This window comes from Natronospira proteinivora, assembly GCF_024170465.1.
Lineage (GTDB): Bacteria > Pseudomonadota > Gammaproteobacteria > Natronospirales > Natronospiraceae > Natronospira > Natronospira proteinivora.
The window spans coordinates 400,565-456,994 of record NZ_JALJYF010000001.1; the positions used below are offsets into that span (position 1 = coordinate 400,565).

60 protein-coding genes and 1 tRNA gene (2 of these 61 only partly in view) are annotated in these 56,430 nt (G+C 59.8%); 53 read left to right on the top strand and 8 right to left on the bottom strand.

Translation table 11 applies throughout. The features are described 5' to 3' along the window. The 6 genes from tolB to J2T60_RS01865 all read left to right on the top strand — a co-directional run. On the top strand, positions 1–753 hold the 3' portion of the coding sequence (gene tolB / locus J2T60_RS01840; RefSeq protein ID WP_374728463.1) for a Tol-Pal system beta propeller repeat protein TolB. It extends 585 nt beyond the left edge of the window; 753 of the gene's 1,338 nt are visible here — the last part of the coding sequence; the start codon falls outside the window, past its left edge; it ends in the stop codon at positions 751–753. A gap of 59 nt (positions 754–812) precedes the next feature. Further along, positions 813–1,349 (top strand): peptidoglycan-associated lipoprotein Pal, encoded by a 537-nt coding sequence (gene pal, locus J2T60_RS01845; RefSeq protein WP_374728478.1) that lies wholly within the window; start codon positions 813–815, stop codon positions 1,347–1,349. A gap of 5 nt (positions 1,350–1,354) precedes the next feature. Then, positions 1,355–2,131, top strand: a complete 777-nt coding sequence (gene ybgF, locus J2T60_RS01850; RefSeq protein WP_253444637.1) for a tol-pal system protein YbgF — start codon at positions 1,355–1,357, stop codon at positions 2,129–2,131. 38 nt (positions 2,132–2,169) lie between these two features. Then, entirely contained in the window at positions 2,170–2,844 is a 675-nt protein-coding gene (gene queE, locus J2T60_RS01855; protein WP_253447528.1) for a 7-carboxy-7-deazaguanine synthase QueE, read from the top strand. Beyond that, the gene (gene queC, locus J2T60_RS01860) at positions 2,841–3,542 is read left to right on the top strand and encodes a 7-cyano-7-deazaguanine synthase QueC (RefSeq protein WP_253444640.1); all 702 of its coding nucleotides are present in this window, start codon (positions 2,841–2,843) and stop codon (positions 3,540–3,542) included. Before queE ends, queC begins: the two co-directional genes overlap by 4 nt. Before the next feature lie 83 nt (positions 3,543–3,625). Continuing rightward, a tRNA-Lys gene (locus J2T60_RS01865) sits at positions 3,626–3,702 on the top strand. Positions 3,703–3,811: 109 nt separating this feature from the next. Here the strand turns inward: J2T60_RS01865 and J2T60_RS01870 are convergent. From J2T60_RS01870 to flgA, 7 genes are all read right to left on the bottom strand, one after another. Continuing rightward, on the bottom strand, positions 3,812–4,189 hold the full coding sequence (locus J2T60_RS01870; protein ID WP_253444642.1) for a hypothetical protein: 378 nt from the start codon (positions 4,187–4,189) through the stop codon (positions 3,812–3,814). 337 nt (positions 4,190–4,526) lie between these two features. Further along, the gene (locus tag J2T60_RS01875) at positions 4,527–4,907 is read right to left on the bottom strand and encodes a hypothetical protein (protein WP_253444645.1); all 381 of its coding nucleotides are present in this window, start codon (positions 4,905–4,907) and stop codon (positions 4,527–4,529) included. 275 nt (positions 4,908–5,182) lie between these two features. After that, on the bottom strand, positions 5,183–6,409 hold the full coding sequence (locus J2T60_RS01880) for an EAL and HDOD domain-containing protein (protein ID WP_253444648.1): 1,227 nt from the start codon (positions 6,407–6,409) through the stop codon (positions 5,183–5,185). A 94-nt stretch (positions 6,410–6,503) separates the two neighbouring features. Beyond that, a complete protein-coding gene (locus tag J2T60_RS01885; RefSeq protein ID WP_253444651.1) occupies positions 6,504–7,250 on the bottom strand; it encodes a flagellar brake protein in 747 nt (248 codons plus the stop codon). Between the two features lie 122 nt (positions 7,251–7,372). Next, positions 7,373–7,834: a flagellar protein FlgN gene (locus J2T60_RS01890; RefSeq protein WP_253444654.1), complete on the bottom strand. Its 462-nt coding sequence runs from the start codon at positions 7,832–7,834 to the stop codon at positions 7,373–7,375. Between the two features lie 27 nt (positions 7,835–7,861). Next, entirely contained in the window at positions 7,862–8,167 is a 306-nt protein-coding gene (gene flgM / locus J2T60_RS01895) for a flagellar biosynthesis anti-sigma factor FlgM (protein WP_253444656.1), read from the bottom strand. 151 nt (positions 8,168–8,318) lie between these two features. Beyond that, a complete protein-coding gene (gene flgA / locus J2T60_RS01900; RefSeq protein ID WP_253447531.1) occupies positions 8,319–9,032 on the bottom strand; it encodes a flagellar basal body P-ring formation chaperone FlgA in 714 nt (237 codons plus the stop codon). A 279-nt stretch (positions 9,033–9,311) separates the two neighbouring features. Between flgA and flgB the strand changes: the two genes are divergently transcribed. From flgB to J2T60_RS01985, 17 genes are all read left to right on the top strand, one after another. Continuing rightward, positions 9,312–9,716, top strand: a complete 405-nt coding sequence (gene flgB, locus J2T60_RS01905) for a flagellar basal body rod protein FlgB (RefSeq protein ID WP_253444659.1) — start codon at positions 9,312–9,314, stop codon at positions 9,714–9,716. After that, positions 9,716–10,126 carry a flagellar basal body rod protein FlgC gene (gene flgC / locus J2T60_RS01910; protein WP_253447534.1) on the top strand — a complete coding sequence of 137 codons (411 nt, stop codon included), beginning with the start codon at positions 9,716–9,718 and terminating at the stop codon, positions 10,124–10,126. The genes flgB and flgC overlap by 1 nt, the downstream gene beginning before the upstream one ends. 31 nt (positions 10,127–10,157) lie before the next feature. Then, positions 10,158–10,841, top strand: a complete 684-nt coding sequence (locus J2T60_RS01915) for a flagellar hook assembly protein FlgD (RefSeq protein WP_253444662.1) — start codon at positions 10,158–10,160, stop codon at positions 10,839–10,841. Positions 10,842–10,862: 21 nt separating this feature from the next. Then, on the top strand, positions 10,863–12,080 hold the full coding sequence (flgE, locus tag J2T60_RS01920) for a flagellar hook protein FlgE (RefSeq protein ID WP_253444665.1): 1,218 nt from the start codon (positions 10,863–10,865) through the stop codon (positions 12,078–12,080). A 30-nt stretch (positions 12,081–12,110) separates the two neighbouring features. After that, the gene (gene flgF / locus J2T60_RS01925) at positions 12,111–12,851 is read left to right on the top strand and encodes a flagellar basal-body rod protein FlgF (RefSeq protein WP_253444668.1); all 741 of its coding nucleotides are present in this window, start codon (positions 12,111–12,113) and stop codon (positions 12,849–12,851) included. A gap of 129 nt (positions 12,852–12,980) precedes the next feature. Beyond that, complete coding sequence (flgG, locus tag J2T60_RS01930) at positions 12,981–13,766, top strand: flagellar basal-body rod protein FlgG (RefSeq protein ID WP_253444671.1); 786 nt, start codon at positions 12,981–12,983, stop codon at positions 13,764–13,766. 26 nt (positions 13,767–13,792) lie between these two features. Next, positions 13,793–14,482 carry a flagellar basal body L-ring protein FlgH gene (gene flgH / locus J2T60_RS01935; RefSeq protein WP_253444674.1) on the top strand — a complete coding sequence of 230 codons (690 nt, stop codon included), beginning with the start codon at positions 13,793–13,795 and terminating at the stop codon, positions 14,480–14,482. Between the two features lie 91 nt (positions 14,483–14,573). Next, the gene (locus J2T60_RS01940; protein WP_374728479.1) at positions 14,574–15,650 is read left to right on the top strand and encodes a flagellar basal body P-ring protein FlgI; all 1,077 of its coding nucleotides are present in this window, start codon (positions 14,574–14,576) and stop codon (positions 15,648–15,650) included. Positions 15,651–15,662: 12 nt separating this feature from the next. Then, entirely contained in the window at positions 15,663–16,685 is a 1,023-nt protein-coding gene (flgJ, locus tag J2T60_RS01945) for a flagellar assembly peptidoglycan hydrolase FlgJ (RefSeq protein WP_253444681.1), read from the top strand. Between the two features lie 37 nt (positions 16,686–16,722). Continuing rightward, complete coding sequence (gene flgK, locus J2T60_RS01950; RefSeq protein WP_253444684.1) at positions 16,723–18,606, top strand: flagellar hook-associated protein FlgK; 1,884 nt, start codon at positions 16,723–16,725, stop codon at positions 18,604–18,606. A gap of 6 nt (positions 18,607–18,612) precedes the next feature. Further along, a complete protein-coding gene (gene flgL, locus J2T60_RS01955) occupies positions 18,613–19,806 on the top strand; it encodes a flagellar hook-associated protein FlgL (RefSeq protein WP_253444687.1) in 1,194 nt (397 codons plus the stop codon). Positions 19,807–20,320: 514 nt separating this feature from the next. Next, complete coding sequence (locus J2T60_RS01960; protein ID WP_253447537.1) at positions 20,321–21,724, top strand: flagellin N-terminal helical domain-containing protein; 1,404 nt, start codon at positions 20,321–20,323, stop codon at positions 21,722–21,724. A 180-nt stretch (positions 21,725–21,904) separates the two neighbouring features. After that, positions 21,905–22,333, top strand: coding sequence for a flagellar protein FlaG (locus J2T60_RS01965; protein ID WP_253444691.1), 429 nt, complete (start codon positions 21,905–21,907; stop codon positions 22,331–22,333). Between the two features lie 53 nt (positions 22,334–22,386). Continuing rightward, on the top strand, positions 22,387–23,790 hold the full coding sequence (gene fliD, locus J2T60_RS01970) for a flagellar filament capping protein FliD (RefSeq protein ID WP_253444694.1): 1,404 nt from the start codon (positions 22,387–22,389) through the stop codon (positions 23,788–23,790). A gap of 34 nt (positions 23,791–23,824) precedes the next feature. Continuing rightward, complete coding sequence (gene fliS / locus J2T60_RS01975) at positions 23,825–24,268, top strand: flagellar export chaperone FliS (protein WP_253444697.1); 444 nt, start codon at positions 23,825–23,827, stop codon at positions 24,266–24,268. Next, a complete protein-coding gene (locus J2T60_RS01980; protein ID WP_253444700.1) occupies positions 24,268–24,630 on the top strand; it encodes a flagellar protein FliT in 363 nt (120 codons plus the stop codon). Before fliS ends, J2T60_RS01980 begins: the two co-directional genes overlap by 1 nt. A gap of 32 nt (positions 24,631–24,662) precedes the next feature. Next, positions 24,663–25,229, top strand: a complete 567-nt coding sequence (locus J2T60_RS01985; protein ID WP_253444703.1) for a PilZ domain-containing protein — start codon at positions 24,663–24,665, stop codon at positions 25,227–25,229. 49 nt (positions 25,230–25,278) lie between these two features. On the opposite strand, the gene J2T60_RS01990 is transcribed toward J2T60_RS01985, so the two are convergent. Next, positions 25,279–26,793, bottom strand: a complete 1,515-nt coding sequence (locus J2T60_RS01990; RefSeq protein WP_253444706.1) for a tetratricopeptide repeat-containing sulfotransferase family protein — start codon at positions 26,791–26,793, stop codon at positions 25,279–25,281. A gap of 305 nt (positions 26,794–27,098) precedes the next feature. On the opposite strand from J2T60_RS01990, the gene J2T60_RS01995 reads away from it, so the two are divergent. The 30 genes from J2T60_RS01995 to J2T60_RS02140 all read left to right on the top strand — a co-directional run. Further along, positions 27,099–28,481, top strand: coding sequence for a sigma-54 dependent transcriptional regulator (locus J2T60_RS01995; RefSeq protein WP_253444709.1), 1,383 nt, complete (start codon positions 27,099–27,101; stop codon positions 28,479–28,481). Between the two features lie 324 nt (positions 28,482–28,805). Next, positions 28,806–30,014, top strand: coding sequence for a sensor histidine kinase (locus J2T60_RS02000; protein WP_253444712.1), 1,209 nt, complete (start codon positions 28,806–28,808; stop codon positions 30,012–30,014). After that, the gene (locus tag J2T60_RS02005) at positions 30,011–31,411 is read left to right on the top strand and encodes a sigma-54-dependent transcriptional regulator (RefSeq protein WP_253444715.1); all 1,401 of its coding nucleotides are present in this window, start codon (positions 30,011–30,013) and stop codon (positions 31,409–31,411) included. Before J2T60_RS02000 ends, J2T60_RS02005 begins: the two co-directional genes overlap by 4 nt. A gap of 28 nt (positions 31,412–31,439) precedes the next feature. Next, positions 31,440–31,766 (top strand): flagellar hook-basal body complex protein FliE, encoded by a 327-nt coding sequence (gene fliE, locus J2T60_RS02010; protein WP_253444718.1) that lies wholly within the window; start codon positions 31,440–31,442, stop codon positions 31,764–31,766. A 59-nt stretch (positions 31,767–31,825) separates the two neighbouring features. Further along, positions 31,826–33,511: a flagellar basal-body MS-ring/collar protein FliF gene (gene fliF, locus J2T60_RS02015; protein ID WP_253444721.1), complete on the top strand. Its 1,686-nt coding sequence runs from the start codon at positions 31,826–31,828 to the stop codon at positions 33,509–33,511. An 18-nt stretch (positions 33,512–33,529) separates the two neighbouring features. Then, entirely contained in the window at positions 33,530–34,516 is a 987-nt protein-coding gene (fliG, locus tag J2T60_RS02020; RefSeq protein WP_253444724.1) for a flagellar motor switch protein FliG, read from the top strand. Continuing rightward, the gene (locus J2T60_RS02025; protein WP_253444727.1) at positions 34,509–35,327 is read left to right on the top strand and encodes a flagellar assembly protein FliH; all 819 of its coding nucleotides are present in this window, start codon (positions 34,509–34,511) and stop codon (positions 35,325–35,327) included. Before fliG ends, J2T60_RS02025 begins: the two co-directional genes overlap by 8 nt. Beyond that, entirely contained in the window at positions 35,311–36,780 is a 1,470-nt protein-coding gene (fliI, locus tag J2T60_RS02030) for a flagellar protein export ATPase FliI (protein WP_253444730.1), read from the top strand. The genes J2T60_RS02025 and fliI overlap by 17 nt, the downstream gene beginning before the upstream one ends. Before the next feature lie 26 nt (positions 36,781–36,806). Beyond that, entirely contained in the window at positions 36,807–37,250 is a 444-nt protein-coding gene (fliJ, locus tag J2T60_RS02035; protein ID WP_253444733.1) for a flagellar export protein FliJ, read from the top strand. Between the two features lie 83 nt (positions 37,251–37,333). Further along, entirely contained in the window at positions 37,334–38,470 is a 1,137-nt protein-coding gene (locus J2T60_RS13365; RefSeq protein ID WP_253444736.1) for a flagellar hook-length control protein FliK, read from the top strand. A gap of 283 nt (positions 38,471–38,753) precedes the next feature. Beyond that, positions 38,754–39,230 (top strand): flagellar basal body-associated FliL family protein, encoded by a 477-nt coding sequence (locus J2T60_RS02045; RefSeq protein ID WP_253444739.1) that lies wholly within the window; start codon positions 38,754–38,756, stop codon positions 39,228–39,230. 12 nt (positions 39,231–39,242) lie between these two features. Then, complete coding sequence (fliM, locus tag J2T60_RS02050; RefSeq protein ID WP_445376030.1) at positions 39,243–40,328, top strand: flagellar motor switch protein FliM; 1,086 nt, start codon at positions 39,243–39,245, stop codon at positions 40,326–40,328. Further along, the gene (gene fliN, locus J2T60_RS02055; RefSeq protein WP_253444742.1) at positions 40,325–40,768 is read left to right on the top strand and encodes a flagellar motor switch protein FliN; all 444 of its coding nucleotides are present in this window, start codon (positions 40,325–40,327) and stop codon (positions 40,766–40,768) included. The genes fliM and fliN overlap by 4 nt, the downstream gene beginning before the upstream one ends. 5 nt (positions 40,769–40,773) lie before the next feature. Then, positions 40,774–41,178, top strand: coding sequence for a flagellar biosynthetic protein FliO (fliO, locus tag J2T60_RS02060; RefSeq protein WP_253444745.1), 405 nt, complete (start codon positions 40,774–40,776; stop codon positions 41,176–41,178). Next, the gene (fliP, locus tag J2T60_RS02065) at positions 41,175–41,918 is read left to right on the top strand and encodes a flagellar type III secretion system pore protein FliP (protein WP_301288290.1); all 744 of its coding nucleotides are present in this window, start codon (positions 41,175–41,177) and stop codon (positions 41,916–41,918) included. Before fliO ends, fliP begins: the two co-directional genes overlap by 4 nt. A 22-nt stretch (positions 41,919–41,940) precedes the next feature. After that, the gene (gene fliQ, locus J2T60_RS02070) at positions 41,941–42,216 is read left to right on the top strand and encodes a flagellar biosynthesis protein FliQ (protein WP_253444749.1); all 276 of its coding nucleotides are present in this window, start codon (positions 41,941–41,943) and stop codon (positions 42,214–42,216) included. Positions 42,217–42,222: 6 nt separating this feature from the next. Further along, the gene (fliR, locus tag J2T60_RS02075) at positions 42,223–43,002 is read left to right on the top strand and encodes a flagellar biosynthetic protein FliR (protein WP_253444752.1); all 780 of its coding nucleotides are present in this window, start codon (positions 42,223–42,225) and stop codon (positions 43,000–43,002) included. A gap of 18 nt (positions 43,003–43,020) precedes the next feature. Next, on the top strand, positions 43,021–44,151 hold the full coding sequence (flhB, locus tag J2T60_RS02080; RefSeq protein WP_253444755.1) for a flagellar biosynthesis protein FlhB: 1,131 nt from the start codon (positions 43,021–43,023) through the stop codon (positions 44,149–44,151). Between the two features lie 30 nt (positions 44,152–44,181). Then, positions 44,182–46,317, top strand: a complete 2,136-nt coding sequence (flhA, locus tag J2T60_RS02085; RefSeq protein ID WP_301288291.1) for a flagellar biosynthesis protein FlhA — start codon at positions 44,182–44,184, stop codon at positions 46,315–46,317. A gap of 94 nt (positions 46,318–46,411) precedes the next feature. Continuing rightward, positions 46,412–47,875, top strand: coding sequence for a flagellar biosynthesis GTPase FlhF (gene flhF, locus J2T60_RS02090; protein ID WP_301288292.1), 1,464 nt, complete (start codon positions 46,412–46,414; stop codon positions 47,873–47,875). 70 nt (positions 47,876–47,945) lie between these two features. After that, the gene (locus J2T60_RS02095) at positions 47,946–48,791 is read left to right on the top strand and encodes a MinD/ParA family protein (RefSeq protein WP_253444758.1); all 846 of its coding nucleotides are present in this window, start codon (positions 47,946–47,948) and stop codon (positions 48,789–48,791) included. Next, positions 48,791–49,519, top strand: a complete 729-nt coding sequence (locus J2T60_RS02100; RefSeq protein WP_253447552.1) for an RNA polymerase sigma factor FliA — start codon at positions 48,791–48,793, stop codon at positions 49,517–49,519. The genes J2T60_RS02095 and J2T60_RS02100 overlap by 1 nt, the downstream gene beginning before the upstream one ends. A gap of 49 nt (positions 49,520–49,568) precedes the next feature. After that, positions 49,569–49,955, top strand: a complete 387-nt coding sequence (gene cheY / locus J2T60_RS02105; RefSeq protein ID WP_253444761.1) for a chemotaxis response regulator CheY — start codon at positions 49,569–49,571, stop codon at positions 49,953–49,955. Positions 49,956–49,993: 38 nt separating this feature from the next. Further along, positions 49,994–50,764 carry a protein phosphatase CheZ gene (locus tag J2T60_RS02110; RefSeq protein ID WP_253444764.1) on the top strand — a complete coding sequence of 257 codons (771 nt, stop codon included), beginning with the start codon at positions 49,994–49,996 and terminating at the stop codon, positions 50,762–50,764. Positions 50,765–50,860: 96 nt separating this feature from the next. Further along, a complete protein-coding gene (locus J2T60_RS02115) occupies positions 50,861–53,095 on the top strand; it encodes a chemotaxis protein CheA (RefSeq protein WP_253444767.1) in 2,235 nt (744 codons plus the stop codon). A gap of 17 nt (positions 53,096–53,112) precedes the next feature. Beyond that, the gene (locus J2T60_RS02120) at positions 53,113–53,856 is read left to right on the top strand and encodes a flagellar motor protein (protein ID WP_253444769.1); all 744 of its coding nucleotides are present in this window, start codon (positions 53,113–53,115) and stop codon (positions 53,854–53,856) included. Positions 53,857–53,887: 31 nt separating this feature from the next. Further along, positions 53,888–54,826, top strand: coding sequence for a flagellar motor protein MotD (motD, locus tag J2T60_RS02125; RefSeq protein ID WP_253444772.1), 939 nt, complete (start codon positions 53,888–53,890; stop codon positions 54,824–54,826). After that, on the top strand, positions 54,823–55,614 hold the full coding sequence (locus J2T60_RS02130; protein WP_253444775.1) for a ParA family protein: 792 nt from the start codon (positions 54,823–54,825) through the stop codon (positions 55,612–55,614). The genes motD and J2T60_RS02130 overlap by 4 nt, the downstream gene beginning before the upstream one ends. Beyond that, complete coding sequence (locus J2T60_RS02135) at positions 55,611–56,186, top strand: hypothetical protein (protein ID WP_253444778.1); 576 nt, start codon at positions 55,611–55,613, stop codon at positions 56,184–56,186. The genes J2T60_RS02130 and J2T60_RS02135 overlap by 4 nt, the downstream gene beginning before the upstream one ends. Before the next feature lie 2 nt (positions 56,187–56,188). Next, positions 56,189–56,430, top strand: partial view of a chemotaxis protein CheW gene (locus J2T60_RS02140; protein WP_253444781.1) — the 5' portion only. The gene runs 292 nt beyond the window's last position; 242 of the gene's 534 nt are visible here — the first part of the coding sequence; the start codon lies at positions 56,189–56,191; its stop codon lies beyond the right edge, outside the window.

The following is a 56,430-nucleotide window of genomic DNA, read 5'->3' on the forward strand; positions in this document are numbered from 1 at the left end:
CGGATCCTCAGTTCACCCCAGCCAATCATGTCGCCCACCTGGTCACCCAGCGGTGACCGCTTGGCTTATGTGTCTTTCGAGAACCGGCGTTCGGAAATATTCGTGCAGGAATTAAGTAGTGGCGAGCGCGAATCGGTCTCGGCCCAGGATGGCATCAATGGGGCCCCAGCCTTCTCACCGGATGGCCGATACCTGGCCATGGCCCTGAGTACCGGCGAGGGGGGGCCGGATTTGCACGTGCTGGATCTGGACAACGGCGAGCTGCAGCGACTGACTCGTAGCCGGTCCATCGATACCGAGCCGGTCTGGTTCCCCGATGGGGATCGCCTGGCTTTCACCTCGGACCGGGGTGGGGCGCCACAGATTTATTCGGTGAACCGGGACGGCAGCAATGTGCGCCGGATCACTTTTGACGGGAACTATAATGCTCGCCCGACTCTCTCTCCCGATGGCCGCTACATGGCCATGATTCATCGCGGAGACCAGCCAGGATTTCGGATCGCCGTGCATGATTTCGAGCGTCGGCGCTTGCGTGTGGTGGGCGAAGGCCGTAGTGACGAGTCCCCGAGCTTTGCCCCCAACGGGGCCATGATCATCTATGCGGCCCGTGAGAATCGTCAGGGCACCCTGGCGGCGGTGTCCACCGATGGCCGTGTTCGGCAAAGCCTGGGGGCCAGTGAGGGAAATGTCAGGGAACCGGCCTGGTCACCGCGACTGGATTCGGTGGATCGTGATGCGATAGAGCGGGATTGAATGAACCATTGGACGATAGCCTGTTGGACAGAGAGGGTAGAAAGATGATGGCAAATGAACTGAAAAGCGTTTTTCGCAATGGCCTGGCCATTGCCTGCCTGGCGTTCCTGCTGGGTGCTTGCGGCACGACGGAAGTGACCGAGGATGATGATTGGGAGGACGATGAGCGTCAGACCCGGGACACCCGGGATGACGCGGATCTGGACGGTCTGCGGGACGATGAGTGGGGGGAGTTCCGGGAGCTGGATGATCCGGATAGCCCACTCTCCGAGCGCATCGTCTATTTCGATTTCGACCAGTACGATGTAAAAGACGATTATCGGGATCTGGTGCGCGAACATGCCCGTTACCTGCGTGATCGTGACGAACTGCGGGTTCGTCTGGAAGGCCATACGGACGAACGCGGCTCACGGGAGTACAATGTGGGTCTGGGTGATCGTCGGGCCCAGGCGGTCAAGCGCATGCTGGTACTCCATGGTGTCTCCGAGGACCAGATCCGCACCGTCAGCTATGGTGAAGAACGCCCGGCGGTGGATGAGAGCAACGAAGAGGCCTGGGCGCAGAACCGCCGGGTCGAACTGGATTATATGCGGTGAAGCCAATGCAACTGAAAAATTCCCTGTGGGTGGGCCTGCTGTCCGCCACCCTGGTGTTGACGGGCTGTGCGGCCCTTGCCCCGGAAGATGATGAGCAAGCGCAGCGTCTGGATGAGCTGGAAGATCGCCTGTCCCAGCTTGAGCGCCTCGTGGATAGTGACAGTCTGGTGAATCTGGCCAGTCAACTGGATGAAGTGCAGGCTGAGCTGCGTGGCATGCGGGGCGAGATAGAGAACCTGGATTACCAGCTGGACGGAACCGCTGAACGTCAGCGGGAAATCTATCTGGATGTGGACCGCCGTTTGCGTCGCCTGGAGGTGGGGGGCGCACCGGAGGCGGATCAGGTGCCCGATGTGCATCTGGGGCAGACACCCACTGATACACCCAGTGAAGAAGGCGATCCACAGGCGGCTTATGAGGAAGCCTTTGGCCTCTTGCGGGATGGCCGTTATGACGCAGCGGGGGAGGCATTTGAGGCTTTTCTCGAGGACCATGAGGATTCCGATCTGGGTCCCAACGCCCGTTATTGGCTCGGTGAAGTCCATTATGTGACCCGGGATTACGAGCAGGCCACGGCCGAGTTCCAGCGAGTGCTGGACGATTATCCCGAATCCAACAAATTGGCCGATTCCAAGCTCAAGCTGGCTTTCTCCTACTATGAGCTGGAGCGCTGGGATGAAGCCCGGGACCTGTTGGGGGAAGTGCGGGAGAACTATCCGGACAGCTCCGCCGCTCGCCTGGCCAATAGTCGCCTCAACCGCATGGACGAGGAAGGCCGCTGAGCCGGCGGGAGGTTGCTGTGACGGCCGTGGTCCAGGATATGAGGAAAACCGGCGCAAACGCCCTGGCGAGGGCCGACCGGGTGCGGATTACCGAGATCTTCCATTCCCTGCAGGGTGAATCGAGAACCGTGGGCTTGCCTACGGTTTTCGTGCGTCTGACCGGTTGTCCGCTGCGTTGCGTCTATTGTGACACCGAGTACGCCTTCCACGGCGGAGAATGGCGGGGCATCGATGAGGTTTGTCGAACGGTGGCCAATTACGCAACCCATCACGTCACCGTGACCGGCGGGGAGCCCCTAGCCCAGTTCAATGCCGATCGCCTGATTCATGCCCTGGCGGATGCAGGCCACGAAGTCTCGGTGGAGACCAGCGGCGCCATGGATATCAGTGTCCTGGATGAGCGCATTGTTCGGGTGATGGATATCAAGACGCCGGGTTCAGGGGAGATGGCTCGTAATCGCTGGGAGAATCTGGACCTGCTCCGGCCCCATGATCAGATCAAATTCGTGATCTGTGACCGGGCCGATTACGAATGGAGCCGGGATCTATTCCGGAGCAAGGTGCTGAACAAGCGGTGCGAGGTGTTGTTCTCGCCCGAGCATGAAGGGGTGAAACCAGCCGACTTGGCGGACTGGATCCTGGAAGATCGTCTCCCGGTTCGCTTTCAGCTACAACTGCACAAATACCTCTGGGGAGATGAGCCAGGCCGATGAGTGCTGCCTCACCCAAACCGCAGGGGAGGGCGGTGGTCCTGCTCTCCGGTGGGCTGGATTCCGCCACGGTGCTGGCCCAGGCCAAGGCGGATGGTTTCGACGCCCATGCCATCAGCTTTCGATATGGCCAGCGCCATGATGCCGAACTGAAAGCGGCCGAGCGGGTGGCTGAACAGCTGGGCGCGGCGAGTCACCGTACCGTGGGTCTGGATCTGGGCAGTCTGGGCGGTTCCGCGCTGACCGATGCCAGTCTAGCCGTGCCCGAGCAGCCGGGAACGGGTATTCCCGTGACTTACGTGCCGGCCCGCAACACCGTCTTTTTGTCCATTGCCATGGGCTGGGCCGAAATTCTGGATGCCGAGGCGATCTATATCGGGGTGAATGCCGTGGATTACAGTGGCTATCCGGATTGTCGCCCGGCCTTCATCGAGGCCTTTCAGAGTCTGGCGCGGGTGGCCACCAAGCAGGGCCTGGAAGGCCGAGCACCGGTCATAAAAACCCCGCTGATGGCCCAATCCAAGGCGGAGATTATTCGCCAGGGGATTGATCTGGGGGTGGATTACGGGCTCACTGTGAGCTGCTATCAGGCGGATGATTCAGGACGCGCCTGCGGCCGTTGCGATGCCTGCCGCTTCCGCCGCCAGGGTTTCGAGCAGGCCGGGATTCCCGATCCCACGTCCTATCAAACGGCTTCCTGAAGTTACGGCATCAAAACCGCTCTCAAAACCAGCTTAAAGGCCTTCCCCTTTTTTTTGAAACACTTTATAATGCCCGGCTTTGCGGGCCGTTAGCTCAGCTCGGTAGAGCATCGGACTTTTAATCCGCTGGTCGCTGGTTCGAATCCAGCACGGCCCACCAGATAAAAAAACCGGCAGCAGAAGCTGCCGGTTTTTTTATGCTTGGAAAAAATGAGCCAAAAAAGGGCGCCTCAGCGGGCGCCCTTTTGACTTCATCCGTCTCTATGGATTTACCAAATTCGAGATTCAGAGATGGAAACACTAAAGTCGGACATGTTGCGGTCAAAATCCATCATGGCGCTGAAGTCGAATTCAACCGATTCGCCGGGTTGGATATTATTGGTGCGTGCAGGCCAACCGTCCACGGAATCCACGGTTTGGCCCCGGCTGTTCTTGGCTTCGATCTCGACCCGGGCAGCGGCCGGGCTAGCACAGTGATTGACTAGCTCTCCGGTAATGTTGATTCGCGGGCAGTTCCGCCCGGAGCAGTTATCCACATGGATGTCCAGGTTCTCCACGCCGAAATCGCTGGAGGAGCAGCTGCCCCAGGCAGTGGAAGCCATTGCCAAGGCGAAGACGGCGAACGCAGTGATCACGACCTTTTTCATGTCCAGTTTTACCTCTCTCATTTCAATGTAAATTGGCTAAAGGGTTGGGGCGATGGTCTCTCGTCCCTGATCTTTTGATGGCCGACAGGATTGGACAGACCGGTGCCTGGGACGCTGGTCTATTTTCGGAAACCGGGGGATTCCGAGCAGGGTACCCGCCAGGGCGTCAGTCCCATCCTGTTGACCGTTTTGTGCTGCTCCAGCGGAACAGCCCCCGCGTGATGTGGGCTGGGACCCATCTCATCATTATGGAAATTGAACAACCCCCGGGGTGGAAACCCCAGGGATCTAGCGTTACCGGTGGGAACGTCTCTCTACCGGCGGGAATGAAGGTGTTTTACCACTCCCGGACTTCGACAATGCTGACGGAAAAGTCTTCCATGTTTCGCTCGAAGTCCATCATGCCGGTGAAATCGAAGGACACCGCCTCCCCAGGAGCCAGGTTACTGGTTCGGGCGGGCCAGCCGTCCACGGAATCTACCACGCGGCCTGATCCGTTCAGGGCTTCGACCTCGATACGGGCGGCAGCATCACTGCCGCAGTTGTTGACCAGGTCCCCCTTGATTACCAGTCGTGGGCAGTTGCGCCCCCGGCAATTATCAACACTTAGCTCGAAATTCTGGACGTCGAAGTCGGATGAGGAGCAGGCGGCCCTCGCTTCGGTGGCGACGAAGGGCAGGACAAGCAAGGCGCTGGCAAGGATAATCAATTGTTTCATGGTGTTACTCCGAACCGATGGTTCCATCTCGCTGCCAATTCCGCTCCCTGTCCCTGGCATCGTGAATCAAAAAAGACGTCTCTGTCTTTACATATAATTGAGCCATAGACGTTTGGCTTGCTCAAGAGTGTAGTCAATCGACGGCGTATTTACCTGGATGGACGGTACAGAATCCGGGCTATAGTGTGGAATAAATGTGGGACAAATAGCCATAGTGCAAAGGCCTATTGGATACGATTATCCGATGGTTTGTACATCCAAGTCCGGGGCTTAATTCAGGGTTGTTCTCGCTCAGCCGACTCCAAAGCATCCAGATAGGCTTGTTTGACGGCATCGGCCGGATAAGGGCCGGATTCAATGGTTTCCCAGTCGCCTCGCTCATAAGCCTTTACGAAGCCCAATAGCACCCCGTAGGCGCCCTTGCCATCCACCAGGGCTCGGTCCACTTCCTCGGACAGGGGGACTCGCTCCAGGATTTGCTCCATGGGCATGTTCATCAAGGCATCCAGTACCGAAAACAGGCCGACGGTAAAAGCCATTTCCCGAGAAAGGTTGGGTGCATGCTCAGAGAGGACTTCACACATCTTGGCTCGGGTCAGGGCGATGCGAATTAGCTCCGGAGGCCGGTCCTGCAGACCGGCCAGGACCAGCAGGCGGACCCAGTTGCGCACTGCTGGTAATCCCAGGTATACGATGGCGTGGTGAATGGAACTGACTTCCAGTGAGAGGCCGTAATAGGCGGAATTCACGCAGCGGAGCAGCTTGTAGGACAGGGTCACGTCCTGTTTGATGATTTGCTCCAGTTCCTTGGGGCCGACATCCGGGTCCTGCAAGCGGGCCAGCAGGCGCAGAATGCTGAGTTTGTTGTCCGGCAGGCGCTGGCGATGGATGACTTCGGGTTCGCAGAGGAAAAAGCCCTGAAAGTAATCAAAGCCCAGGTCCATGGCCATGTTGAAGGCTTCCTGGGTCTCCACCCGCTCGGCCACCAACTGTACCGGGTATTGTCGAATCTGGCTGAGCTGCTTGCGCAGGTCCTCCTCGCTTTTGTCCAACACGTCCAGCTTGACCATATGGGCGTGTGGGAGCAGTTGCTTGGTGCCTTCGTTCATGACGAAATCATCCAGGGCGATACGGAAACCCTGCTCCGCCAGCCGTTCCACCGAGTCCAGCAATTTCTCGTCCACCGTCACCGTTTCCAGAATTTCCAGTCCCACGTGGGCGCTGGAGAGAGGGAATTCGGCGTCGTTGATCAAGAAGTTCCGGGTGAGATTGAAAAAGGCGTACTTTTTTCCCACCAGCTTGTCCAGGCCAATTTCCAGGAAGGTGTCGGTGATCACCTGAGAGGTGGCCCGGTCACCATCGAATACCGACGCAATATTGCGCTTGCTGTCCCGAAAGAGAATCTCGTAACCGTAGACCTTTTTCTTATGGTCAAAAATCGGCTGGCGAGCGATAAAGAGCTGTTTGCCTGGGTCGGTTTGCTGTTCGGAGGTTTCAGCCATGAAAACATTCCTGGTTGCGAGATGGGGCCATTATCGCCGCAGGTGTCACCCCGTCTCAAGGGCGAGCGCTGAAATAGGGCTCATACGACTCAGGCTAGCGGTCCGCTTTCAATTGGCGCCGTTGAAGCTCAAAGACGAAGCGTTCGATTCGGCGGCGATCAGCGGCCGAGAGTCCGGTGAATTGGCCTCCCAGGCGATTGAAAGGCTTGTCCTGCACGGCCAGGTTGAAGCGGATTTCCACAGCGGATTGGATGGAACCGGAGGGCAATTCAATTTCGCAATCACAATGGGTCCCGCGAGGCAGGGCCTCGGCCTTCTTCGTTTTCATCAGAAAGCCGGCACCGGTGACGGAAAGATCTGCCAGTTGCCCATCGTAGACATCGCCGGAGGTGGTACTGATACTGACTTTGCACTTGGGGCGCACCGGCGCTTCCACCCGAAAGGCCTTGCGGCGCTGATGGTAGCGCATGGCAGTCGGCAGAGTCGTCCGATAACTGGCCAGGCCTTCCCGTATTTGTCGACTGAGCACTTTTACCGGGAATGAGAGCTGGGCGCCGTCAAGCTGCCCCGAGACCTGGAATTGCTGGTGCAGTTTGACCAAGCGGTCGCCATCCGTGGGGGAAAGTTCGTCAAATTCCAGTTCCCCCTTATCCGGGTCCACATTCAGCAGCAGGGTGCCGAAGGAATCACTCCGGCCTCGGAAATGGGCGCTCAACAGAGAGCGCTGGTCCCGCAGACGGATCAGCAGCTGTCGGATTCGATTGGGACGATCCTCCCGGGTTGGGTCCTCGCCCGGGGAATTGCCCGCTCGAACTTGTTTGTCGTGTTCTTTGTCGCTCACGGCATCCGTCATGATCGAAGGCTTGGATCCCATTCAATTAAAGTAGGAAATTCCAGATAAGCACCCGGTAATGGGACCACCGGGGCCCATAAACCGATGAACCGGGAAAACGGAGGATATTATCAGACTTTCACGTGACGGCCACCGCGGTTAGCGGAACGGGTTTGGCCGTCCGCACCGTAGGTGTCGGCCTGGCTGCCCTGTTCGGCACCACGCAGAATGGTCATGGCCTGATCCACCTGTCGGGATTGCAGGTGCAATTGCTGACCATTGTTCTGGTTCTGTTCTCGGATCTTGCCCAGAAGGGGGCGCAGGGCATGCCATTGGGGGCGCAGCGCTTCCGGCAGATGCTTGTCTGGATCAGTATTGTCAGCTTGGATCGTCGGCAATGCGGTCAGGAGTCGCTTGAAATGCCTATCCATACCCTCGCTCAGTCGCAGCTTGCTGGCGGCGAGGGATTCCAGGGTTTCATGATCACGGTTGCCCAGGGCTTCTGATTCTTCCACCAGAAGCCGCTCAAAGGCCGCCGCATGCTCATGCAGGGCAGAGAGATGTTGTTGCAGGTCTTGTGTTGCGCTGGTCACCAGGGCCTCCCGGGCGATCTCAGGCCTTTAAAGCTCCCGGCTGTCGCGAATCAGTGCATCCGCAATTCGGCTGGCGTCAGCTTCATAATCACCGCGTTCAATGGCATCCCGCAGGGCGGCGACGCGTTCCTGATCCACACCGGTGGACTCGGCCACCCGTTGCTCCAGGGACTGCATCTGACGTCCGGACTCCGACAGGCTGACCTGGTCCGTTTCCGGACGGCCACTTCCCGGGGATTCCTGGGACGCGCGATTGCTGTCCGCCGGGCTGTTGCGGCGGTCATTCTGGAGCTGGTTCTGCCCCTGAATCAGGTTGTTGACGCGATCAATCATGATCTTCCTCTCCCCCGGAAATGCCTGCTTGCATCCCGGGTAACGGCCGAATTTGCCTGGACTTTAGGCCTTTCGTGAAAAAATGTCGCTTTTTCCGCCCGGTTGCGAGTGCATTCGGCCTGATTGAGCCTATTTGCCCATCATCCGGGCTTTAAAAGCGGATTTCAACTGTACCTTCTCCTGTAATGACACCTTCCAGCTCCTTGCCGGAACTCAAATTCTCCACCCGGATCCGTTGACCCCGGGCGCCGTCCTGCAGGGCCTTGCCTGCCATGCTGACCGACACGGCCTCACCTTTTGCCAGCAATCGCACCCGTTGGCCTCGCTCCACCAGTCGCCGGATTTCCAGATGCCCCGGTTCCAGCACCGTTCCTGGTGACAGATTCCGGCGCAGGCGCATGCCCAGCACCTCATCCAGGGATTGGTAAAAATTCCGGCGCAGGGTGCCTGCGTCCCGTTTCTCCAGGGTGACATGCTCGGGACCGATTACCGAGCCGCGTTGCAGCACGTCCTGGATCACCACCACCGGGGTGATGATTTCCATGGAAACCGGAACGAATATTTGCCACTCCACCGGCCCAGTACAACGCACGCCAATGGTGGTGTTACCGCCATCGATCTGCCGTCCGGTGGGCAGCCAGGCCTCCAGGCCTTGCTGGCAGTGACGCAGACGCATTCGATTGTCAATACGACCGGCCCGGGCCGATACCTGACTGTCGCTGCCGGCTCGGGATTGGACAAAGCTTTCCGCCACCTGCCGGATCTCGGCATGGTCCTGCCACTCCGGCTGATCGGCCAGCAGGATGCCCGGCAAGGCTAGGAAGCCAGCCAGAGCGGTCATCTTGTGTCTGAGGCGTCGGTTCATCGTCACATTGCGTCCATTTCATCCCTCTGACGGTATTTGTAGCAATTCCCATGCCATTGGGAATGAATTTGTTTGGGCCTGACAACGGCCATGGACCGGGGGTGACAAGCGGCAAGGGATGGCAATGCGGCAGCGGGGGCGGCAAGGAAGCCGGCAAAAGCGGAAAAGGCATGCCGCCCGAATCAGGCGTTATGTTTGTAAGTGATTGAAAATAATTAACAAAAAAGGTTGGCACGGCAATTGCGATAAGTCCCGTCAAGCAAGCGAGGAGACGCCATCATGCCAATCGGATTCGAACAAGCGCTCGGCGCCCAGCAGGAAGCCCTGCGGGTCTATCAGCGCCGTCATCAGGTTCTGGCTTCCAATCTGGCCAATGCCGACACTCCGGGATTCAAGGCCCGGGACATCGACTTCAAGACGGCCCTGCAGCAAGCCGGCCAGTCGGGCGACACCCAGATGCAGACCACCAATGCCCGTCACATGGGCGGGGATATGGAAGGCCCCGGTGGCGAGAAGCTCTATCGGGTGCCCAATCAGCCGTCCCTGGACGGCAACACCGTGGACCCGGATCTGGAAATGAGTAGCTGGGCCGAGAATGTGCAGCGTTACCAGGCCAGTCTGCAGTTCACCAGCGGTCGCTTCTCCTCCATGAAGCACGCCATTACCGGACAAGCGAGAGGGTAATCACCATGTTCAACGTTTTTGATGTAGCCGGTTCCGGCATGAGTGCGCAGTCGCTCCGGCTCAATACCACCGCCAGTAATCTGGCCAACGCCGACAGCGTGAGCGGGGATATCGAGACCGCCTATCGCTCCCGGCATCCCCACTTCCAGGCGGTCATGGACGGCTTTGATAACCCGGATTCAGTGAGCGTGCGGGTGGACAACATTGTCCGCAGCGGGGCACCGGTGGAGGCGCGTTACCAGCCGGAGCATCCCGAGGCCGATGAGGAGGGGTATGTCTATGCCTCCAATGTGAACCCGGTGGAAGAGATGGTGAACATGTTGTCGGCCTCCAGGGCATATCAGAACAACATTGAAGTGATTAGTACCACACGGGAAATGATGCAACGCACGCTGCAGATGGGGCAGTAAGCCACTTGGGCCCATCGGGAGGTAGATAACCATGATTTCAGCAAGCGGAACAAACCCCTTCGAGCAATTCGGGATACGAGGTTCCGGGGAGGGAAACAACGGGGGCAAGGGGAATGATGAGTTGGGTCAGGAACAGTTTCTGACGCTCATGATAGCCCAGTTCCAGAATCAGGACCCCTTTGAGCCCATGGAAAACGGTGAGTTTCTGGGGCAGTTGGCCCAGTTCAGCACCGTATCCGGGATCACCGAGCTCAAGGATGCCTTTGGGGATCTGTCCGGTGCCATGCAATCCAGTCAGGCCTTGCAGGCTTCCGATCTTGTGGGACGGAACGTGCTGGCCGAGAGCAGTGAAGGCCTTTTGCCATTGGAAGGCGGTGGTGTTGAGGGCGCGGTCAACCTGGAAGACAGTGCCAATGACGTGGTGGTGGATGTCCTGGATGCCAATGGTGACCGCGTCCGCCGCATGCACTTGGGTCAGCATTCAGAAGGTATGGCCCGTTTCCATTGGGACGGCATGACGGACGAGGGTGAAGCTGCGGAGCCGGGGGCCTATCAATTCGAGGCCGGTGTGGTTCGTGGTGAAAGTACCGAGGCCGGACAGATTCTGGTTAATCAGCATGTGGAAAGTGTGACGCTGGACCGCTCGGGCAAGGGTGTGACATTGAACACCGCGTTGGGCGAATTGAAGTTGCAGGACGTTTACGAATTCCTTTAATCAGGGCGGGAGGATAGAACCATGCCATTTCGTATTGCATTGAGCGGCTTGAATGCCGCATCCAGTCACCTCAACGTGACTTCCAATAATATTGCCAACGTGAATTCCACGGGCTTCAAGGGTTCCCGGGCTGAATTCGCCGACCTGTTCGCCGTCAGCACCGGGGATATCTCCGACACGGCTACGGGTAACGGGACGCGTTTGCAGCGGGTGGCCCAGCAATTTACCCAGGGCAATATCGACTTCACTGAAAACAATCTGGATCTGGCCATCAGTGGTGAAGGGTTCTTCACACTGGAAGGTCAAGAGGGCAGAAGCTATACCCGAGCGGGGAACTTCTCGGTCAATAACGAGGGTTTCGTGGAAAATAATGTGGGCGAGCGCCTGCAGATTTATCCGCCGTCCGGCGATGGCAGTTTTAATACCGGTCAGCTGCAGGATCTTCAGCTGGTGACCGGCGAGAACGCCCCCCAGGCCACCTCCGAGATTCGGGCCGAGCTGAACCTGCCGGCGGATGCCGAAGAGCCGACGGTGGCGCCCTTCGATCCGGAAGACCCGTTGAGCTTCAACAATAGTCGTTCGGTGACCATCTATGACTCCCTGGGTAACCGTCATGACGCCACCACCTATTTTGTCAAGACGGATCAGCCCAATGAATGGGAGACCCATCTCTATGTGGGCGATGACGAGATCGGTGGTCCGGACACCCTGACTTTCAACAGTGATGGGACATTGGATACCCCTGCGGATGGGCAGATCGATTATCCCGCTTTTGATCCGGGCAACGGGGCCGATGAGCTGGAAATCTCCCTGGATTATGGGGACTCCACCCAGTTTGGCGGCAATTTCGGTGTCACCCAGCTTTCCCAGGATGGTTTCGCCGTGGGCCGGTTAACCGGTTTCGAAGTGGATGACAGTGGGGTGGCCTCTGCCCGCTTCTCCAATGGCCAGTCAGAGCAGATGGGCAAGGTGGCTCTGGCCAACTTCGATAATCCCCAGGGATTGCAGAAGATCGGCGATACCCGCTGGGGTGAAACCTTTGCCGCCGGTGATGTGCAGCTGGGTGAGGCCGGCGGTTCCGGTTTCGGCGACATTCAGTCCGGTGCCCTGGAAGGTTCCAATGTGGACTTGACCGAAGAGCTGGTGGAAATGATCACCGCCCAGCGGAATTTCCAGGCCAATGCCCAGATGATTTCCACGGCCGATACGGTCACCCAGACCATTATCAATATCCGCTAATCAAGACCTTGAGCCAGTAGGAGCAGTGACATGGACCGCATGATCTACACCGGCATGACCGGCGCCAAGCAAACCATGCAGGCACAGGCCGCCAACAGCCATAACCTGGCCAATGCCAATACGGCCGGCTTTCGGGCCGATCTGCACGCCTTCCAGCCGGAGGAGGTCCGGGGGCCGGGGTTTGCCAGCCGTGTGAATGCGGTAAGTGAAGGCCAGGGGGTGGATTTCACCCCCGGGACGATGCAGACCACGGAGCATGAACTGGACGTGGCGGTTCAGGGTCAGGGCTGGATTGCGGTTCAGGCCCCGGATGGTGGCGAGGCCTATACCCGGGCCGGAGATCTGCGACTGACGGCCAACGGCAATCTGGTCAATGGGGCGGGGCAGCCGGTGATGGGGGATGGCGGTCCCATCGCCATCCCGCCTCATGACGACATGATGATTGGCGGTGACGGGACCATCAGCATTGTGCCCCAGGGCCAGCCGCCGGAAACCATGGCCGTGGTGGAGCGCATCAAGCTGGTCAATCCGCCGTTGGATGAGATGGAGAAGAGTCCGGATGGGCTGTTCCGCCTGGCCGATGGCGGTGAGGCGGTGGCCGATGCGGAGGTTGAGTTGGCCAGCGGTGTATTGGAAGGCAGCAATGTGAATATCACCACCGCCATGGTGAACATGATTCAGCTGGCGCGTCAGTATGAGACCCAGGTCAAGATGATTCAGAACGCGGATGAGAACGCACAGGCCGCCTCCAACCTGCTTCGGACCCAGTAGGGACGGATAGGGAAGAGTTGGCATTGAAATTGCAGTTAATCCCTTGGCGGTAACTGCGGGCAATTACAGCGTCATTTTCGCCCGGCCAAGTCAGACGGAAAGCCGGCGGAAGACGAAGGAGTCAAAATCATGAACTCGGCACTTTGGGTAGCAAAAACCGGTTTGGATGGCCAGCAGACCCGCATGAACACGGTCTCCAATAACCTGGCCAACGCCAATACCACCGCTTTCAAGCGGGGGCGGGCCAACTTTGAAGACCTGATGTATCAGAACGTGCGTCAGGTGGGCGGGCAGACCACCCAGGAGACCCAGAGCCCCTCCGGGGTCAGCAAGGGTACCGGTGTTCGGGTGGTGTCCACCGAGAAGCTGTTCAGTCAGGGCAATATGATCCAGACGGAAAATCCTCTGGACATGGCTATCGAGGGTGACGGTTTCTTTGAAATCCGCATGCCCGATGGCTCCCAGGCCTATACCCGGGATGGCTCCTTCCAGTTGAACTCGGAAGGGGAAATCGTGACGTCCAGTGGCTATGCCCTGGAACCGGGTATTCAGCTACCCCCGGGGACCGAGGAGATCACCATTGGCAGTGACGGCACCGTCAGTGCCAAGTTGCCCGGTCAGGCGGAAACGGTCCAGCTGGGGCAAATTCAGCTGACCAACTTCATCAATCCCGGTGGTCTGGAGGCCCGAGGCAAGAACCTCTACATGGAAACCGCTGCCAGCGGCCCGCCCGAGCCAGGCACCCCCGGTTTTGATGGCTTGGGCGACCTGTCACAGGGCTTTTTGGAGAGTTCTAATGTCAACGTGGTGGAAGAGCTGGTGAACATGATCGAAACCCAGCGGGCCTATGAAATCAATTCCAAGGCCATTGCCAGCGCCGATCAGATGCTTCAGTTCACCAATCAGACGCTTTAAGGCAAGCAATCATGAGGGATGAGAGCATGAAAAAGCGGCAAATCCTTACCACCGGCGGGCTGATCCTTGCCGCCCTGCTGCTGACCGCCTGTGCCGGCAAGGCCCCGCGGGACGATGAGCGCAGTTATGAGCCGATAATGCCGGAAGAGCCGGCCGAGAGTGAGCGGGTCAGCGGCAGTATCTTCCAGCCGGCCTATGCGGGCTCTCTGGTGGAAGATCGCCGCGCCCGCCGGGTGGGGGATATCCTCACCATTCGCTTGGAGGAGCAGACGGCGGCGAGCAAGAGCGCCAGCACCAATACCAGCCGGGATACCAATACCAGCATCAATCCCCCCACCATCTTCGGTCGTGGTGTCACTCATGACGGCCGACCCATTCTGGAAACGGAGATGGGCAGTAGTCGGGCCTTTGATGGGGAAGGTGCCAGCAGCCAGAGCAACAGCCTGGAGGGTGAGATCACGGTGACGGTGGCTCGGCGCCTGCCCAATGGCAACCTCATGGTCCAGGGGGAGAAGTGGCTGACCCTGAATCAGGGCGAGGAGATGGTTCGTATCGCCGGCATCATCCGGCCACAGGATATTGCCTCCGATAATTCCGTGCCTTCCAATCGGGTGGCGGATGCCCGTATTACCTACAGCGGCAAGGGCATGCTGGCCGATGCCAATAACCCTGGCTGGCTGACCCGTTTCTTCCAGTCTCCACTGAGCCCCTTCTGAGCGAGGTTATACCATGCAAGCGCAACGCGGCATTGCACTGATTCTTGGGATGGTTATGGGCCTGAGCCTGTCCACTGTCTCTGCCCAGGAAATGCTGGGCGAGGTGATGGAGCAGCAGCAGGGGGACCGGGTCAAGGATCTGGCCACCGTTTCCGGCGTGCGTCCCAACCAGTTGACCGGCTATGGCCTGGTGGTGGGGCTGGATGGTACCGGGGATCAGACCTCCCAGACGCCGTTCACGGTACAGAGTGTGAAGAACATGCTCTCTTCCTACGGGATCGAGATTCCTCCCAATGCCAACCCGCAGTTGCGTAATGTGGCGGCTGTCTCGCTAACGGCTGAACTGCCACCCTTCGCCAAGCCGGGCCAGGAGATTGATGTGACCGTCTCATCCCTGGGCAATGCCGACAGCTTGCGGGGCGGAACCCTGGTGATGGCCCCCTTGGTGGGTGCGGATGGCCAAGTTTACGGCATGGCCCAGGGTAATGTAATTGTGAGCGGCTTCGGTGCGGAAGGCCGGGACGGCTCCCGGGTGACGGTCAATGTGCCCAGCTCTGGCCGGGTGCCCAACGGAGCCACGGTGGAACGGGAAGTTCCCAATGACTTTGCCGAGCAGGAGTTCATCACCCTCAATCTCAATCGTTCGGATTTCACCACCGCCCATCGCCTGACCGAGACCATCAACGAGAATTTTGGCGACAATACCGCTCTGCCCCTGGATTCCACCTCGGTACGGATCGAGGCCCCGGCGGATCCGCAACAGCGGATTGCCTTTGTTTCCGTGCTGGAGAACCTGCGGGTTGAACCCGGTAGTGGCCCGGCGCGGGTGATCGTCAACTCCCGGACCGGCACGGTGGTGATTGGTGCCAATGTCAGCGTGGGTCCGGCGGCCGTCAGCCATGGTTCTCTGACCGTACGGATCACTGAGCGACCCTTCGTGGTCCAGCCGTCGCCCTTTGCTGAAGGGGAGACCATTGTGGTGCCGCGGACCGAGATCGAAATCGAGGAGCCGGAGGATGCCAGCATGTTTCTCTTTGATCCTGGCGTCGGTCTGGATCAGATCGTGGAAGCCGTCAATGAAGTGGGGGCCGCCCCGGGGGATCTGGTGGCGATTCTGGAGGCCCTGGACCGGGCCGGGGCCCTGCGGGCCCAACTGGTAGTCATCTAGGGGCGCGCGGCCATGGTCTCTGGCGAACAGCCGATATTCACCGATCTGCAGGGCCTGGAGAAGCTGCGGGGCATGGCCCGGCGGGATGATCCGGAAGCCCTGCAGGCGGTCGCCCAGCAGTTCGAGTCCCTGTTCACCCACATGATGCTGCAGAGCATGCGCTCGGCTGGTTTCGGCGACGATCTGACCGGCGGCAATGAAATGGAATTCTATCGTGACATGTTTGATCAGCAGATCGCGGTGGAAATGTCCCAGGGTGAAGGGCTGGGCCTGGCGGACATGATTGTTCGGGATCTGGGCGGCGACCCAGGGGCCCCGGCGGGCATGCGTCCCGGCGAGAGCAGTGTCGAGGCCCTGCGTCGGCGGGCCATTCCTGTCCGGGAGACCGGAGAATCCGTACCCCGGCTGGACGAGTCCACCGGCCCCGGGCAGGGAGCTGCCGCCAATGGCGCCAGTGCCGAGTCGGATGAGGATTTCGAGCCCAATGGTCCCCGGGAATTTCTGGAGCGGCTGATGCCCGCCGCCCGTGGTGCCGCCCGCCGTCTGGGTGTCGAGCCACAACTGGTGCTGGCCCAGGCGGCGCTTGAGACCGGCTGGGGGCAGCACATGATCCGGGACGGCGAAGGCCGCAACAGTTTCAACCTCTTTGGCATCAAGGCCAGCCGTGACTGGGAGGGTCCGGAAGTCACCGTGCCCACCCTGGAATTCGAGGAGGGCCTGCCGGTGCGCCGGCATGATCAATTCCGTGCCTATCAGTCCCCGGAAGACTCCCTGGAAGACTATGTTCGTCTGCTGGAGACCTCGCCCCGTTACCAGCAGGCCCTGGGGCAGGGCGATGATGCCGCTGCTTTCGGCCAGGCCCTGCAGGCGGGGGGCTATGCTACCGATCCCCAGTACGCGGAGAAGATCCAGCGGGTGGCCGAGAGTGCGCCCATGCAGGACCTGCTGAATGGTTCCCAGGGCAATGATTTCCGGGGACAGCAGGATTCCGGGACCGACGGGCTAAAGAATATGCCCTTCCGGCCGTATGAATAAGTATGCGTTGCGCCGCAATGCGCCGAGGTGATCGCCCATGAGTCTGCTCAATAACAGTGTGTCCGGTCTGCTGGCTGCCCAGCGGCAATTGACCACCACCGGCCATAACATCAACAACGTCAATACCGAGGGCTATAGCCGCCAACGGGTTGATCAGAGTACCCGGCCTCCCATGGGATTCGGGGATGGCTTTGTGGGCCAGGGCACCCAGGTTTCGGGTATCAACCGCCTGTATGACCAGTTCCTGGGAGACCAGCTCCAGAACGCCACCTCCGCCCATGCCGAGCTGGAGTCCTTCACCAATCTGGCCCAGCGGGTGGATAACCTTCTGGCCGACGCCGACGCCGGTCTGACGCCCAGCCTGCAGAACTTTTTCAATGCGGTTCAGGATGTGGCTGATGATCCCTCATCCATCTCCGCCCGGCAGGTTCTTTTGAGCGAGGCCGAAGCGCTGGTCAACCGATTCGACACCATCGATCAGCGCATGAGCGACCTGGAAAGCGAGATCAATAGCGAGATCCGCAATTCCGTGGAAGAGATCAACGGCCTGACCGATTCCATCGCCCGCCTAAATCAGCAGATCGGTGATGCGGTGGGCCAGGGGCGTGGGCAACCCAATGACCTGCTGGATCAGCGGGACCAGAAGCTCCAGGAATTGAGCGAGCTGATCAAGATCGAGAAAGTGAGCCAGGACGATGGTTCGGTGAATGTCTTTGTGGGCAACGGGACCAATCTGGTGATCGGCAATGAGCCCTATCAGCTGGAAGCCCGGCGGAATGACTTTGACCCTTCCCGCCTGGAAGTGGCGCGGGCAGGCCAGCCGGAGCCGGGCAATCTAAGTACCACGCTGGAAGGCGGCTCCCTGGGCGGGATTATGGGGTTCCGCGAGGATGTACTTGATCCCACCCTCAACCAGCTGGGCAAGATTGCCCATGGACTCACCGAGTCCTTCAATGAAGTGCATGCCGAGGGCATTGACCTGAGAGGGGAGTTTGGCGAAGCATTCTTCTCGGTGCCGGATCCCCAAGCCCGCCCCCGCCGTGGCAATGAAGGTGATGCCGAGATTCAGGCGACCGTTAGCAGTGCCCAGGAGCTGAGTGGCGGTGATTACCGGCTGCGCTTTGTGGGCGGTGATTGGCAGATCAACCGGGCCGATACCGGCGAGGAAGTGGACTTTGATGGCGACGGCAGCCCTGGTGATCCCTTCACCTTTGACGGGCTGGAAGTGGTGGTGGACGGCACCCCTGAAGACGGGGACGCCTTTGAGATTCAACCTACTCGTGCTGCTGGCGGCGGTCTGGAGCGGGTGATTGATGATCCCCGTTCCGTGGCTGCGGCTGCCCCCATTATTGGCGGCGCCGATGGGGATAATCTGGGCAGCGGCACCATTACCCTCGGGGAAGTGGTGGATGTGGATGACCCGGATCTCATGGAGACCGTGGAAATCGAGTTCCTCGATGAGGACACCTTTGAAATCAATGGCGATACCTTCACCTATGAAGCCGGCGAGCCCATCGAATACAACGGCTGGCAAGTGAGCATTTCCGGTCAGCCCGAGGCCGGGGATACCTTTACTGTCCAGGCCAACAGCGGCGGCAGCGGTGATAACCGCAATGCCAACCGCCTGGCGGATTTGGTGGATGAAGGGGTGATGGATGGTGGTCAGACCTCGCTTCAGGATGGGGTGGGGGAATTGGTGGCGGATGTGGCCACCAAGACGTCCCAGGCCCAGACCAACCGGGATGCCCAGTCCACCCTGAAGAGCCAGGCCCGGGAATCCCTGGAGTCCGTCTCCGGCGTGAATCTGGACGAAGAGGCAGCCAATCTCATGAAATTCCAGCAGGCCTATCAGGCCTCGGCGCAATCCATTCGGGTGGCTGACACCATCTTCCAGTCATTGATCAACGCGGTGGGGAGGTAAAAGCCCATGAGAGTCTCCACCACCTGGTTTAATCTCAATGCCACCCAGCAGATGCAGAATCAGCAGGGGCAGCTGGCCAAGACCCAGGAACAGGCCGCCAGTGGCAAGCGCATCGTGCGGCCTTCGGATGACCCCATTGGTTCGGTCCAGGCGCTGGAGCTGGGACGTGCTCTGCAGAAAACCGATCAATATGATCGCAATGCGACCATGGCCCAGAACCGCCTTCAGACCCAGGAAAGTATTCTGGACGAGGCCGGCAATATCATGCAGCGTGTCCGCGAGCTGACCGTGCAGGGTGCCAATGGCTCCCAAGATAATGACAGCCGCAGTTTCATTGCAGCCGAGCTCAAGGAGCTGCGCTCGGCCCTGGTGGACATGGCCAATACCAAAGATGCCAGCGACAACTTTATCTTTGCCGGTTTCCAGGGCGATACTCAACCCTTCTCACCCACCAGTGACGGTGTGGTGTACAACGGCGACTCGGGCCAGCGCACCCTGCAGATCGGGCCCAACCGGACCGTGACCGACGGCAATCCCGGCGCCGAGGTCTTCATGAACATCCGTGAAGGCAATGGCACCTTCAAGGCCGAGGCGGGCGCGGCCAATGAAGGTAGCGGGGTGATCAAGAACACCAGCGTGCGGGATCTCCAGCAGTGGACAGGTGATACCTACGAGATCGAAATCCTGGCCGATGGCGAGTACGAGGTCCGCGATTCCGACGGTACGGTGGTGGAGAGCGGCGAGTTTCAGCCCGGCGAGACCATCCAGTTTTCCGGTATTGAGTTGACCATCGACGGGACACCGGAGGAAGGCGACCAGTTCGAGGTTTCTCCCAGCCAAAACAGCAGTGTCTTCAATACCCTGGATCGCCTGATCGATGCCTTTGATAGCCCGGTTAGCAATTCCCGGGATCGGACGCAGCAGCTGAACGAGGTTAATCGCTCACTGGATGATATTGATCAGGGTGTGGCCCAAATGCTGGAAGTCCGCGCCGAGACCGGTGCACGCTTGAAGGCCATCGATGACCAGGTGGCGGTGAATGACGGCAGCCGCCTGGACCTTGAGACCACCAAATCCGGCATTGAAGACCTGGATTATGCCGAGGCCATCACCCGTCTCAATCAACAGCAGGTGGGACTGCAGGCGGCTCAGCAAGCCTATGTGAGAACCCAGGGGCTGAGTCTCTTTAACTTTATGTAGGGATCCGCAGTTGGACCGGTGAGCATCGGTCAGACGCCGTCTCTGGCGCTGCTCCGGCGTTACTTCGGCCATCCCTGGCCTTCGCCCTTCGGGCCTGCAAGCGGAGCTTGCAGTTCAAATGCGTTCCAGACGCATTTGTACCGCTCTTGCCCGTAGCGCTGCTACTGTGCGGCGGGCGGTGCCTTGGATCAGGCCAAGGGCAGCCTCTGACCATCACCTCCCGGCCCGACTGCGGAGGACCAGTTCCGCCGAGAATAGGCTGTGGGAGGGGCATTCCTGCCCCGACTGGATGTTTTATCTACTCCTGACCGTTAATCGGGGTCGATTCACCGTTCGTCGGTGCTGACCAAAAAAATCGCCCGATCCCTAAAGTCTCCCCCTGAAGCGCCGTTAAGCCTCCTGACAGCGCCGCGAATGTCCGCTTCACCCAGGGGACCCGGCGTTGGGCATGAAGCCCGGGATGGACCCGGAGCACTTCAGACAACGGTAAATATCAGGAGAGTGCATCATGAGCATGGGTACGGTGATCAACACCAACATCATGTCGCTCAACGCCCAGCGGAACCTGGGGTCTTCTCAGGGACAGCTGGCGACTTCGCTTGAGCGTCTTTCTTCCGGCCTGCGCATTAACAGCGCGCGGGACGATGCGGCCGGTCTGGCCATTTCCGAGCGTTTTACGGCACAGATCAACGGCCAGAACCAGGCGGTTCGTAACGCCAATGACGGCATTTCCTTCTCCCAGACCGCCGAAGGCGCCCTGGATGAAGTCTCCAACCTGCTGCAGCGGGTGCGTGAGCTGGCCGTGCAGTCGGCCAACGACACCAACTCCGCATCCGATCGCCGGGCCCTGAACGAAGAGGTCCAGCAGGCCGTGCAGGAAGTGCAGCGGATTGCCACCTCCACCCAGTTCAACGACCAGAATGTGCTGGATGGTTCACTGGAAGACCTGGTGTTCCAGGTGGGTGCCAACCGGGGCCAGACCATCAGCGTGGCGGGTGTGGATGCCCGTAGTTCCGAGCTGGGTGCCACAGTTGGTGATGGTTTCGCAATCACTGCCAGTGAGTTTGCCACGGGTGGCGCCCTTGCCGGTCTGGACGGGGATTCTCTCGCCATTAACGGTGAGGAGATCGATCTCAGCGGCATTGACAGCATTGGTGGCGTGATCACCGAGATCAACAACGCCTTTGCCGATACCAATGTGCAGGCCGCGCGCGCCGAACAGGCTGTGGTGGAAGTGGATGACTTTGCCGCGGGGAGTGGCGGTACGCTGACCCTCAATGGTGCTAATATCGATATCGATGCCGGTATGTCAACTGGCGATTTTGTCAACGCGATCAATGACGAGCGTGGGCAAAGTGGGGTCGCTGCGGTGGAAAACACCGCCGGTAATATTGTCCTGACTGCCTCCGAAGACATTGCCTTCTCCATCGAATCGGATGGCACTGGTGATGTTGAATTTGGTGGTCTGACTGACGAAGGTAGTGACAGCTTCCTGCGCGGTATCGAGCTTTCCACCGATGTGGGCGAGTCCATCACTGTAACGGGTGATGAGATTGCAGAGCTGGGCATTGATTTCGAAAACAACCCGGATCAGCTGGGTGACTTCGCGGCGGCCGATGCCTCCGTGCTGACTCGCGCGGATGCCGATTCAGCCATTCGGACCATGGACTTTGCTATCCAGCAGGTCTCCGGTCTGCGTTCCGAGCTGGGTGCGGTCCAGAACCGTTTCGAGGCTACCATCGCCAACCTGCAGGTGGGTTCGGAGAATCTCTCCGCTGCCCGCTCCCGGATCCAGGACACGGACTTTGCTCAGGAAACCGCTGAGCTGACCCGTGCCCAGATCCTGCAGCAGGCCGGTACCTCGATTCTGTCGCAGGCCAATGCCGTCCCGCAGACGGTGCTGGGTCTGCTGCAGTAAGCGGCAACCGGAAAGCTGCATGACAGGCCCGAATAATCGGGGTCTGGTGGAAGCGGGCAGGGCCCTGAAGCCCTGTCCGCTTTCGCGCGTTCTGGAGACAGGACGGCAACAATAAAGAGGGGAGGGGCCGCTCCGGCCCGCATCGGGCCCACGGGGTGGGCCAAATGGAGGAAAATCGCCATGTCTTACGAAATCAGTGGCATGAGTTTGGGCGTTGAGAGCGGCAAGGCCTTGCCGCGGAACGAGGCAAGATCGGGCCGGTCGGAAGCAGAAGGGACTGCTCGCCCGGAGCCCCAGCGGCTTGAAGCCCAGTCTTTGAAAGTTGCAGATCCGGCCGTTGATGGGCGAGCGCTGGAAGCCCTGGCTGAGCGGGCGGCTGAAGAGCTGAGCGATGCCATGGAGTCTGCCCAGCCCTATTTTCGGCCCGACCTGGAATTCAAAGTGGATGAAACCTCGGGCAGAACCGTGATTACGGTCTATCATCCAGAGACGGAAGAAGTGATTCGCCAGATCCCCCCGGAAGAGGCTATGCGCTTGGCACAGATATTGCGAGAATCCGGGGAAAATGGCGATTTCAGCGAATTGAGTCTGATTCAGGCCAAGGCCTGAGGGGCCGGCATTCCGGCCAGGCAGTTTAAGCCCTGAGTGGCGAGGAGGACAGCATGTCCATTATTAGTGCGCAAGGGATCGGTTCCGGTCTGGATATCAATGACATCGTCAGCCAGCTGGTGGAGGCCGAGCGTGCCCCCGCCCAGCGCCGGATCGATCGCGGTGTGGAACGCGCCGAAGAACAGATTTCGGCCATCGGACAGCTCAAGAATGTGATGTCCGAGTTGCGGGACGGCATGTCTTCCCTGCGGGATGCCTCCGCCTTTCGCAACCGGGAAGCCACATCCACCAATGAGGAGGTGTTTTCCGCCTCCGCGACCCGCCAGGCCTCGGAGGGTAATTACTCCGTGCAGGTAGAGCAGCTGGCCCGGGCCCAGAGTCTGGCCAGTGATGCCTTTGACGATGCTGATACCCATGTAGGTACCGGTACCCTCAGTATCACGGCGGGTAATAGCAGCTTCGATGTAGATATCGATGAGAACAACAATAGCCTTGCCCAGGTTCGTGATGCCATTAATGAAGCTGCCAATGGCGAGGGACTGTCGGCCAGCATCATCAATACCAGTGAAGGGGCTCGCCTGGTGCTCAATAGCCGGGACACCGGTGAGGAAAACGCAATCACCATTGAAGCCTCTGGTGGAGATGGTGGCCTGGAAGCGCTGGCTTTCGATCCCGAAGACCTGGATGAGGAGGGCAATAACACCGCGGGTGGCTTAAACCAGACTCAGGCCGCTCAGGATGCCGAAGTCTTTATCAATGGGTTTGCCCACAGCAGTGCCAACAATCAGATTGACGGGGTGATTGATGGGGTGACCATTGATCTCAACAGCGCCAACCCGGGCCAACTGGAAACCCTGGAGGTTAGCCAGGACCGGGAATCGGCCCGGGAGGCGGTCAATGAATTCGTGGAACGCTTCAATGGCTTTATCGGGGCAGTCAATCAACTGACGGCTTATGATTCCGAGACCGGTGAAGCCGGGCCGCTTCAGGGGGATTCGTCCACCCGCCGGATCGTCAGCCAGCTTCGTAATGAATTGAATACCCAGGTGGATGGGGTCGATGGCCCGTTCTCCACCTTGGCCGAGATCGGCATCATTACCCGCAGCGATGGCACATTGGAAGTGGACAATGAACGCCTGGATTCGGCCATGAATGACAATTTCGATGCCGTGGGCCGCTTATTCGGTGGGGAGGACGGCCTGGCCCGGCGCATGGATAACCTGGCCGGTGAATACACCCGCTTCGGTGGACTGCTGGATGGCCGGCAGGATGGCCTGCAGGATCGCCTGGATAATCTGGGCAGCCAGCAGGAGCGCCTGGAGCGCCGCATGGAGAGTGTGGAGGCTCGGTACACTTCCCAGTTTGCTGCCATGGATTCCCTGGTGGCCAATCTGCGCAGCCAGGGGGATTTCCTCACCGAGCAGCTGGCCAATGTGCCCACGCCGGGACAAAACTGAATCGAGAACAGGACCCTGTCCTGGGAGTGAATGAATGTATAAGCCAAATCGGACTGCCGCCCTCAATGCCTACCAGGAAGTGGGGGTTCGCTCCGGCCTGGATGAGGCCAATCCTCATCGACTGATCCAGATGCTGATGGAAGGTGCCCTGGATCGCATTGCCCAGGCCCGGGGACATATGGAACGCAAGGAGATTGGCCCCAAAGGTGAGCAGGTTAGCCGGGCCATCAATATCATTGAGGGACTGCGGGTCTGTCTCGATCCGAGCCAATCCCAGGAACTGGCCGAGCGGCTGGAACAGCTCTACGACTACATGGGGCGGCGGCTGGTGGAAGCCAATCTGCACAACGATCCGGAAATCCTGGAGGAGGTCAGCCGCCTGCTCAAGGAAATCAAGTCCGGTTGGGATGCCATTCCGGCGGAAGCCGTTCAGCAGGCGGTGGAACAGACCCAGACGAACGAATCGGTGTCCACCTGATGTTTCCGGCAATGGACCCTCACTGGATTGATGCCCTGCCGGCCGATAAACGGGAAGTGCTGTCCCGGATTGAGTCTCTTCATACTGCGTTAATGGAGGCGGCGGAAAGCGGGGATTGGGTTCGCACGGCGGAGCTGGAACGGGAACGGGCTACCTGTTTGCAGGCCCTTTATGCGAATGTGCAGGATCTGGACCCTGATACCGGTGAATGTCTGGCACGAATCACGGAACAACTGATTCGTGGAGACCGGGCACTGATGAACAAGGTTGAACGGGAGCGCAGCCGCCTGGGGGATGAGCTCGGCCATTTGCGACGGGGACAGAAGGCCGTGAATGCCTATACGGATCATGCCAGACGCTGAAATCATCAGCCATTGACAGGCGGGAGAGCCCATTGAATATCGCCACGTTTTTCTCGGACCGGGTCAACTTCAGAACGGAGTTGCCGCTGCAATGGCGACCCAGCCAGGCGCCTCTGGATGAAGGGCAGTTGGCTTCCCTCAATGAGCAGAATCTGGCCCTCCTGCGTGCCGTTAGTGCCCTGGAAGAGCGTCACAGCGATTCCCCTGAAAGCCATCAACTACCCCTGCCGGAAGTCCAGCGCCTGGAAGCCAAGCTGGATCTCATTCTGACCCTGGTGGGTCAGATTCGCGCCGCCTCGGACATTATTCCTCCCAGTGTCACCGCGGAACTGTCCGCTGCGGGCCTTGCCTGGTGGCCCCGTGAAGATAAAACGCCGGCGGTGAACGAAACCGGAGTGGTGGAGGTGTCGCTGGCCACATATGCCGCCCAGCCCCTGGTATTGCCAGGAAAGGTGTCTGCGCATGCGGACTGGGATGGCGGTCCCGCTGTCCTGGTGATCTTTGAGGGAATCAATGAAGTGGTGGCGGATGCCCTTGAGAAGTTTGTTTTCCGGCACCATCGCCGGGCCATTGCCGGTAGCCGCGGACAGACAGGATAATATCTAGAGGTCCATTCGTCTGGTTCGGCCATGGAATGGTAATAGGCGCTTATGGATCCATCTCGGTTTCTGACAGAACCTGCCGCATGCTTTCCTGCATGGGCGTCAGCCATTCGCGATAGGGCTTGGCAATGCCGATAAACCGGTCATCCGGCCGGTGACCGGCCATGGCATCACCGGCGACGGTGGTGCGAGTGGGGGCCTGGTTTGCCAAGGCACAGTCGGGATGCCAGTCCAAACCGAGAAACGCCAGGCATGCCTGGATGACGGATTCGGCCTCGTCGCCGGTGATCGCCTCGTAACTTACCCGCATGGCCCGGTCCCCGAAAGCTTTCTGCCAGAAAGCACTTAGACGCTGGACCTCTCCAAGGTATATTCCCAAATCCTCCAGGCCCAATTGTCCCGTGCCGATGTGGGGCATGTGGGTGGCATAGTTGGAGAAACCCAGGTCCAGCGGGTCCCGGTCCACGAAGATGAAGCGACTTTCCGGGATGCTGGCCCACATATAACCCAGGGCAGCCAGGTTGGCCGGGTTGGTGTCGGTGACAAAGTGTACACCCGCCCCCTGCTGCTGCAGGGTGCGTTGATAGGGGCCGGCGGATTTCAATCGTGTCTCCAGCGGTAGTGTCGCCAGCAAGTGGTTGCGGTCCTGGCCCGTCTGCTGCTCGACTTGTCCGAGAAGGGTCTCGAAAGGAATCTGTTCCCGGCCGGCGCGGATCTCCGGGTGACAGGTCAGGAGTGATTCCAGCAGTGTCTTGCCGCTTCTGGGGGCGCCTATAATCATGAGTAAGCGACTCATGGACGCTCTGGGCGTGATTGACGGGTCCTGCTGGAGGACCTTGAGCGGGAAATTCTTGGTAATGGAATGGACCCGCTTCCGATAGCTGTCGGGATTGAAAGGCGTCCGGTGGGAGGCGCTGCGTGCCAGACGGTTGCCATCGCCGAAGGCGTGAAAAGCCGCGGCATGTTCGCCTTGCTGGTGCAGGATATCCCCGATACAGAACTTGAGCTTTGCGGTCAGGCTCGGACTATTCTCCTTCAGCTCAAGTAGCGGGCTGAGCCGCGACACAAGGTTCGGGTAGTCCAGTGCGAGACCGTAACCGGCCACGGCCACCAGCAGGGAGGGGGATTCACGTCTCTCATCCAGGGTCTTAATCGTCAATGTTTCGGCTTCTTCACGTCTCCCGGATCCGGCCAGGGCCTCAATGCGCAAGGCTCGTGACGTGGCTGTATCCGGCTCGTGCATCGTCGCCAGTACCGACAGTGCCTCTTGGTGATCGCCAATCTCCACCAGTCCCCGGGCAAGGAGGCGACGACTGGCGTCGCTTGGGTCAAGCTCAAGGGCACGCCGAAAGCAGGCATTGGCGGCCTCTTTCTTTCCGAACTCCAGCAGCGTTGCCCCGAGCAGGCGGTGACAGGCCCCGAACCCGGGGTAGGCTTGAATAATCCGGTGGGCCTCGTCCAACGCGGTGTGCAGTTTGCCGTCGGTGAGCAGCTGGTTGGTCTGGCTGATTTCCTTGTTGATGGCATTGATTCTGCTATCTGACACCTGCTTATTGCTCATGGCTGCTTCCCAGGCCGAATGCGTTGTTGACGGATTTGTACGTGGGCCATTTCAAAATGCAATTTCTGGACCAGCTATATGATACGGCAATCGGTTCGCCGGGCTTGCCACCTGAGCGATTTCTGTCGTCTTTAGGCCCAGTGTCAGGGGCAAAACAGCCCGATGTTGGGTCAGTGGTGTCAAAACCCCGGCTGGTGGTCGCCTTTTTTGCAGCGTTATGTCATCTCATATGGCAAAATCCCATCATGTGACATATTCTCGACGTGTACCGCGTTAATAATAAAGCATTGAGGGGAGCCCGCCCGATGATCGAATCCCGGATTCTGGTCCTTGAGAAGAACCGTGATCGTGCCCGTGCCCTGGAAGCGGTACTGGGGGCCCTGGATCTGCCGCCCCAAGTCCTGAGTGAAGACCTGTCCGCCAAGCTGGACCCCGATGGTCGCTGGCATGCGGTGGTGGTGGGGGAGCTACCCGCTGACACGGGCGTGGAGTCGCTTCATCGACTGGGTAAGCGGGTGCCGCTGGTGGCGCTAACCGAGGAAGCAGGCGGGGTATATACTGATGGGCTGAGTGATCATGTCTGCTGTGAGCTGAATTACCCGGTCAAGCATGCCGAGCTGACTGAAGCCCTGCGGCGGGTGGAGGAGTTTCAGGATGCCCTGTCCCGGCGGAAAGCCCGTCGCCCGGCCGGGCATTCCGAGCCGATTCGTCGGGTACGCGGCCTGATCGAGCAGGTGGCCCCCTTTGACACCAATGTGATGATTCTGGGTGAATCCGGCACCGGCAAGGAAGTGGTGGCCCGGGAGATCCATGCCGCGTCCACGCGTGCCGATGCCCCCTTTGTTCCGGTCAATTGCGGTGCCATTCCCGCCGAATTGCTGGAAAGCGAGCTGTTCGGTCATGAAAAGGGGGCCTTTACCGGCGCCATCACCAGCCGTAAGGGCCGATTTGAGATTGCCGAAGGCGGCACCTTGTTTCTCGATGAGATCGGCGACATGCCCCAGCCCATGCAGGTGAAGCTGCTACGGGTGCTGCAGGAGCGGACCTTTGAACGGGTGGGCAGCAATCGCTCCATCGAGTGCGATGTGCGCATCGTGGCCGCCACCCATCAGAACCTGGAAGCCATGATTCGGGACGGTGAGTTCCGTGAGGATCTCTTCTATCGCCTCAATGTCTTTCCCATCCAAATGCCCCCCTTGCGGGAGCGAAGCCAGGACCTGCCGGAATTGGTACGCCTCATGAGCGCCAATATGCGAGACCGGGACCGACCGGGGGTTCGCCTGACTCGCCGGGCCATGGCCGCGCTGTGTGCCTATGAATGGCCAGGCAACGTGCGGGAGTTGGGCAACCTGATGGAACGGCTGGCGATTGTAAAGCCTGGCGGGGCGGTGGATTTACCCGACTTGCCGGAGCGCTATGCTGCCAATCCGGGGGATCCAGACAGTATTGACTGGGAGGATCCGGAGCCCGAGTCGGCGTCCGAGGGGGCGGGCGCCGCGGTTGACCCCATGCAGCTTCCCCACAGCGGTCTCGACCTGCGTGAACACATGGCGGAGGTGGAGCAGGGCCTGATTCGCCAGGCCCTGGAGCGTACCGAGGGGGTGGTGGCCCAGGCGGCCCGTCTACTCAAGATGCGCCGCACCACCCTGGTGGAAAAACTCCGAAAATACGGCCTACAGCCTGAGTAGATCGCCACCCGTTTAATTTGAATCTGGATGTTCAACACGGAGGACACGGAGTGTGAAATGTCCACTGGCTTATCCCGAAAAGCATTCTCCGTGCTCTCCGTGCCCCTCCGTGGTCTCCGTGTTAACTCCCCAAACGGCTGCCGCCGCATCGCCCGAAATAGCCCCCGCTGTTAAGTCAAAAAGCCGACGCGTGTCTCTTTTATCTCGGAAGTGCGCTTTTGTTTTTTGTTAAACATCTGAATTAAATAGAAAAATAACGCTGGCACGGCAATTGCTATTTCTCCGTCACAGACCCTATGTCAAAGACTCGACGGAGCAAAGCGCGTGTCGGATTCCTCTTTTGAAAGCCGGGACAAGGCGCGGATGCAGGAGCTGGAGAAGGCCTTTGAGGTCTTTACTCGCACCTCCCGCCAGTTGTCCGATTCCTATGCCGAGCTGGAAGCCCAGGTCAGTTCCCTCAGTCAGGAACTGGCCTCGGCTCGTGATGCCCGGCTACAGGAACTGGCCGAGAAGGAGCGGATCGGACGACGCCTGGAGCAGTTGTTGGAAACCCTGCCCGGTGGGGTGATCGTAATTGACGGGGAAGGGCGGGTTCGGGACGCCAATCCGGCGGCTGAATCCCTGCTGGGAAAGCCTCTGACAGAGCAGAGCTGGGAAGCGATTCGGCGCCGCGCCTTCACCGAGCAAACCCGTAGTACCGGCGAGGTGAGCCTGAGGACGGGGCGGCGGGTCTCCATTTCCCAGCGTAGCCTGGAAGCGGAGCAGGGCCGGATCGTTCTGCTCACGGATGTCTCTGAAACCCGGGCCCTGCAGGAGCTGGTGGACCGTCATCAGCGCCTGTCCGCCATGGGGGAGATGGCCGCTCGCCTGGCCCACCAGATTCGCACTCCTCTGTCGGCGGCCCTGTTGTACGCCGGGCAATTGGAGACGGGCCATCTGGGCCAGGATGCCTTGCCCCGGATCGGCGGCAAGCTGGCCGGTCGTCTCCGTCAGATAGAGGGCATGGTGGGGGACATGCTCATGTTCGCCAGCGGAGGACGTCGTGACGACGAGCGTCTGGGTGTGGATGAGCTCTTTGCCGAGGCCGGCGGGCAGGTCATGGCCCGCTGGCGTCATCAACTCAAGCTTCAGGTTCAGGGCGGACGGGGGCTGGCCATTCGCGGTAGCCGGGCGGCCGTGCTGGGGGCGCTGACCAATCTGCTTAACAATGCCGTCGAGGCGGTCCAGGGCAGTGAGTCGGAAATTGCTCATATTCGCCTTCGGGGTGAGCGTGGGGACGGGCGGAAGGTCATCATCCGCGTCCGAGATAACGGGCCGGGGGTGCCCGCCGGGATTCGAGAACAGATCTTTGAACCCTTTTATACCACCCGCCCCCAGGGCACGGGGCTAGGTCTGGCCGTGGTTCGTTCCGTGGCCGAGGCCCATAACGGCGAGCTGATGTTGGGCACCCCCCGACAGGGTGGTGCCGAATTCATTCTGGTTCTGCCTGATGCAGAAGCCGGGCGGTCGGATATCCAGGAGCAGCAATCATGAGTGATCTTCCGGTATTGGTTGTGGAGGATGATAGCGATCTACGCGAGGCCATCGTTGATACCCTGATGGCCCGCGGGCTGGAGGTGCTGGAGGCGGCCGATGGCGAGGTGGCCATCGAGGCCATGGGTCGTCAGCCCGTGGGCATGGTGGTTACCGATGTGCAAATGTCGCCTATGGATGGCCGGGCCCTGCTGGCTCATATTCGCAGTCACCACCCGGAGCTGCCGGTGGTGATGATGACGGCATACGGCACCGTGGAGCGAGCGGTGGAAGCCATGCGGGGCGGGGCCACCGACTACTTGATGAAACCTTTCGAGGCGGAAAACCTGGTGGACATGGTGGACAAGCACCGCCTCAAGCCCAGTGCAATGGGCGGGCCGGTGGCCGAGGATCCGGCCAGCCTGCGGATGCTGGAGTTGGCCGCCCGGGTGGCGGACAGCGAAGCGACCGTGCTGCTGTGCGGGGAATCGGGTACCGGCAAGGAAGTCTATGCTCGCTTTATTCACGAGCATTCCCCCCGTGCCAAGGGCCCGTTTGTGGCGATCAACTGCGCCGCTATTCCGGAAAATATGCTGGAAGCGGTGTTGTTCGGCTATGAGAAAGGCGCCTTTACCGGGGCCCAGGCGGCGCATCCGGGTAAATTCGAACAGGCCCAGGGTGGCACTCTGTTGTTGGACGAGATCTCCGAGATGGATCTGGCCCTGCAGGCGAAGCTGCTGCGGGTATTGCAGGAGCGGGAAGTGGAGCGGTTGGGTGGTCGCAAAACCATCTCCCTGGATGTCCGGGTAGTGGCCACCACCAACCGCGATCTGCTGGCCAGTGTCCGGGCCGGTGAGTTCCGTGAAGACCTCTACTATCGCCTGAATGTTTTCCCCGTACGGCTTCCCCCCTTGCGGGAACGGCCCGGGGATATTGTGCCCCTGGCCAAGCATCTGATGGAGCATCACTGTCGGGGCAAGCGGCCCTTGCCCCGCTTGAGCGAGGATTCGACACGCGCCTTACAAGCCCATACCTGGCCCGGCAATATCCGGGAGCTGGACAATGTGGTCCAACGAGCCTTGATTCTGGCCCCCGGTGACGAGATTCAGGCACAGGCACTGCATTTCGAGGCCGCCACTGACGGGCTTTCGTCAACGCCGGGTGGCAACGGGGGTGGTGTCGATGCCGCCCAGCTGCCATCGGCCGGTGGTGATATCCCGGATGGACATGCTCTGGATGATGCCCTCAAGGATCGGGAATACCGCTTGATTGTGGAGGCCCTGCGCTCGGAAGGGGGTTCTCGCAAGCACGCTGCGGCCCGCCTGGGTATCAGCCCGCGCACCCTGCGTTACAAAATGGCGCGCTTGCGGGATGCGGGCGTGGAACTGCCACGGGATCTTGGCGCAAAACTTGCTTAGCTCTACGGGGTAAAGCGGAGGTGCTTCCATGAATAACGATGTCCAGATCCAGAACGTACTGCAGCAGATGCGTCAACTGTCGGCCGAGGCCGGTCAGCCGGCTGGCCCCGTGGGTCAGGCCGAGGGCGAGGGTCCGAACTTCGGCGACATGCTCAAGGCCTCGGTGGACAAGGTCAACGAGACCCAGCAGGCGGCCGGCAATCTGGCGGATGCCTTCTCCCGGGGAGAGGATGGTGTGGAACTGACGGAAGTCATGTTGGCACTGCAGAAAGCCGATGTGAGCTTTCAGGCCATGAGCGAAGTTCGAAACCGTTTGGTTGAAGCCTATCAAGAGATCATGCGGATGCAGATCTAAGCCCGACGGCGCAAGCGGGGCAGGGACAGGTTTATGGATTCTGAGTTGAGGATGGCTTAATGGCAGCGCAGGCAGCGGACACCACAGGCAGTAATCTTCCCGCCGAGCGGGCACCGGAGCCGGCTTCCGGCGGGGCCGGTGGCAGCAATATGCAGTTGGCGGATGTCTTGCAAGGGAAATCCGGCAGGCAGCTGGGGATGGGCCTGCTGCTGGCGGCTGTGCTGGCGGTGGCGGTGGTCGTGTTTCTGTGGTCTCAGAGCCCGGATTACCGCACCCTGTACGGGGATTTGGAGCAGCGGGACAGTGCCCAGGTTGCCCAATCCCTGGATGAGGCCGGCATCAACTACCGCCTGAATCCGGCCACCGGTGCCATCGAAGTGCCCCATGACACGGTCCACCAGGCCCGTCTACATCTGGCCGCCGAAGGCCTGCCCCGGGGGGCGGGCACGGGCTTTGAGATGATGGAGGATGAGTCCGGTTTCGGGGTCAGCCAGTTCATGGAGCGGGCCCGTTATCACAGCGCCCTGCAGACTGAACTGGCGCGGACCATCAACAGCCTGGACTCGGTACAAAGTGCCCGGGTCCATCTGGCCATTCCCGAAGACAGTGTCTTCGTGCGTGATCGCCGGGAACCGTCCGCGTCGGTCTTTCTGAACCTCTATCGTGGCCGTAGCCTGAGTGAGCAGCAGGTCTCGGCCATTGTCCATATGGTGGCCTCCAGCATCACCGATATGCCCGAGCAACGGGTCACGGTGGTGGATCAGCGCGGGCGTTTGCTGTCTGACCGGGGCGATGGCCGTCGCGGCGCAGACAGCGACGAGCAGTTTGACCATGCCCGTCGACTGGAACGGGCCTATGTGGAACGGATCGAGGATATCCTTGGCCCTGTCGTGGGCAATGATCGGGTGCGCGCCCGGGTCACCGCGGATCTGGATTTCACCCGATTCGAGGAAAGCCGGGAGACCTATGATCCGGATACGATTGCCGTTCGAAGTGAGCAAGAAAGTGAAGATCCCCGGCCCGGTGCCGGCCCCCGGGGTATCCCTGGGGCCCTGACCAATCAGCCACCGGGGCTGGTCGATGAGGAGGACTTGGAGGCGGAGGCACAGGAAGCTGGGGTGCCGGCCGCCATTGCCCGTCGCATGGTTCGGAACTACGAGGTGGATCGCAGTGTCTCCCACACCGTTCAGGCTCTGGGGCAAATCCAGCGCTTGTCCGTTGCCGTGGTGGTGGATGACTGGGCGACTGAGGATGAAGAGGGTCAGCCGGTTCGCGATGCTCTGACCGAAGAGGAAATGGAGCGTCTGGAGACCTTGGTACAGGAAGCGGTGGGTTTCAATGCTGAGCGTGGTGATACCGTTAGCGTGGTGAACCAGAGCTTCATTGAACGAGATGTGACCGAGGTTGAGGAGCCGGCTTTCTGGGAACAGGGTTGGTTCCGTGAATTGATGCGGCAGTTGCTGGGGGCGGTACTGATTCTGGCCCTGATTTTCGGCGTCCTTCGCCCGGGCATGCGCAGCCTGATGGGTGGGCGCAAGCGTCAGGCCAGTCCTTCCATGGCCGATGAGCGGCAGCGCCTGGCACATTCAGAGGGAGAGGATGACCGTCAATCGGATGAATCCGAACCGGCATTCCAACTGTCCAAGCCCAAGGCCTATGATGAGAAGGTGGCCGCCGCAAAGGGCATGGTCAGCGAGGATCCCAAGCGCGTGGCGCAGGTGATCAGAAACTGGGTGAAGGAATGATGGGGCGAGGTGACGTCAATGGAAGGTGCTGAACGCGCTGCGGTATTGCTCATGAGCCTGGGCGAGAATGAGGCCGCCCAGGTGATGAAGCACATGAATGCCCGGGAGGTGCAGAAGGTGGGTGCGGCCATGGCCACGCTCAGCAACATCAGCACCGAACAGGCCAGCAGTGTGCTGGATGATTTCATCGAGGAGGCCGGTGAACAGACCTCCCTGGGCGTGGGGGCGGATGAATATCTGCGCAAGACCCTGATCAGCGCTCTGGGTGAGGACAAGGCCAACAGCCTCATGGACCGCATCGTGGTGGGGGGCAGCACCAAGGGCCTGGATGCCCTGAAATGGATGGATGCACGGGCCGTGGCTGAAGTGATCCGCCTGGAACATCCCCAGATCATTGCCATTGTCCTGTCCCATCTGGACAGTGATCAAGCGGCAGAAGTCCTGGGCCAGCTTTCCGACCGGATTCGTCCCGATGTAATCATGCGGATTGCCACCCTGGACGGTATTCAGCCGTCAGCCATAAAGGAACTGGACGCCATCATGGAGAAGCAGTTCTCCGGCAATTCCAATATCAAATCCTCCGAGGTGGGCGGCGCCAAGGTGGCCGCCGACATGCTTAACTATCTGGACAGCAGTGATGAGGAAACCATCATGGAAATGGTCCGTGAGCATGATGAAGTGCTCGGCGATCGAATCCAGGAGTTGATGTTCGTGTTCGACAACCTGTCCGATATTGACGACCGGGGGATTCAGCAACTGCTGCGGGAAGTGGCCTCCGATCAGCTCAGCACGGCCATGAAAGGGGCCTCGCCGGAGGTTCAGGACAAGATCTATCGCAATATGTCCCGCCGGGCCTCCGAGATGCTCAAGGAAGACATCGAGGCCATGGGCCCGGTGAAACTGAGTGATGTGGAATCCGCCCAGAAGGAGATTCTCGCCACCGCCCGGGCCATGGCCGATTCCGGCCGCATCAGCCTGGGTGGCAAGGGAGACGAATATGTCTGAGGGCGAGCAATGGCGGCGCTGGGAGGCCCCAACGGTGGGCGAGCGGCGCTCGCCTCGTCCAAGCCCGCGCAAGCCCACCTCCGGCAAGGGTGACTCCGCCAAGCCGGCCTCCCGCTCAGGGGATGACAAGCAGCCGGTCACGGCGGCGGAAATCGAGACTATTCAGGAGGCGGCCTATCGGGAAGCCTATGAGAAGGGCTATCAGGAAGGTTATGACAGTGGTGAAGCCGAGGTCCGGCGCCGCGCCGAAGAAGTCAGCGCCATACTCAATGCCCTCACCGAGCCACTGGACGCCGTGGATCGGGAAGTGGAGCAGGAACTCAGCGACTTGGTCTGCGTTGTCGCCCGGCAGCTGATCCGTCGTGAGTTGCGTACTGACCCCGGCCAGATCGTGGCAGTGGTACGGGAAGCCGTCAAGGCCCTGCCCAGCGGTGACCGTCAGGTTCGGGTTCAGCTGAATCCGGAGGATGCGGCACTGATTCGGGAGCTTACCGGCCCCAGCAAGGATACTCGCTGGGAACTGGCGGAAGATCCCAGCCTGAGTCGCGGGGGTTGCATTGTCTCGGACCGTAATTCCCGCGTGGATGTTCGCCTTGAACACCAGGTGGGTCGTGTATTGGCGGCCATGCTGGGTGAAGAACGCGAGGCCCCGGAGGAGCTGGGTGAATTGGCCCAGGCTGATACCTCGCCCGAGCGCCGCGAACCGGGACCTGAAGCGGATGACAGGCCCCATGACCTGGAGGATGATGGGGGCAAGGCCGGATCACCGTCGGCAGTCGCCGGGGAGGACCGGGATGAGCCTGAGCAGTGAATCCATACAAGCCGGCCGGCGCTCCCGCTGGTTGGGACGGTTGGCCCGCTATCAGGAACGGCTTTCCCGGCATGACAACGGCCCCATGGTGGAAGGGCTGCTGCGGCGGGTGGTGGGCCTGACCATTGAAGCGGTGGGTTGCCGCGCCCCGGTGGGCTCCCATTGTCTGGTGGAGACCGCCAGTGGAGACTATATTGACGCCGAGGTGGTGGGCTTTTCCGGCGACTCGGTCTATCTCATGCCCACCGGCGAACTGGCCGGCCTGGTACCCAATGCCCGAGTGATTCCCACCGGCAAGACCTCCCGGGTGCCGGTGGGTGATGCCCTGCTGGGGCGGGTGCTGGATGGCACCGGGCGGCCACTGGATAGTGGTCCGCCGCTGGAGACAGGGGAACAGGTCTCCATGACCGGGCGCATGATCAACCCCCTGGCCCGCCAGCCCATTCATGAGCCCCTGGATGTGGGGATTCGCACCATCAATTCCCTGCTCACCGTCGGTCGGGGACAACGGATGGGCCTGTTCGCCGGCAGTGGCGTGGGCAAGAGTGTGTTGCTGGGCATGATGACCCGCTTTACCGAGGCCGATGTGATCGTGGTGGGCCTGATCGGGGAGCGGGGGCGCGAGGTAAATGATTTCGTTCAGGAAACCCTGGGCGAGGAAGGCATGCGGCGGGCTGTGGTGGTAGCCACGCCGGCGGACAATCCACCCCTGATGCGTTTGCAGGGGGCCTGGTTGGCCACCCGGGTGGCCGAGCATTTTCGGGACCGGGGCCGCAAGGTTCTGCTGCTGATGGATTCTCTGACCCGTTTTGCCCAGGCCCAGCGGGAAGTGGCCCTGTCCATCGGTGAACCGCCGGCCACCAAGGGCTACCCCCCGTCGGTGTTTGCCAAGTTGCCGCAGCTGGTGGAGCGGGCGGGTAATGGTGACCGTGGCCAGGGGTCGATCACGGCCTTCTACACCGTATTGGTGGAGGGGGATGACCAAACGGACCCGGTGGCGGATTCCGCCCGGGCCATTCTGGACGGCCATGTTGTCTTGTCCCGCGCCATCGCCGAGTCCGGGATGTACCCGGCCATTGACGTGGAAGCCTCGGTCTCCCGGGCCATGACCGCGATTACCGATGATGCACAGCAAGACCTGGTTCGGCGTTTCCGTCAGTATTATTCCCTCTATCGACAGAACGAGGATCTGATCAGTGTGGGGGCCTATCGCCGGGGCAGTGATCCCCGGCTGGATGAGGCGATCAACTATTGGCCCCGTATCCAGGAATTCCTGCGCCAGTCCATGAACGAGCAGGTCTCTTTCGAAGGCAGTCTTGAAGCCTTGAAGGCTTTACTGGAAAAACCCGCGGCGGAGGCCCGTCCGGCCGGGCAGAATGTCCGTCGCGAGGGGGAGCCGAGCCGGGCCCGCCCCCAGGCGGCCCGGGCCTATTCGGGCACGGGGCAGTCCTGAGTATCGGATGACGGAGGAGTAGCTTCATGACAAGAAAAAAGAGATCCGAGCGCCTCAAGCCGGTCAGAAAACTGGCTGACAAGGGCCAGCAGGATGCCTCCCGGGAGCTTGGCCACAGTCAGCAAGCCTTGTCCGAGCAGGAGGCACGGCTCGAGCAGCTTGAAAACTACCGTGAGGAATACCGACAGATGTTCGAGGGGGAAGGCGACCGTGCCATCGATCCTCGACGTTTGCGGGACGAGCGGGCCTTTCTCTCCCGCCTGGACGAAGTGATCCGTCAGCAGCAGCAGGTGGTGGAAAACAACATGGCCGAGTATGAACGGCAGCGGGAAGGCTGGCTGCAGGCCCGTACCCGGGTCAATGCACTGGACCGGGTCAGTGATCGCTACCGCAGTCACGAAGCTCGAGAGAGCGACAAGCAGGAACAGCGGGAAATGGACGATCTGCCCAATCCCTCACGGCACCGCTGAGGTGAGTCGATCCAGCTGGCACGGAATCTGCAACATCCCCTCCAAGTACCCGTGATCCACTCCTGAATCGAGAGGCCTGAGCCGTGATCCATTCCATTTTTTCCTTGTCCGATGCCGGGGGAGTCTCCCCTTCAGAGGGTGATAACCGCCTCATGGCGCTGCTTTCGGACGATCTGGATGGTGAGGAGCTGGAAGCCTTCCAGGCATTGCTGGACGGTGCCTTTGACCAGCTTCGTCTGGAAGACGGCAGACTGGTCTTGCCCGAGAGCGGCAAGGGTTTGCCGGCGGCAGCGGAGCTGGAGGGGCTGGCGGAAGCGCTACAGTCCGGTTCTCCGCCTGAAGATGCCATGGCGGCGTTGGTTCGATTGATGCGGCTTGAAATGGCCCAGGCAGAGTCTGATGCCCCGTCGCGATCCAAGGCCTTGCCCGAGCTGTTGAATAGCCTGCGTCCTCCCGAACGTGGTCACGCCGCACTGGATTCCCGCTTGACGGAAATGCGTCCCCTGACCATGGGGGTGGCCCCGGGCCAGGGCGGTCCAGGGTTCGATCTGGGTGGGCGGGACATGATGGCTGACATGGACTGGCTCAAAAACCGGATCCAGGAGCGCTTGAGCACGCTGTTGTCGACCCAGCAGCAAGGACAGGAGCGGGGAGGCGGTGAGCCCTTGATCCGTGAAGTGGGCTCCGGAGGCCATCAGGCACAATCTGCCTCGCCCCAGCAACTGGCGGCCCTGATGTCCACCGCCTCCCAGAGTGGCGAGAGCAGCAGCATGAATCGTCTACCCCCCGTCCAGGCGCCGGTTGGGGGGCCGAACTGGGGCGACGCCCTGGGCCAGCGAATCCTCATGATGAAGGGGCAGGGTATCGATCGGGCAGAGATCAAGCTGAATCCCCCGCACCTGGGTCCGCTGGAGATCCGGGTAGCTGTCACCCAGGAACAGACCAGCCTCTTGATGTCCAGTCAGCATGCCCTGACCCGGGATGCCCTGGAGCAGGCCCTGCCCCGTTTGCGGGAAATGCTGCAGGATAAGGGTCTGGAGATGGGCGATGCCGAGGTAAGCGATGGCCGGGAGGAGCAACTGGCTCAAGAGGAAAAGGGTGACGAGCAGGCAGGAGAGCGGGACGGTGGCACCGGCCCGGGGTCATCCGCCAGCAAGGCGGGAGTGGAAACTGCTGTATTGCGGGAAGGGCAGGTCTCCCTGTTGGATGAATATGTCTGATCTCATTCCATGGTACGCCTTGGCTGCTGATTAGCCATTCTCCCGTCCATCGGTCCATTAAGTGTTCCACTTCATCGGGAGTCTGCTTTCCCCACCTCCCTTCAAGTGACAAAATCCCGTCAGGGTTTTCCCTGTCACGTCCCGGTCGAGTTCTTTTGACTGGGCATTATTCCTAAGTAATTGAAAATAAAGTTTATTTATTGATCATCTCAGGATGGCACGCCACTTGCCTCTAGACAGGCAGACGGGCCGGCATTCTGCGGCTTCCATGGGAGATTAGATCATGAAGGCATGGTTCATCGGTGGTATCGGCATCGTATTCGTTCTGCTGATCGGCTTGGGTACCGGTCTGTTTCTCGCCGGCGCCCTCAATGGCAATGGCGATGGCATTGAGACCACGCCGTTGGAAGGTGAAGACGAGGAGGAAGTTGGGCCCAGGGAGCCGGCATTGTATTACGAAATGGAGCCGGCTTTCGTGGTCAACCTGGACATGGGGCAACGGAGCCGTTATCTCCAGGTCAAGGTGGAGTTAATGGCCCGCGAGGAGGCGGTCATCAATGCCGTGGATCGGCATATGCCCCGGATTCGCAACAGCCTGCTGCTGCTCTTTGGCGAAGTGGATGCGGACAAGGTAGCTAGTCGGTCTGGTCGGGAAGCGTTGCAGGAGGAATCTCGACAGCAAATCATGCAGGTTCTGGAAGCGGAGGGCGAGCCGTCCGAGATCGAAGCGGTTTTCTTCACCAACTTCGTCATGCAGTAGCCGGGGGCCATTGTGAGCGACGTACTTTCACAGGAAGAAATCGATGCCCTCATGCATGGCGTGGAGGGCGGGGATGTGGACACCGAGGAGGAAGAGCTCGCTCCCGGTGAAACCAAGCCCTATGACTTTACTCGGGAAGATCGGATCGTCCGGGGTCGTTTGCCCACGCTGGAGATGATCAACGAGCGTTTTGCCCGTTACATCCGAATCAGCCTGTTTGACATGCTTCGGCGTTCTGCCGAGATCTCGGTCAACGGCGTGGACATGCTCAAGTTCTCCGAATATGTCCACTCCCTGTATGTCCCCACCAGCCTGAACATGGTGCGTGCCGATCCATTGCGAGGCACCGCACTGTTCATCATCGACCCCAAGCTGGTCTTTGTGATTGTTGATAACTTCTTTGGTGGGGACGGGCGTTTCTATACCAAGATTGAAGGCCGGGAATTCACACCGGCGGAGAACCGGATTATCCAGAAGTTCCTGGGCGATGTGTTCAAGGACCTCAAGGAAGCTTGGTCGCCAGTGATGGATGTTGACTTCAGCTTCATTGAATCCGAGGTCAATCCCCAGTTTGCCAATATCGTCAGTCCCAGCGAAGTGGTGGTGGTCAGCACCTTCAATATCGAATTGGAAGGGGGTAGCGGTGAGTTTCATATCACCATGCCCTATTCCATGATCGAGCCTATCAAGGACTTGTTGGACACCGGGGTGCAGAGTGACCGAGTTGAGAAGGATGAGCGCTGGACCCAGGCCTTGAAGGAAGAAATCAAGGATGCCCGGGTGGAGGTCTCGGCAGTACTGGCGGAATCGGAACTTAGCATCCGTCGTCTGATGACCATGAAGGCGGGCGATATTTTGCCCATCGAGATTCCGGATCAGGTGGTGGTGACCGCAGAAGGGGATTTGCCGCTCTTCAAGGGGCGGTTTGGTATTTCCGACGGCCGCAATGCGGTGCAGCTGGCTTCATGGGCCAAGCAGGAGAAGGATGACAGTTCCCATACCGCCCGCAAGATGCGAGACGAGGCCAAATCGAAAGATGAGGCTCCCCCGAAGGATCAGAGTGGCCAGAACAAGGGCAGCAAGAGGAAACAACGATGAGTGATGACGACAAAAAAGATGGTCTGAGCGAGGAAGAGCGACAGCAGATCGAGGAAATGGAGGCTGCCCAGCAAGAAGGTGAGGGTGCCTCAGCGGATAAGTCTGATGGCAGTAGCGTGGAGAAGGCGGAGTTTGATCACCTCAATGCAGGCTCAGGTTTGGGTGCTTCTGGTTCGGAAGACGTGAATCTGGAGATGATTCTGGATCTTAACGTCAATCTAGCCATGGAAGTAGGCCGGACCAAGATCAGTATTCGCAATTTGCTCCAGCTAAGCCAGGGTTCGGTGGTGGAACTGGATCGTTTCGCCGGCGAGCCATTGGACGTAACGGTCAATGGCACCCTGGTAGCCCACGGCGAAGTGGTGGTGGTCAATGAGAAATTCGGTATCCGTCTCACGGATGTAATCAGTCCCTCGGAACGTATCAAGAAGCTGCGGTGATCAACATGAGAGTTTTGTCTGCCAGCCTGTTCTTGATGCTGTCCGGCCCCCTTCTGGCTGAGCAGCCTCATGAATTTGAGGGAGTGTCCGGCGCCTTGAGCGTATTGCTCTCCCTGGGGGTGGTACTGGCAGTAGTATTTGCCCTGGCCTGGGCCATGCGACGCATGCATGGCTTTGCCGGTGGCCGGGACCCCAATATGACCATTATCGGGCAAATGGCCTTGTCCACCCGGGAACGACTGATGCTGGTGGAAGTGGGCGGTCAGCAGTTGTTGCTGGGGGTTAGTCCGGCGGGTATCCGTACCCTGCATGTGCTGGAAGAGCCCGTTGAAAGCAAGTCACCCGCTCAGGGGGGAGCCAGCTTCCGGTCCCGCCTGATGGAAAGCCTGGGCAAGGAGCGGGAGCAATGAACAGGCTCCGGTGGATACTGCCACTGGCCTTGATGCTCCTGCCGGGGATGGCCATGGCCCTGCCGGGCCTGCCGGCAGTGACGGTGGAGACCGGCGAGGATGGCGGTCAGACTTACTCGGTCACCCTGCAGATCCTGATTCTCATGACGGCGCTGACGGTATTGCCGGCGCTGGTCCTGATGATGACGTCTTTCACCCGTATCGTGATTGTTCTGGCGCTGCTTCGCCAGGCCATGGGCACACCACAGACACCACCCAATCAGGTGCTTATTGGCCTGGCCCTGTTCCTGAGCTTTTTCATCATGACGCCGGTGATTAATGCGGCTTATGACAATGGGGTTCAGCCTTATCTGGATGAGGAAATCAGTGCCGAGGAAGCCATTGATGCGGTGGTGGAACCCTTGAGGGAATTCATGATGGGCCAGGTGCGGGAGAATGATCTGGCCACCTTCGCCCGCATGGCTGATGAAGAATCCTTCAACGGGCCGGATGATGTGCCCATGTCCATCCTGATTCCTGCCTTTATCACCAGTGAGCTGAAAACTGCCTTTATTATCGGTTTTCTTATCTATATTCCTTTCGTGATCATCGATCTGGTTGTGGCCAGTACCCTCATGTCCATGGGCATGCTCATGCTCTCGCCCATGTTGGTATCTCTGCCGTTCAAAATCATGCTGTTCGTTCTTGTGGATGGTTGGTCTCTGGTGCTGGGGACGTTGGCCTCCAGTTTCTTTATATAGCGAGTTTCACGGGAAGCGTGTCATGAGTCCGGAATTGGCAGTCACCATTGGTCAGGAAGCATTGAAGGTTACCGCCATGGTCGCCGCGCCCCTGTTGGTCTCGGCATTGGCCATGGGTTTGCTGGTGGGGATGTTCCAGGCCGCGACCCAGATCAACGAAATGACCCTGAGTTTCATCCCCAAGCTGTTGGTGCTGGTGCTGTCCCTGGGGTTTTTCAGCTCTTGGATGCTGTCCACACTGATGGACTTCACCGTTCGACTTATCCGAAGCATTCCGCTGATTCTTGGCGGCGGTTGACGGGCCATGCTGAGTTTTACCGCAGCTGAGATCAGCGGTCTTATTGGCCAGTACTACTGGCCCTTTACCCGGATTGCGGGAATGATCATGGTGGCGCCGATCTTTGCCACTGCCTTTATTCCCATGCAGGTCCGGGTCTTGCTGGCCGTGGCCCTCACCGCGGCCGTGGCCCCCATTCTGGGGCCGGTGCCGGCCGTGGAGGTACTCAGCTTTCAGGGTCTTGTGATTACCGTTCAGCAGATACTGATTGGTGCCATGCTGGGATTCATGGTGCAGATGGTTTTTGATGCGGTAGTGATTGCCGGTCAGATCATTGCCATGAGCATGGGGCTGGGTTTCGCCTTCATGGTGGATGCTCAGCGAGGGGTATCGGTGCCCATTGTGGGTCAGTTCTTTCTGATCATGGCCACCCTGTTCTACCTGTCCATGAACGGCCATTTGATCATCATTGAAGTTCTGGTGGACAGTTTTCGAAGCATGCCCGTGGGTACTTCCGGCGTGGTACGTGATGATTTCTGGGCGGTGGCCATGTTTGGCGCTGAGATGTTCAAGGGGGCCGTCCAGATTGCTTTGCCTGCGGTGGTCGCCTTGCAGACGGTGCTGGTGGCTTTCGGTGTAATGAGTCGGGCCGCGCCCACCATGAATCTCTTTGCCGTGGGTTTTCCGGTCGCCATGACGCTGGGCTTTGTGATTCTGATGGTGGCCCTGCCGTATATGCAGCCGGCCATTATGGGCTTACTCCAGACGGCCTTTGACACCGCCCGCAATATTTTTGCCGGCGGCTGATGCGAAGGGGAGACGACCATGTCGGAACAGAAGGATACCAGCCAGGAAAAAACAGAAGAGCCGACACCGAAACGGTTACAGGACGCCAAGAAAAAGGGGCAAGTGCCCCGTTCCCGTGAATTGAGCGCCATGCTGGTGATGATGACCGGTGCCGTCTTCCTCCTCAGTTTTGGCGGCTTCATGGTGGGAAGTGTGGCGGACGTGTTACGGGAAGGACTGACGCTGGATCCGGACCAGGTTCGGGATGCCAGCGATATCCCCATCCAGTTTCGCAAGGCCGTGGTGGCGGGTATTCAGGTGGTGTTGCCCATTATGGGGGTCTTGTTTGTGGCAGCCTTGGCGGCACCCTCCTTGATTGGGGGCTGGTCATTCAGCCTGGAAAGTGTCCAGCCCAAGCTCAGCAAGATGAATCCCATTAGCGGTTTTCAGCGGATATTCGGGGTCAAGGCCCTGGTGGAACTGGCCAAGGCCATCGGCAAGTTTGGCGCGGTGGCGGTGGTGGCCGCGGTGATTTTCTGGCTGTTTCGGGACCGTTTCCTGTCCCTGGGCAATGCCCCCATGCCCCAAGGGCTGTTCGATGCCGGCAATCTGGTGGCTTTGTGTTTCCTGGCTTTCACCGCTGCTCTGATCATCGTGGCGGCCATCGATGTGCCGTTCCAGATCTGGGACAACACCCGCAAGCTCAAGATGAGCAAGCAGGAGGTCAAGGACGAGTTCAAGGAAACGGAGGGCAAGCCGGAGGTCAAGCGCAAGATTCGCGAGACCCAGCAGGAGATGTCCCGCCGCCGAATGATGGAGGAGGTGCCCAAGGCCGATGTAGTGGTCACCAACCCCAGCCATTTCGCCGTGGCGCTGCGATATCGCCCCAATCGCGCCAAGGCGCCAGTGGTGGTGGCCAAGGGCGTGGACCGCATTGCCCTGCGTATTCGCGAGATTGCCGAGGAAAATCACGTGCCTATCCTGGAAGCACCGCCGTTGGCCCGGGCCTTGCATGGGACTACGGAGTTGGGTGACGAAATCCCGGCACGTTTGTATCGCTCGGTGGCGGAAGTCTTGAGCTGGGTCTATCAGCTGCGCCGTCAGCGGGCTCGGGGTGGTCCCCGGCCGAGACGTCCCAATCCCTCCTTGGACGAGGAGGGTGACGAATAACCGACGCCATAGGTGAGAGGCACTCAAGGCATGGCAAGCACACAGTCAATGGTGACCGACGGTTTCAAGCACGCCCTGCGCTCGGGGTTGGGTGTGCCGATATTGCTGCTGGCGGTGTTGGGGATGATCATCGTCCCCCTGCCTCCCATCGCCTTGGACATGTTCTTTACCTTCAATATTGCCCTGGCACTGATTGTGGTGTTGGCGGTGATCTATATTGCTCGTCCTCTGGATCTTGGGGTGTTCCCCACGGTACTGCTGGCCGCCACTGTACTGCGGTTGGCACTGAATATTGCCTCCACCCGGGTCATCCTGCTGGAAGGGCATACCGGTACTGCCGCGGCGGGCCGGGTGATTGAGTCCTTCGGTCAGTTTGTGGTTGGCGGCAACTATGCCGTGGGCCTAGTGGTGTTCGCCATTCTTGTGATCATCAATTTTGTGGTGATCACCAAGGGGGCTACCCGGGTCTCGGAAGTGACCGCCCGCTTTACCCTGGATGCCATGCCCGGTAAGCAGATGGCCATTGATGCCGATCTCAATGCCGGTCTGTTGACCGACGAGCAGGCCCGGGACCGTCGACAGGAAATTCGGGAAGAGGCGGACTTCTATGGTTCCATGGATGGTGCTTCCAAGTTTGTCCGCGGGGATGCCATTGCCGGCATTCTGATCATGATCATCAATATCGTGGGTGGTTTGGTGATCGGCCCCGTTCAGCACGGTCTCTCCCTGGCCGAGGCCGGCCGCAATTACACCCTGCTCACCATCGGTGACGGCCTGGTGGCCCAGATTCCCGCCCTGCTGCTGTCCACTGCCGTGGCGGTGATTGTCACCCGAATGTCCCGCAGTCAGGACATGGGGCAGCAGATTCTGACCCAGCTGGTGGGCAATGGTCGGGTGCTGGCGGTGGCCTCCGGGGTATTGTTCACTCTGGGAGTGATTCCGGGCATGCCCAATCTCGCCTTTTTGAGCCTGGCGGCCATCACCGGTTTCATGGCCTGGCGAACCCAGCGCAAGGGTGAGCTGGTTGATGGTGAGCCGGTGGATGATGAGGTTCAGCCGGCCGGGGGCGCTCACCGTGACCGTGCCGGCGGTCGGACCGTGGAACCCGGCGGTGGCGGTGAAGAGCTGGGCGAGCTGGGCTGGGAGGATGTCACCCAGAACGATCTCTTGGGTCTGGAAGTGGGATATCGCCTTATCCCGCTGGTGGATCGCAAGCAGGGTGGCGAGCTGATGACCCGCATTCGCGGTGTCCGCAAGAAACTGTCCCGGGAGCTGGGTTTCCTGGTTCAATCGGTCCATATCCGGGACAACCTGGAGTTGCCTCCCAATTACTATCGCCTGACTTTGATGGGGGATCCGGTGGGCGAGGCCGAGATCCACCCGGATCGGGAAATGGCCATCAATCCGGGACAAGTGCACGGCAAGATTCAGGGTATTGAAACCACGGATCCCGCCTTCGGCCTGGAAGCGGTGTGGATCGAATCCGAGCAACGGGACAACGCCCAGACACTGGGTTACACCGTGGTGGACCCGGCCACGGTTGTGGCCACCCATCTCAGTCATGTCATCCAGAGCCATGCCCATGAGTTGCTGGGTCACGAGGAAGTCCAGAAATTGCTGGACATGCTCAAACAGACCGACAAGAGGCTGGTGGAAAGCCTGGTACCCGACATCATGCCGCTCAATCGGGTGGTCAAGGTACTTCAACGCCTGCTGGAAGAGCGCGTACCCATTCGCAACCTGCGCACCATTGCCGAGAGTCTGGCCGAGCACGGCACCCAGACTCAGGATCCCGAGGAATTGGTGGGACAGGTTCGGGTGGCCCTGGCCCGGACCATCGTTCAGGAAGTCGCCGGGACGCGGGACGAGCTGCCGGTGATTACCCTGGATCCCAAGTTGGAACAGATATTGCAAGATGCCCTACGTCAGGGCGGAACCGGGAGCATTGAGCCGGGCTTGGCCGAACGGCTCCAGCAGAGCCTGGCCGAGGCCACCGAAAAGCAGGAGAACCAGGGCGAGCCTGGCATCCTCCTGGTGGCGCCTTTGATCAGAAGTTGGTTGGCCCGTTTCCTGCGCCAGCCGGTACCGGGACTGAACGTATTGTCCTACAACGAAATACCGGATAGCCGAAAGGTCCGCCTGGTGGCTTCCATCAGTGGCGAATAAGGACGGCGAGAAGGGATAAGACCATGAAAAGGCTGAGGTATTACACCATGCAGGCTGAACCGCAAGCGGGCTGCGCTGATCGGGAGGAACAACAATGAAGATCAAGCGATTCGTGGCGCCGGATATGCGCACCGCCATCCGCCAGGTGCGGGAGGATCAGGGGCCGGATGCGGTGATCCTGTCCAACCGCAGCATCAACGGTGGTATCGAGATCATTGCCGCGGTGGATTACGACGAGGCCCTGGTCAACCATGCCATTGGCAGCAGCGCACGCTATGGCGCCGACCGGCGTGACGATGAGCCCATGAATGAAGGTCCCAATCCAAGCGGCCGTCGGAAATCCGTCGCGCCCAGTTATGCCGAGCTTGCGGCTTCCTATCATGCCGAGCCTCCGGAAGAAGAGGATGAGCGGAGCTGGCTGGCGGGGTCGGCAGAAGAGGATGAGCCATTCCAGGAGTCGCCAAGGCCGGCTTCCGTGGAGCCATCCTCTGTCAAGACGGGCGCCCGTCGTTCGCGTCCGATTCCCGACAATCCCTATGGCGGCCAGTACGAGGACGACGATTTCGACGTACCGCGGGAACGGGGGCAGGACAATGCCCGTATCGTCTGGTCCCAGGAACCCAACCTCATGGAAGTGCGCCGCGAGCTATCCAGCGTGCGCAACATGCTGCAAAGCCAGTTTTCCAATCTGGCCTGGGATCGGCTTTCCCGTGAGCGCCCTATCAAGGCTACGGTGCTTCGGGAGCTGAGCGCCATGGGCATCGAGCCGGATCTGGCCCGCCAGATCCTGGAAGAAATGCCGGCCACAGAGGATGAGCAGCAGGCTTGGCGCTTGCCTTTGGGGATGTTGGCCCGGCGTGTTCCGGTGGGAAATGATCCCATTCTGGAGAAGGGCGGGCGGATTGCCTTGGTGGGGCCCACCGGGGTGGGCAAGACCACCACCATTGCCAAGCTGGCAGCTCGTTTCGCCCTGCGCCACGGCAAGCGCCATGTGGCACTGATTTCCACCGATCACTACCGGGTAGGGGGGCAGGAGCAACTGCACAGTTACGGCCGTATACTCGGGGTACCGGTCTTTTCCGTGGATACGGCGGAAGAATTGCGTGAAACCTTGCTGGAACTGGACAATAAAAAACTGGTGCTGGTGGACTCCGCCGGCATGAGTCAGCGGGACAGTCGTATCCCGGTTCAGATGGATATGCTCCGTCGAGTCGAAGGGCAGGCCCTTTCAGTCAATCTGGTCTTGTCTGCAGACAGCCCTGCCCCGACCATGGAGGAGACGGTCCGTGCTTATGCGGATGTGGGGCTGGACGGTTGCATCCTGACCAAGCTGGACGAAGCCACCGGGTTGGGCGGCGCTTTGTCGGTGGCGGTACGCCATGCGCTGCCCATCGGCTATATCACCGATGGGCAGCGGGTGCCGGAGGATATCCAGCCGGCGCGAAGTCATCGCCTGGTGAGCCGCGCAGTGCAGCTGCAGCGACGGTGGCCTGGTCAGGTGGATGAGAATGAACTGGCCGCCCGTTTTGGCCAGGTGGCCGCCCAGACCATGGCTTGAGGCCAGGCCCCCGGGTGACAGACCCCACGATTTGGAGTATTCAATGGATCAGGCGGCAGGATTGAGACGCATGGCATCACCCAAGCCAGTACAAGTCATTGCCGTGACTTCGGGCAAGGGTGGGGTGGGAAAGACCAATATCTCGGTCAATCTGGCTACGGCCATGGGCTTGAGCGGCAAGCGGGTCTTGTTGTTTGATGCCGATTTGGGCCTGGCCAATGTGGATGTGGTCCTGGGCCTGCAGCCCAAGCGCAACCTTTCCCATGTGATCAATGGGGAATGCAGCCTGGAGGAGATCCTGCTGGAGGGGCCTGCCGGTATCAAGATTGTGCCGGCTTCCTCGGGTACCAAACAGATGGCCGAGCTCAGCGCTGCCGAGCATGCCGGGGTGATCCGGGCCTTCAGTGAGCTGAGCGACGATGTGGATGTGATGATCGTAGATACTGCCGCCGGCATCGCTGACGGGGTGGTAAGTTTTACCCAAGCGGCTCAGCACGTGATTCTGGTGGTTTGTGACGAGCCGGCATCGATTACTGATGCCTATGCCATGATCAAGGTTCTCTCCCGGGAGCATGGTGTCACCCATTTTCGAGTATTGGCGAATATGGCCCAGACCGCCCATCACGGTCGTACCTTGTTCAACAAGATTTCCAGCGTAGCCGAGCGCTTTTTGGATGTGAGCCTGGAATACATGGGGGCGGTGCCCTTTGATGAACAGCTGAGAAAGGCCGTTCAGAAGCAGGGGGCGGTGGTGGAAAATGCGCCCCGCAGCCGCTCGGCCATGGCCTTTCGCAACCTGGCGGAGGAGGCCGGTCGCTGGCCTTTGCCGCAGGGGCCCCGGGGCAATCTGGAGTTTTTTGTCGAACGGCTGTTGAATGCCGATGCCCGTGACGGGGGAGGTGGACAGATCGCATGATGGATGCCTCCTCTCGCTATCAACAGGTCCAGGGAAGCTGTGCCGACGAGCTGGTACTCAAGCATGCCGGTCTGGTCAAGCGGATCGCCTATCATCTGGCGGCCCGGTTGCCGGATAGTGTGGAGGTGAATGACCTGGTGCAGTCCGGCATGATCGGCTTGCTGGAGGCGGGGCGTCAGTATAGTGATCAGCATGGGGCCAGCTTCGAGACATATGCTGGAATTCGTATTCGGGGCGCCATGCTGGATGAGATTCGCAAGACCGATTGGACGCCACGCTCGGTGCACCGGGCCTATCGGGAAATCAACGAAAAGATACGCCAGATCGAGAATGAGACCGGGCGTGACGCGCGGGATTCGGAAGTGGCAAAAGCGGCCGGGTTGACCATGGAGGAATACCACCGTGTCATGCAGGATGCAGTGAGCTGTCGTTTGTTCAGCCTGGATGAGTTGCAGTCGGATCATGACGACAACCTGCCCGGCTCGCTGGATCAGGATCAGGATAGCCCGCTTCGCCGGGTGGAATCGGTGGATTTCAGGCAGGGGTTGGCCGATACCATTGATGGTCTGCCGGAAAAGGAACGGTTGGTGATGTCCTTGTACTATGAACAGGAATTGAACCTGCGGGAGATCGGCGAGGTATTGGGCGTGAGTGAATCCCGGGTCTGTCAGATCCATGGCAAGGCACTTACCCGTACCCGTGCCAGAATGGATGAGTGGCTGGATTAAGTATTGAGGCCCGCAATCGGGTCACCTGGAGAATCGTCGGGAGGTTGGTTTGGACAAGAATATGAAGATTCTGGTGGTGGATGATTTTTCCACCATGCGGCGGATTATCAAGAATCTGCTCAGGGACCTGGGTTTCAATAACACCCAGGAAGCGGATGATGGCAAGACGGCCCTGCCCATGCTCAAGAATGGTGACTTCGATTTCGTGGTCACTGACTGGAACATGCCTGGCATGACGGGGCTGGACCTGCTCAAGGAGATCCGCGCTGACGACAAGCTGCAGTCCACGCCGGTGTTGATGGTGACGGCCGAAGCCAAGCGGGATCAGATCGTGGAAGCCGCACAGTGTGGTGTCAATGGCTATATCATTAAGCCCTTCACCGCCGCCACCCTGAAGGAAAAGATTGAAAAGATCTTCGAGCGGCTGGATGCCTGATACCGGGCTGGACACACTGGATACGGGAAGGAGGGGCAATGGCGTTCGAAGAACAGGCCAGGGCTGATGATTACAAACAGCGGCTGGAGAGCATGCTCCAGGCGCTGGAAGCCGGCGACGAAGAGACATTCAACCAGGAGCTGGACGGCCTGACCCATATTCGGGAAAAGGAGCTGTTCGTGGAGGTGGGGAAACTCACACGAGAACTTCACGAGGCGCTCAAGGGCTTTCGTATGGACTTTCGTCTGGCGGAACTGACCGAGAAGGAAATGCCTGATGCCCGGGACCGGCTGCTTTATGTCGTGGAGATGACGGAGAAGGCCGCCCATACGACCCTGGAAACGGTGGAAAGGTTGTTACCCAAAGCCGAGCAGATGGCCAGCGAGGCCGATTCCCTGGGACATTCTTGGAAGCGTTTTATGGATCGGGACATGGACGCGCAGGAGTTTCGGGATTTGGCCCACAGGCTCAACGATTTCCTGCAGCAGGTGAACCAGGAAGGTGAAGGACTGCGCTCCGGTCTCACCGAGATTCTCATGGCTCAGGAGTATCAGGACATCACCGGCCAGATCATCGGCCGGGTGATTCGTATGGTCCAGGAGCTGGAAGCCGGCATGGTGGATCTTTTGCGGGTGGCCGGTGGAAAACGGCTCAAGTCCGAGGAGGATGCGGCCGATAAGGAACAAGAGAAGGAACGCAGGGACGGCAATCTAGGTACCGGGCCGGCCACGCCCACCGATCAGGGGGGCGGAGAGGTGGCCCAGGGCCAGGATGAGGTTGACGACCTGCTTTCCAGTCTGGGTTTCTGATGCCCCGGTAAGGCATCCCGGGACAGTGCCCTGCAGGGGGATGATCGCCCCGGTCCCCGTTTCCATAATGCAGGGCGGATGTGAGTGGAGGGCAGCATGAGCTTTGATGGTGACCAGGAGCTGTTGGCGGATTTTCTGGTGGAAGCGGGCGAGATCCTGGATGAGCTGGGCGAGCAGCTTGTGGAGCTGGAACAGTCCCCGGACGATCGTGATCTGCTCAACACCATTTTTCGCGGCTTCCATACCATCAAGGGCGGTGGCAGTTTTCTCGGGCTTCGTGAAATGGTGGATCTGTGCCACAGCGCCGAGGATGTCTTCGATGTGCTGCGCGAGGGCCGTATAAAGATCAGCCAAGGCTTGATGGATGATGCTCTGACCACGCTGGATTGGCTGCAGACTATGTTTGGCGAGCTCCGGAAAGGGCAAGCCCTGTCGCAGCCGCCCCAATCCCTGATTGATTCCCTGCGTTCCCGCATAGAGAGCGATGCTCCCCAGGAAGCCGGCGCCGCTCCGGCCGAGCCCTCCCAGGCTCAGCCGGAACCGACGCAGGAGCCGCCGCCTTCCGATCGGGATGCCACCGATGATGAATTCGAGGCCATGCTCTCTGGCGCGCCCGCTGGCCGTGGTGGCGCCCAAAGTTCATCCACCGCATCGGGCGATGATGAAATCGACGAGGCTGAGTTCGACCGACTGCTGGACGAATTGCATGGTCCGGGCAAGGCGCCCGAGACGGCTGACAAGCCAGCCGAGAAGACGTCGGGCAGTGACGAGATCACCGAAGAGGAATTCGATTCCCTGCTGGATGAGTTGCATGGCGGGGCACCCGGGACCCAATCAAGCCTTTCGGGGGGGCAGACTCAGTCCAAGGCCGGGCACAATGCCGAAAAGGGTGGCGGGGATGGTTTTATTAGCGATGATGAATTCGAGTCTCTGATGGATGATCTTCACGGCAAGGGCCGTGGTCCGGGGGCTGAAGCAGACGGCAAAGCGACTGCCGACTCGAATGGACCGTCCCCGAAAGCACCTTCCAAGCAACCGGCGAGCCTGAGTGAAGGGGCATCAGAGAGCCGGCCCACCCAGAAGCAGGTGGACAAGCCGGAAAGCCGCCAGCCGGCAAAACCGGCCAGTCCGGCGGCGGCTGCCATGTCCGCTGAGACCACGGTTCGGGTGGATACCAGTCGCCTGGATTCCATCATGAATCTGGTGGGGGAACTGGTTCTGATCCGTAATCGCCTGGTCACCCTGGGGGGCAATGTCAGCCAGGATGAGGCTACCGCCACCGCCGTGGGGGAACTGGATCTGGTGACATCGGATCTCCAGGGCGCGGTGATGCAGACCCGCATGCAGCCGGTGAAAAAGGTTTTCTCCCGTTTTCCTCGGGTGGCCCGGGATCTGGCACGCACTCTGGAGAAAGAGGTCAAGCTGGAACTGCGCGGCGAAGATACCGATCTGGACAAGAATCTGGTGGAGGCTCTGGCCGATCCATTGGTACATCTGGTTCGCAATGCCGTTGACCACGGGATTGAATCCCCGGAAGTCCGCCGCCAGGCCGGCAAGAATGAAGCCGGGACCGTGGTGCTGTCCGCGGAACAGGAAGGCGATCAGGTCTTGCTCACCATCAGTGACGATGGCGGTGGCATGAACCCGGATGCCTTGCGGCGCAAGGTGGTGGAAAAGGGGTTGATGGAAGAGGAGGAGGCCTGGCGCCTGGACGACAAGGAAGCCTTTCATCTGATTTTCCGTCCCGGTTTCAGCACCAAGGATCAGATTTCCGATGTTTCCGGGCGCGGGGTGGGCATGGATGTTGTCAAAACCCGTATTTCCCAGCTTAACGGCACTATTGAGATCGATTCCCGTCAGGGTCAGGGCTCGGAAATCCAGATTCGGGTGCCCTTGACCCTGGCCATCCTGCCGACCTTGATGGTGACCCTGGGCCCCTCCATCTTTGCCTTGCCCCTTTCCAATATCCGGGAAGTGATCTATCTGGAAGATGAAAGCGCGCATCACATTGACGGACGGCGCGTGATTCGGGTGAGAAATCGTACCCTGCCACTTGTCTACCTCCAACAGTGGCTATCCGGAGACATGCCTTCACCGGATACGAAGCAGAGCCAGGTGGTGATTGTGGAAGTAGGTGGCCAGCAAATGGGACTGGTGGTGGAAGATGTCCTGGGTCGCGAGGAAGTGGTCATCAAGCCCCTGGGTGCCTATTTGCGGGGCATGTCCGGTTATGCCGGGGCCACCATCACCGGTGACGGGCAGATTGCCCTGATTCTGGATGTACCCATTCTGGTGAAATCCTATGGTAATGAACATCGACGGGCGTCGTGAGACGAGGCTGACCTGACATGGATATTTTGACCGTGCTCGGCATCATTTTTGGCGCCATTGCTGTCTTCGGCGGCGTGATTGCCAAGGGGTCCGATATCGGGGCGTTGTGGAATGCCGCGGCCTTTATCATTGTCATCATCGGCACTTTCGGCGCCATGATGCTGCAGACACCGTTGCGTGCCCTTGCCCGGGCGGGCCGGGTCTTCGGCTGGCTGTTCAAACCGCCCCAGGAGGATCGTCAGAAACTAATTGAAAAGATCATTGACTGGAGTCAGGTGGCCCGCAAGGAAGGACTGCTGGGCCTGGAAGCCGTGGTGGAAGAAGAGCAGGACGAATTCACCAAGAAAGGGTTGCAGCTTTTGGTGGACGGCGGTGAGCCGGACGTCATCCGCAGCATTCTGGAAGTGGATTTGGATGCTACCGAGGAATTCGATAAACAGGCCGTCAAGGTCTATGAAAACCTGGGCATTTACGCTCCTACCCTGGGCATTGTGGGGGCGGTGATGGGACTGATGGCGGTGATGCAGAATCTTAACGAGCCTGACAAGTTGGGGCCGGGGATCGCCGCTGCCTTTGTGGCCACCATCTACGGTATTGGTTCGGCCAACCTGCTGTTTCTACCCATGGCCGGCAAGCTTTCCCGGGCGATCAAGGATCAGGTTCAGACCCGCGAGATGTTTATTGATGGCTTGATTTCCATTGCGGAAGGGGAGAACCCCCGCAATATTGAAACCAAGCTCCAGGGTTATCTGAACGGTTGACCCCGCCATACGGGGCGGAGGCAGCTAGATCATGGCTCGACGCAAGAAAGGTGAAGACGAACACATCAACCACGAGGCCTGGGCTATTCCCTATGCGGATATGCTGGTACTGCTGTTGGCCTTCTTCGTGGTGATGTATTCCATCTCCTCGGTGAACGAGGGCAAGTACCGGGTGCTGTCCAATTCCCTGGCGGCCGCCTTTCGTGGCCAGCCCATGACGGTGGAGCCGGTACAGTTCGGCGAGCGGCAACGGGCCACCGGCGAATCCGCCCTGGAGATGGATATCATCAGCGATCCGGTGGATTTCCCCACCCACTCCGACGGTAGCCAGGTGGACCCCGCCGACGCCATGCGGGAAGGGCTGGATGAGATTGCAGATGCCATGCGGGAAGCCATGGCGCCACTGATCGATGAGGATCTAGTGGAAGTTCGGGGATCTGAGTTCTATATCGAGATCGAGATCAAGGCGGACATTCTCTTTCCCAGTGGATCCGCGGATTTGTCACAGGCGGCCCGGCCCGTACTGGGGCGGGTGGCGGAGGTGCTTGAGCCTTTTCCCAATCCGATCCAGGTGGAAGGCCACACCGATAATGTACCGATCGAGACCGATCGTTTTCCCTCCAACTGGGAGCTGTCGGCCGCACGCGCAGCGAGTGTGGTTCATCTGTTCCGCGATCAGGGCATTCAGCCCATGCGGCTGGCAGTGGTGGGCCTGGGTGAATATCGGCCTGTCGCGAGTAATGAGACCCCGGAAGGACGCAATCGCAATCGTCGGGTGGTTCTGACTGTACTGGCCGATCCCCGCTTCCAGGAGCGCTGGTTCAGTCCGGAGAATGCGGAAGGGCTTACAGATCCATCGGATATGCAACAGATGCTGGAACCATTGGAGTCCATCGAAGATGGAGCAGGGGATGGAGATCTGCCGGAGGATCTGTTTCCGGACCAGCAAGCGGAGGGTGAGCAGCCATGAACGTCTGGGCAGTTGCCAACCAGAAAGGGGGGGTGGGCAAGACCACCACTGTGGTCAGCCTGGCCGGAGAGCTCGCCCGCCAGGGTGAGCGGGTGTTGGTGGTGGATCTGGACCCCCATGCATCGCTGACCAGCTATCTGGGCCTGGATCCCGAGACCACTGATGATGGGGTGTATGCCCTGTTTCGACAAGCCGCCGGTGAATCGACGCCGTCTCCCCACGTTCGCCCCGGCCAGGCGGAGGGACTGGATCTGCTTCCGGCCAGCCCCGCCCTGGCGGTACTGGATCGGACCCTGGGAACCCGTAAGGGCATGGGCGTGGTGTTACAGAAGGGCCTGGCTTCCCTTGGGCAGGGTTACGACCATGTCTTGCTGGATTGCCCACCCATGTTGGGGATCCTTATGGTCAACGCCCTGGCGGCCTGCGATCGATTGGTGATACCGGTTCAGACCGAGTTTCTCGCCCTTCATGGACTGCGGCGCATGCTGCGTACCCTGGAAATGATTGGCCGCTCCCGGGACCGGGCTCCTGAATACATTATTGTGCCCACTCAGTTTGATCGTCGTACACGGGCGGCGACCCAGAGCCTGTATACCCTGCGGGACGAGTTCCATCCCCATATCTGGACCCAGTACATTCCGGTGGACACCCGTTTTCGCGAGGCCAGCCGCCAGGGCCGGGCCCTGACCTGCAGCGACCCTGCTAGTCGGGGCGCCCAGGCCTATGCCTCCTTGGCGAGGCATTTATTGAGTCTGGAAAACACGCCTCAAGAGGAGTTGGCTTCATGAGCGGCGATCATAGCCAGGACCCCCTTGCCCGGTATCTGGATGAGATGCTCGACGATGAGAACACCGCTGGACCGACTTGGATTGAGTCGGCGCAAGGGACCGGGTCGGAATTCCCGACCCAAGTCGTGGCATCGGCGTTGCCTGAAGCCGACTGGTGGGGTTTTGGCGTGGCCCATCTGATACTGGTCTTGCGCGGTGATGCGGTAGCGGCTATTCGGGATCAATGTGATGGGGATTGGCTGAGCGATGATGGCGCCTTGTTGCAGGGTTGGGTGGAGTTGGACAATGAAGGGCATCTGCTGGTGGATGCGGCCAGAATGATCCTGCCGGAAGAACATTTTAAAGCGCTGCCGCCCCTGTCTCAGCGTGCGGGGGGGGTGATACAGGTAAAAGACACCGGTGTTGCCCTGTTGACGGATTCCGAGCCCATGCCGATTGAGATCAGCGAGGATGAGATTCGCTGGCGTAAGGGGGCCGGGTCGCGTCGCTGGATGGCGGGAACCATCATGAACCGCAGCATGGTCGTGCTGGACGTGGCCGGTCTGCTGGAAACAGCAAGCATGGGAGAATAGTTATGGCGGAAACGCGTCAAAAGGATACAAAGGCCGAGCAGGCCGAGCGTTCCCGGGCAGCCCAGAAAAAGCGGGAAGAGCGCCGCCAGGAACCACGGGAGCAATGGGTCAGCTTCAAGCTGGGCCGGGAATTGTATGCCCTGAAGGCACTGCATGTTCAGGAAATTCTCAAATCCGGTGATATTTCTCCCGTACCCGGGGCGGAGCATTTTGTGCTCGGGGTGATCAATTTGCGTGGCAATAT

Excerpts from the sequence above, each read along its gene's own strand:
- fliJ (WP_253444733.1), top strand. The coding sequence starts at position 36,807 with ATGACAAGAAAAAAGAGATCCGAGCGCCTCAAGCCGGTCAGAAAACTG.
- fliS (WP_253444697.1), top strand. The coding sequence starts at position 23,825 with ATGTATAAGCCAAATCGGACTGCCGCCCTCAATGCCTACCAGGAAGTG.
- flgL (WP_253444687.1), top strand. The coding sequence starts at position 18,613 with ATGAGAGTCTCCACCACCTGGTTTAATCTCAATGCCACCCAGCAGATG.
- flgK (WP_253444684.1), top strand. The coding sequence starts at position 16,723 with ATGAGTCTGCTCAATAACAGTGTGTCCGGTCTGCTGGCTGCCCAGCGG.
- flgA (WP_253447531.1), bottom strand. The coding sequence starts at position 9,032 with ATGAACCGACGCCTCAGACACAAGATGACCGCTCTGGCTGGCTTCCTA.
- J2T60_RS01940 (WP_374728479.1), top strand. The coding sequence starts at position 14,574 with ATGCTGGGCGAGGTGATGGAGCAGCAGCAGGGGGACCGGGTCAAGGAT.
- J2T60_RS02130 (WP_253444775.1), top strand. The coding sequence starts at position 54,823 with ATGAACGTCTGGGCAGTTGCCAACCAGAAAGGGGGGGTGGGCAAGACC.
- motD (WP_253444772.1), top strand. The coding sequence starts at position 53,888 with ATGGCTCGACGCAAGAAAGGTGAAGACGAACACATCAACCACGAGGCC.
- flhF (WP_301288292.1), top strand. The coding sequence starts at position 46,412 with ATGAAGATCAAGCGATTCGTGGCGCCGGATATGCGCACCGCCATCCGC.
- fliD (WP_253444694.1), top strand. The coding sequence starts at position 22,387 with ATGTCCATTATTAGTGCGCAAGGGATCGGTTCCGGTCTGGATATCAAT.
- J2T60_RS01875 (WP_253444645.1), bottom strand. The coding sequence starts at position 4,907 with ATGAAACAATTGATTATCCTTGCCAGCGCCTTGCTTGTCCTGCCCTTC.
- J2T60_RS01995 (WP_253444709.1), top strand. The coding sequence starts at position 27,099 with ATGATCGAATCCCGGATTCTGGTCCTTGAGAAGAACCGTGATCGTGCC.
- J2T60_RS02005 (WP_253444715.1), top strand. The coding sequence starts at position 30,011 with ATGAGTGATCTTCCGGTATTGGTTGTGGAGGATGATAGCGATCTACGC.
- J2T60_RS01870 (WP_253444642.1), bottom strand. The coding sequence starts at position 4,189 with ATGAAAAAGGTCGTGATCACTGCGTTCGCCGTCTTCGCCTTGGCAATG.
- J2T60_RS01965 (WP_253444691.1), top strand. The coding sequence starts at position 21,905 with ATGTCTTACGAAATCAGTGGCATGAGTTTGGGCGTTGAGAGCGGCAAG.
- J2T60_RS01880 (WP_253444648.1), bottom strand. The coding sequence starts at position 6,409 with ATGGCTGAAACCTCCGAACAGCAAACCGACCCAGGCAAACAGCTCTTT.
- J2T60_RS01915 (WP_253444662.1), top strand. The coding sequence starts at position 10,158 with ATGATTTCAGCAAGCGGAACAAACCCCTTCGAGCAATTCGGGATACGA.
- fliQ (WP_253444749.1), top strand. The coding sequence starts at position 41,941 with ATGAGTCCGGAATTGGCAGTCACCATTGGTCAGGAAGCATTGAAGGTT.
- J2T60_RS02135 (WP_253444778.1), top strand. The coding sequence starts at position 55,611 with ATGAGCGGCGATCATAGCCAGGACCCCCTTGCCCGGTATCTGGATGAG.
- flgB (WP_253444659.1), top strand. The coding sequence starts at position 9,312 with ATGCCAATCGGATTCGAACAAGCGCTCGGCGCCCAGCAGGAAGCCCTG.
- queE (WP_253447528.1), top strand. The coding sequence starts at position 2,170 with ATGAGGAAAACCGGCGCAAACGCCCTGGCGAGGGCCGACCGGGTGCGG.
- fliR (WP_253444752.1), top strand. The coding sequence starts at position 42,223 with ATGCTGAGTTTTACCGCAGCTGAGATCAGCGGTCTTATTGGCCAGTAC.
- flhA (WP_301288291.1), top strand. The coding sequence starts at position 44,182 with ATGGCAAGCACACAGTCAATGGTGACCGACGGTTTCAAGCACGCCCTG.
- flgE (WP_253444665.1), top strand. The coding sequence starts at position 10,863 with ATGCCATTTCGTATTGCATTGAGCGGCTTGAATGCCGCATCCAGTCAC.
- fliO (WP_253444745.1), top strand. The coding sequence starts at position 40,774 with ATGAGAGTTTTGTCTGCCAGCCTGTTCTTGATGCTGTCCGGCCCCCTT.
- fliI (WP_253444730.1), top strand. The coding sequence starts at position 35,311 with ATGAGCCTGAGCAGTGAATCCATACAAGCCGGCCGGCGCTCCCGCTGG.
- flhB (WP_253444755.1), top strand. The coding sequence starts at position 43,021 with ATGTCGGAACAGAAGGATACCAGCCAGGAAAAAACAGAAGAGCCGACA.
- J2T60_RS02025 (WP_253444727.1), top strand. The coding sequence starts at position 34,509 with ATGTCTGAGGGCGAGCAATGGCGGCGCTGGGAGGCCCCAACGGTGGGC.
- fliG (WP_253444724.1), top strand. The coding sequence starts at position 33,530 with ATGGAAGGTGCTGAACGCGCTGCGGTATTGCTCATGAGCCTGGGCGAG.
- fliF (WP_253444721.1), top strand. The coding sequence starts at position 31,826 with ATGGCAGCGCAGGCAGCGGACACCACAGGCAGTAATCTTCCCGCCGAG.
- fliN (WP_253444742.1), top strand. The coding sequence starts at position 40,325 with ATGAGTGATGACGACAAAAAAGATGGTCTGAGCGAGGAAGAGCGACAG.
- queC (WP_253444640.1), top strand. The coding sequence starts at position 2,841 with ATGAGTGCTGCCTCACCCAAACCGCAGGGGAGGGCGGTGGTCCTGCTC.
- flgF (WP_253444668.1), top strand. The coding sequence starts at position 12,111 with ATGGACCGCATGATCTACACCGGCATGACCGGCGCCAAGCAAACCATG.
- J2T60_RS02045 (WP_253444739.1), top strand. The coding sequence starts at position 38,754 with ATGAAGGCATGGTTCATCGGTGGTATCGGCATCGTATTCGTTCTGCTG.
- ybgF (WP_253444637.1), top strand. The coding sequence starts at position 1,355 with ATGCAACTGAAAAATTCCCTGTGGGTGGGCCTGCTGTCCGCCACCCTG.
- flgG (WP_253444671.1), top strand. The coding sequence starts at position 12,981 with ATGAACTCGGCACTTTGGGTAGCAAAAACCGGTTTGGATGGCCAGCAG.
- fliP (WP_301288290.1), top strand. The coding sequence starts at position 41,175 with ATGAACAGGCTCCGGTGGATACTGCCACTGGCCTTGATGCTCCTGCCG.
- J2T60_RS02110 (WP_253444764.1), top strand. The coding sequence starts at position 49,994 with ATGGCGTTCGAAGAACAGGCCAGGGCTGATGATTACAAACAGCGGCTG.
- flgH (WP_253444674.1), top strand. The coding sequence starts at position 13,793 with ATGAAAAAGCGGCAAATCCTTACCACCGGCGGGCTGATCCTTGCCGCC.
- J2T60_RS02115 (WP_253444767.1), top strand. The coding sequence starts at position 50,861 with ATGAGCTTTGATGGTGACCAGGAGCTGTTGGCGGATTTTCTGGTGGAA.
- J2T60_RS01990 (WP_253444706.1), bottom strand. The coding sequence starts at position 26,793 with ATGAGCAATAAGCAGGTGTCAGATAGCAGAATCAATGCCATCAACAAG.
- J2T60_RS02095 (WP_253444758.1), top strand. The coding sequence starts at position 47,946 with ATGGCATCACCCAAGCCAGTACAAGTCATTGCCGTGACTTCGGGCAAG.
- J2T60_RS02120 (WP_253444769.1), top strand. The coding sequence starts at position 53,113 with ATGGATATTTTGACCGTGCTCGGCATCATTTTTGGCGCCATTGCTGTC.
- flgJ (WP_253444681.1), top strand. The coding sequence starts at position 15,663 with ATGGTCTCTGGCGAACAGCCGATATTCACCGATCTGCAGGGCCTGGAG.
- fliE (WP_253444718.1), top strand. The coding sequence starts at position 31,440 with ATGAATAACGATGTCCAGATCCAGAACGTACTGCAGCAGATGCGTCAA.
- J2T60_RS01980 (WP_253444700.1), top strand. The coding sequence starts at position 24,268 with ATGTTTCCGGCAATGGACCCTCACTGGATTGATGCCCTGCCGGCCGAT.
- J2T60_RS02100 (WP_253447552.1), top strand. The coding sequence starts at position 48,791 with ATGGATGCCTCCTCTCGCTATCAACAGGTCCAGGGAAGCTGTGCCGAC.
- flgM (WP_253444656.1), bottom strand. The coding sequence starts at position 8,167 with ATGATTGATCGCGTCAACAACCTGATTCAGGGGCAGAACCAGCTCCAG.
- J2T60_RS01960 (WP_253447537.1), top strand. The coding sequence starts at position 20,321 with ATGGGTACGGTGATCAACACCAACATCATGTCGCTCAACGCCCAGCGG.